Below are 56,966 nucleotides of genomic sequence, written 5' to 3'. Positions count from 1 at the left end.
CGGTGGTGGACCGGCCGGCCATCGAATATGTGGTGACGGAGGCCCGGCGTGCGGGCCTGGCGGACGTGCTGATGATCACGGGCCGGAACAAGCGGGCCCTCGAGGACCACTTCGACCGCCATCCCGCGCTGGAGGCCGCGCTGGAGCACAAGGGCGACGCCAAGCGGCTCGCGCAGATCCACGAGTCGGACCTGGTGGGGGACATCCACTACGTCCGTCAGGGCGAGGCCCTCGGGCTCGGCCACGCGGTGAACTGCGCACGCCGCCACGTCGGCGAGGAGCCGTTCGCGGTCCTGCTGGGCGATGACATCATCGGCGACGGCGAGGCGCTGCTCGAGCGCATGATCGACGTGCAGCAGCGCCTCGGCGGCTCCGTGATCGCCCTCATGGAGGTCCCGGAGGAGGCCGTCTCGGCCTACGGCGTGGCCGCGGTGCAGGCCGTGCCGGGGGAGGGCGACGACGTCGTCCGCGTCACCGACCTCGTGGAGAAGCCGGCCCGCGAGGACGCCCCCTCCACCCTCGCGATCATCGGCCGCTACGTGCTGGCCCCGCAGGTGTTCGACGTGCTGGACGAGACCCCGCCCGGCCGCGGCGGGGAGATCCAGCTCACCGATGCGCTGCAGAGGCTGGCCACGGAGGACGGTGAGGGCCGCGGCGTGCACGCCGTCGTCTTCGACGGCCGCCGCTACGACACGGGGGACAAGCTCGGCTATCTGCAGGCGGTCATCGAGTTCGGGGCGCGGCACGAGGACCTCGGGGCCGACCTGCGGGCCTGGCTCCGGGAGTTCACCGCCGGGCTCTGAGCCGGGCCGACGACGCGCGGACCGCGGACGGCTTTGGCCGAGGCGGACCCACCCGGTAGGATGGGCTGTCGGTCCGTCGTGGCTGGACCCGTGTCCAGGCCGCATCGCACCCCCGCAGAGGGCGTGCGGACGGGCCGTGTACCCCCGCCGTCCCACCCGCCGAGAGGAGCGACCATGGACAGCATCCAGCGCCACGGCGCCGACTCGCCGTGGGTGATCCCCGTGCGCGATCTGACGCGCGGGGCCGGAGTCCAGCGCGAGCTGACGGCCGAGTGGCCCGCCCCCGCGGGCGTCTCCACGCCGCTGCTGGGGATCCCCGAGGGGGACCCCGTCGAACTGGACCTGCGTCTGGAGTCGGTGCACGAGGGAGTCCTCGTCACCGGCACCGCGGACGCGACCCTGAAGGGCGAGTGCGGCCGTTGCCTGCGCCCGCTGCACGAGGGGATCACCGTGGACCTGCAGGAGCTGTACCTCACCGGCACGTCCGAGGACGACGCCGGCGAGCAGCCGCTCGTGGTGCGCGAGACCGTGGACCTGGAACCCGTGTTCCGGGACGCCGTGGTCATCGCCCTTCCGTTCCAGCCGCTGTGCCGGCCGGACTGCGAGGGCCTGTGCGCCGACTGCGGCATCCGCCTCGAGGACGCGCCCGAGGGGCACGCCCACGAGCGCGTGGACCCGCGCTGGGCCGCCCTGGCCCACCTCGCGGGCACCTCAGAGACCTCCATCACCGAGACAGAAGAGAGATAGTCGTGGCAGTCCCGAAGCGGAAGATGTCCCGTGCCAACACCCGTGCCCGCCGGTCGCAGTGGAAGGCCACCGCGCCCGCCCTGGTGAAGTCCGTCGAGAACGGTCGCGTCTCGTACCGCCTGCCCCACCAGGCCGAGCTGAAGACCGACGCCGCCGGCACCCCCCTGTTCTTCGAGTACAAGGGCCGCAAGGTCGCCGACGCCTGAGATGGCGTCCCCAACGGCTCGCCGCGGGCCTGAGCCCGCGCCCGAGCCAGAAGAGCTGTTCGAGCGTCTCGGCGTGCACATCACCGCCGGGACGCTCGAACGTGCTCTGACGCACCGCTCGTTCGCCTATGAGCAGGGCGGGCTGCCCACCAACGAGCGCCTCGAGTTCCTCGGGGACTCGGTGCTGGGCTACGTGGTCACCGACCACATCTTCACGGTGTACCCGGACCTGGCCGAGGGCGACCTCGCCCGCCGCCGGGCCGCCGTCGTGTCCACGCGTGCCCTGGCGAAGGTGGCGCGCCGGATCGGCATCGGCCCGTTCGTGCGCCTGGGCACGGGGGAGCGCCGCACCGGCGGGGCGGACAAGGACTCGATCCTCGCCGACACCCTCGAGGCGCTCATCGGCGCCGTCTACGTGGACCACGGGGCCGTGGCCGCGGCCGCACTCGTGCACCGCCACGTGGTGCCGCTGCTGGACGAGCCGGACCTGCTGCGCGAGAGCACCGACTGGAAGACGGTCGTGGCCGAGGCCGCCAGCCGCCACGGTCTCGGCGCCGTCCGCTACGCGATCGAGGGTCAGGGCCCCGCGCACGACCCCCGCTACCGGGCCACCCTCGTCGTCGGCGAGCGCGAGTACGGCTCCGCCGTCGCCAGCTCCAAGAAGCAGGCCGAGCGGGACGCCGCGGCCGCCTCGTGGCCCGCCCTCGAGGCGGATCTGCCGGCCGCGGGGCGCTGAGCCCGTGCCGGAGCTGCCCGAGGCCGAGGTCGTCCGGCGCGGCCTGGCCCGGTGGGCCACGGACGCCGTCGCCGCGGAGCTCGAGGTCCTCGACCCCCGCTCGCTGCGTCGCAGCCCCGGCGGTGCGGACGCCCTCCGGGAGCGGCTGCGCGGCGCCCGGCTGGCCGAGCCGGCTCGCCGCGGCAAGTTCCTCTGGCTGCCCCTGGCCGAGGGCGACGACGCCGTCGTCGTGCACCTGGGGATGAGCGGGCAGATCCTCGTGGACGAGCCGGGGGCTGCCGACCAGCGACACCTGCGCCTGCGCCTGCCCGTCACCGCGGCGGACGGCTCCGCCCGCGAGCTGCGGTTCGTGGACCAGCGGATCTTCGGCGGCTGGTGGCTCGACGCGCTGCGGCCCGACGACGCCGCCGGCGGCGAGCGGATCCCGACCACCGCCGCCCACATCGCCCTGGACCCGCTGCACCCCCTGTTCGACCCCGCGGCCGTGCACGCGCGCCTGGCGCGGCGCCGCTCCACCCTCAAGCGCGCGCTGCTGGACCAGTCGCTGGTCTCCGGGATCGGCAACATCTACGCGGACGAGGCCCTGTGGGGCGCCGGGCTGCACCCCGAGCGCCCGACCGAGCGCATGCGCCGGGCGGACACGCTGCGCCTCCTGGCGGCCGTCCAGGACGTGATGCGCCGGGCCCTGGAGGTGGGGGGCACGAGCTTCGACGCGCTCTACGTCAACGTGGACGGGCGATCGGGCTACTTCGCCCGCTCCCTGGCGGCCTACGGGCGCACCGGGCAGCCGTGTCGCCGCTGCGCCGCCGAGGGGGTCGACTCCCGCATCGTGCGCGAGCCGTTCATGAACCGTGCGAGCCACCTGTGCCCGCGCTGCCAGCCCAGGCCGCGCCGTCGCCGGGCCGCGGCGGCCGACGCCTGACGGGGCGTCCGTAGACTGGGCTGACCCCCGACCTCGAGCAGGAGACCCGAGTGAGCCATCCCCCGGCCGCGTCCTGGACGCCCGAGCCCCTGCCGCGCCCCGAGCCCCCGCGCGACGACGCCCCGCCGGTCGCGCGGCGCCGCCGGCGCTGGCCGTGGGTCGTCGGCCTGCTCGCCGTCCTGCTCGCGGCGCTGCTCGGCCTGGGCGCCTGGTACACGAGCTCGCTCGGGCGCACCTTCGACGACCACCGGCAGACGGTGGACGTGGGGGCGCTCGAGCAGGCGGCCGGCAACGGCCCGCTGAACGTGCTCGTCCTGGGCTCCGACTCCCGCGAGGGCGAGGGCGAGCAGGACATGGGCCAGCGCTCGGACACCATGATGCTCGTGCACATCCCCGCGGACCGTCGCCAGGTCTACGTCATGTCCGTGCTGCGGGATTCGTGGGTCACCGTGCCCGGCCACGGCGAGGCGAAGATCAACTCGGCCTTCGACAGGGGCGGCTACGCGCTCGCCGTGGACACGGTGGAGCTGCTGCTGGGAGTGCCGATCCACCACGTCCTGGAGGTCGACTTCCAGGGCTTCCGGGGCGTGACGAACGCGCTGGGCGGCGTCGAGGTCTGCAACCCGCAGGCCTTCTCCTCCGGTCAGGCCAACCCCTCGTACTACCCGCGCGGGCACATCCTGCTGCAGGACACGGCCGCCCTGCGCTACGTGCGCGAACGGCACGCCTTCGACGACGGCGACGTCACCCGGGTGAAGAACCAGCAGCGCTACCTGGCCGGGGCGATGGACCGCTTCCTCAGCCCGCAGATCCTGGGCAATCCCGCCCGCACCACCGAGGTCGTCGCCACGTTCTCCGACCACCTCGGTGTGGACGAGGGGCTCACGTCCGGAGTGATCGCCTCGCTCGCGTGGCAGCTGCGCGACGTGCGCGGCGAGGACGTCGAGATGTTCACGGTGCCTCGCAAGGGCTTCGCGGAGGGCCCGAACGGCGACGCCATCGTCGAGCTCGACGAGGACAAGCTGGCGGACCTGCGCTCCGCCCTCGCCGACGACGACGTCCAGCGCTATGTCGACGAGCACGAGCCCCAGAAGGAGAAGAAGGCCCAGGCCGCCGGCGGGCCCGCCCCCGTGCTGACCCTGCTGACCGGCACCACGCCCGCACCCGCCCTCGGGGAGGACCCCTGTGACGACTGAGTCGCGCCGCCCCCGCCTGCTGCTGGTCTCCCACTCCTACCGGCCCGAGCGCACCCCTCCCGCGCGTCGCTGGGGCGCGGTCGTGGCGGCGCTGCGGTCGGCGGGCTGGGACGTCGACGTCGTCGCGCCCGGGGGTGTGCGCCCCTTCGCCGGGCCCGACGGCGAACGTGTCCTGCCCACGCCTCGCCTGCCCCTGGGGGAGGCCGGCCGCAACGGCCGCTTCGCCGAAGCGGTGGTGCACGCGCTGCTCGCCATCCCCCGTGGGATGGCCACCCGACGCCCGGACGTGGTGGTGGCCACCGTGCCCGCCCTGCCCGTGGTGGTGCCCGGCGTCGTGCTCTCCCGCCTCTGGCGCCGTCCCCTCGTGCTGGAGATGCGCGACGCCTGGCCGGATCTCGCCCACGAGGCCGGGGTCCACCAGGGCCTGCTGGGCGTCGCGATGGAACGCGTCGTGACCGGCGGCCAGCGCGCAGCCCGGCTCGTGGTGACCGTCACGGACGGTTTCGCGGAGACGCTGCGCGGGCGCGGGGTGCGGGTGGTCCGCACCCTGGGCAACGGTGTGGACCTGGCTCGCCTGGCGGTGGCGCCGCGGCGCGAGCGGCCCGCCGGTGAGCTCCACGTGCTGTACCTGGGCAACATGGGCGAGAGCCAGGGGCTCGAGCGGCTCGTCGACGCCGCGGCGACGCTGCGGCGCACCCGGCCGGGGGTGCGCGTCCGGCTGGTCGGGGAGGGGACCCGGCGTCCGGCGCTGGAGGCCCGCAACGCCGAGCTCGGCTCGCCGGCCGAGATCCTCGGACCCGTCCACGGCTCGGCCGTGGCCCAGCAGTACGCGTGGGCGGACACGCTGGTGGTGGCCCTGCGTCCCGACTGGCCGAGCTTCCGGCACACCGTGCCCTCCAAGACCTACGAGGTGCTCGCCGTCGGCCGGCACGTCACGGGCCTGGTGACGGGGGAGGCCGCCCGCACGCTCGAGGCGGCCGGTGGCGCCGACGTCATCGGCCCGGACGTGGACGACCTGGTGCGGCACCTGACGGCGCTCGCGGACGATCCGCACCGCACCGACGTCGGCGCGGGCGGACGCGACTGGGTGCGCCGCCACGCCGACCTGCCGGCCGTGGCCCGCCGCTACGAGCGCCTGCTGCGCCGCGTCGCCGGTCGCTGAGCCCGACGTCGGCCCCTTGCTAGGGTTGACGCCGCCGCACCCGGCCGGGTGCACTCCACCGGGACACCGAGGAACGGTTCTGATGCCAGCTGGGAAGTCCATCCGTCGGGTCGCGCGCGCGGGCGCTCGCCTGCTGCCGCCCGAACAGCGCCGTCGGGTGCGCCGCACCGGCGGCGCGCTGCTGCGCAGGCTGCCGCCGCAGCTGGCCGAGGAGGTCCGCGGCGTGTTCGGCATCCGCTGGGGCGCCCCTCCGGCGCACGCCCGGCCGGTTGACGCCCTGGGCCTGGCGGGCGGGCAGGCCCGTGCCCGCCCCGGCAATGCCTCCCTCACCGGCCGCGGTGCCGCCGCCGTCGGCGCCGATCCGGAGGCCGCGGCCCGTCTCGAGCGGGCCCTGGGCCTGGCCGACACGTCCCGCACCGAGCAGGGCGGGCGGGCCGTCGGCGTCGTCGCAGCCCCGGACGTGCGCGCGGCCCTCGCGACCGCCGGGCACCGCGTCGTGCCGCTCGTGCCGGGCACCGCGGGCGCGGTGGCCGAACGCGTGGAGGCCGTCGTCGTGGACGTGGACGGCGTGGACGGACCGTGGGCCGGGGCCCTCGACGCCGCCGGCGCGGCCCTCTACCTCGAGCTGCGGGGTGCCGTGAGCGCGGCCGCCGCGCGCGGGGTCACCGTCTGGGTGCTCTCCCGGGGCCGTCACCGGCACCGGCTCGGGGCCCTCGCCCTGCTGCACGCCGAGGACGTCATCGTGGTCGAGGCCGGCGCGGGCCGGACGCCGTTGCACTTCACCGAGGACCCGGGCGACGCACCCCAGGGGATCGCCGATGTCCTCGCCGCCTGCCCGGAGGAGAGCGCATGAACACGCAGCACCCCGACCGCCTGACCGACGCCGCCGGCGTGCGCGTCCTGCTCTACGGCGACGTCGACCTGAACGTCATCGACGGCTCCGCCACGTGGCTGCCCTCGTTGGCGGAGACCCTCGCCCGCACGGGTGCGAGCGTGGACGTCCAGCTCAAGGCCGTCGAACGCCGGGACCTGCTCACCGCTCCGCTGCGCGCCCTGACGGGGGTGCGCGTGCTCCCCGCCGAGCCGGCGGCCGGGCAGGGGGGGATGACCCCCTCCCGTGCCGCGGATGTGCTGGCCCGCCGGGACGACGAGTCCCGGTACGACGTGGTGCTCGTGCGCGGCATCCACGCCTGCCTCGAGCTCGCCGACCGCGGTGCCTTCCCGGGGCGGCTGTGGTCCTACGTGACCGAGTACGGCTACGTGGAGGACGGCTTCCCGGCCGGGCGCGTCGAGGAGCTCGGCCGCATTGCCGCGGCGAGCCGTCTGATGCTGGCCCAGACGCCCCAGGCCCGCGCCGTGCTCGAGGCGATGGTCCCGGCCGCCGCCGGGCGCACCGAGCTGCTCTCGCCGATGGTGCCGGACGCGCTCGCTCCGGCCGAACGGGCCGAGGTGCCCGCCGACGGCCCGGTGCGTCTCGTGTACACGGGCAAGTTCGCCCACGACTGGCGCACCGACCTCATGCCGGACGTGCTGACCGCCCTCCATGAGGCCGGTGTCCCGGCCACGCTCACGATGGTGGGGGACAAGGTCCACCCCGAGCGGGACCGGCCCGGCTGGGCTGCGGCGATGCGCTCCCGCCTCGAGGCGGACCGGCCCGACTTCGAGTGGACCGGAGCGCTCTCCCGCGAGGAGTCCATGGCCCGCACCGCGGCCGCGGACGTCTCTCTGGGCTGGCGCGCCCCCGCCCTGGACCTCTCGCTCGAGATCTCCACGAAGGTGCTGGAAAGCTGCGCGGTCGGAGTGCCGCCGCTCCTGAACCGGACCGTGGCGCATGAGGAGCTGCTGGGGGCCGACTACCCCCTGTTCGTGGACGGGGTGAGGGACTCGGCCCGCGATGTGGCCGCCCGCATCGCGGCCGCCCGCCACGACCTGCCGACCCTCTCGCGACGCGTCGTCGAGGCCGCCGCCCCCTACCGCATGACCGCGCGCGCACGTGCCCTGACGCGCGTCATGGACCGGCTCGGTCTGCTCGACCGACGGCCCGCCCGCGGCGGGTCACGCACCCGCGTGGTCCTGGCCGGCCACGACCTGAAGTTCGCGGGCGAGCTCGTCGACCTGCTGCGGGACGACCCGGGCGTCGAGCTGCGCATCGACCACTGGCAGGGCCTGCACCGCCACGACGAGGCCGCCTCACGCCGCCTCGTCGAGTGGGCCGACGTCGTCGTGTGCGAGTGGGCGGGCCCCAACGCCGTCTGGTACGCCCGCCACAAGCGCCCCGGCCAGCGACTCGTGGTCCGCCTGCACATGTTCGAGCTGCGCGGCGGCTGGCTCTCCGCGCTCGAGACCGACGCCGTGGACCGCCTCGTGACCGTCTCCGATCTCTACCGGGACCTGGTGCGCGAGCACCTGCCCATCGACCCCGCGCGGGTCTCGGTGATCCCCAACGCCGTGTCCGTGGCCGACCTGGACCGTCCCGGCCTGCCCGGTCGCCGGTTCCGGCTCGGCCTCGTCGGCGTGGTGCCGCTGCGCAAGCGCCTGGACCGGGCCGTCGACCTGCTGGAGATCCTGCGCGCCCATGACGAACGGTTCACCCTGCACGTGCGCGGCCGCATGCCGTGGGAGTACCCGCACGAGTGGCGCAAACCCCTCCAGCGCGAGGGCTACCTCGACCTGTTCGCCCGCCTCGGCGCCGGTCCGCTGCGCGAGGCCGTCGCCTTCGAGCCCTTCGGGGCGGACATGGGCTCGTGGCTGACGAAGATCGGCTGGGTGCTCTCGCCGTCCACCACCGAGAGCTTCCACCTCGCGCCCGCCGAGGGCATGGTCTCGGGCGCGGTCCCGCTCGTCTGGGACCGGCCCGGCGCGAGGGGCGTGTTCGGCGAGGAGTTCGTGCTCGACGACACCGACGCCGCGGCGCGGCGGGTGCTGGAGGCGACCGCCGACGACGCGCGGTGGGACGCGCTCTCGGCCCTGGCCCGGGACCGGGTGCGCTCGTACGACGAGCGCGTCGTGGCCAGTCTGTGGCGCGAGGCGCTCGGGCTGAACTGAAGCAGGCCGGGCGTCGGCGGTAGGGTGGGACGCGTTCGCCCCCGCCCGCCGGTGCCGGGGCCGTCGTGGACCATTCCCCATCGAGGAGACCCCGTGAAGAAGATCGAGACCGTCGCCGTCATCGGCCTGGGCTACATCGGCCTGCCGACCGCCGCCATCCTCGCCGAGAACGGCGTGAAGGTGCTCGGCGTGGACGTCTCGGACCGCACGGTGGACGCCGTGAACGCGGGCACGGTGCCCTTCGTGGAGCCGGACCTGGCCGGGTTCGTCGCGCGCGGCGTCGAGAAGGGCCTGCTCAGCGCCTCGACGACGACGCCGGCCGCGGACGCCTACATCGTCGCCGTGCCGACCCCGTTCAAGGACGGGCACTCCCCGGACCTGGGCTACATCGAGGCCGCGGCCCGCGGCCTGGCCCCGCAGCTGACCGGTGACGAGCTCGTCATCCTCGAGTCCACCTCGCCTCCCGGCGCCACCGAGCACATGGCCGAGGTGATCTTCGCCGAGCGTCCGGAGCTGCGCGAGTCCGAGCTGGACTTCGCCCACTGCCCCGAGCGGGTGCTCCCGGGCCGCGTGATGGTCGAGCTCGTGACCAACGACCGGATCGTCGGCGGCTCGACCCGGCGTGCGGCCGAGCGGGCCCGCGACCTCTACCGCACGTTCTGCGAGGGCGAGATCCTGCTGACGGACACCCGCACCGCGGAGATGGCCAAGCTCGTGGAGAACTCCTTCCGCGACGTCAACATCGCCTTCGCCAACGAGCTGTCCGTGATCTGCGCCGAGCAGGGCATCGACGTGTGGGAGCTCATCGAGCTCGCCAACCACCATCCCCGCGTGAACATCCTGCAGCCGGGCCCCGGGGTGGGCGGCCACTGCATCGCCGTGGACCCGTGGTTCATCGTGGACGCCGCCCCGCAGACCGCCCGGCTGATCCGCACGGCCCGGGAAATCAACGATGGCAAGCCCCAGTGGGTCATCGACCAGGTCAAGGCCGCGGCCTTCGACGTCCAGCAGGAGACCGGCCGGGCGCCCGTCATCGCCGCCCTCGGGCTGGCCTTCAAGCCGAACATCGACGACCTGCGCGAATCCCCGGCCCTGAACATCGCGGCCGAGCTGGCGGGCCAGTTCTCCGGGTCCGACGTGCTCGTCGTCGAGCCGCACGTGACGGAGCTGCCGGCCGCGCTGCAGGGCAAGGACAACGTGCGCCTGGTCGCGGTCGACGAGGCCCTCGAGGCCGCCGACATCGTGGTGCTGCTGGTGGACCACTCCGCCTTCGCCGACCTCGGCGACCGCGTGGCCGACAAGCGCGTGATCGACACGCGCGGCCAGTGGCGCACCGACCCGTCCCTCTGACCCGACGCGGCCCGCGCCCCGCCCGCCCCGCCGACAGGAGCCTGCACCGATGACCGCACGCGAGCGCCCCGCGTCATCCCGCCGCCCGCTGCTGCGGTCCCTGGCCCTGACCGCCCAGACCGTCCGCGAGCACGTGACGGACGATCCGGTGCTGCTGGCCCTGCAGGTCTCCCGTCGGCTGCCGCCCGCGCTGGCGGGCGGGGCGGCCGACATCCTCACCCGCGTGGGCCGGAACGGTGTCGTGCCCGCACTCGGCCACGAGATGCGGGGCGAGCGCGCGGCGGCCCTGGCCGCCCTCGGCGTGGACGAGGCCGGCCGGCCCGTCCGCGCGTCCCGTCCGAGGGCGGGGAACGTCCGCGGGCTGGTCCACCGGGCCGACGCAGCCCTCGGCATGGGCCGGCCCGACGTCGCCGAGACGCTGCTCGGCAGCGTGCCGGAGGAGCATCGCGGCGCGGCGTGGACGGCCGCCGCCGCACGCCTGGCGGCCCACCGCGGAGACCTGGGCGGCGCAGCCGCGCTCGCCGCGCGGCATCCCCGCAACCGTCATCTCGCCCGCCGCATGGCGGGGGAGCGGGACGCGTTCCGCGGCGTCGCCCCGACCGTGCCGACCGAGCCCGGCTACCGCCCGGTCCCGGGGCGGGTGCTGCACGTGCTGACCAACTCCCTGCCCCACACCGGCTCGGGGTACGCCCAGCGCAGCCACGCGATCCTCACCTCCCTGCGGGACGAGGGCTTCGATGCCGCCGCCGTGACGCGGCCGGGCTACCCCGTGCAGATCGGCGTGCCCTGGGCGGCACAGCGGGATGTCGTGGACGGGATTCGCTACGCCCGGCTGCTGCCGGCGCGGCTCGCCCAGGGCCAGGCCGCCCGCATCCAGCAGCACGCCGAGCTGCTGGCCGCGCACGTGCGTCGACACCGTCCTGCCCTGCTGCACACCACCACGCACTTCGTGAACGCGCTCGCGGTCGAGGCCGTGGCGCGGGCCTTCGGGATCCCGTGGGTGTACGAGGTCCGCGGGCAGCTCGCGGACACATGGGCGGCGGTGCGCGGTCCCGAGGCCCTGGCCTCGGAACGGTACCGGCTCTTCCAGGAGCGGGAGGCCGAGGCCGCCCGCCGCGCCGACGGGGTCGTGACGCTCGGGGCGGGCATGCGCGACCGCCTGGTCGCGGCCGGGGTGGCCGAGGACGCCGTCGTGCTCTGCCCCAACGCCGTGGGCCCGGCCTTCGTCGCCGAGCGGGTGGACCGCGACGAGGCACGCGCCCGGCTGGGCTGGGACCTGCCGACCGACGCCTTCGTGGTGGGCACCGTCTCGAGCCTCGTGGACTACGAGGGCCTGGACATCCTGCTGCGTGCCGCCGCGCGGCTGGCCCCGCACCGTCCCGGGTTGCGCGTGCACATCGCCGGCGACGGCGTCGCCCGGCCCGGGCTGCAGGCCCTGGCCGCGGAGCTCGGCATCGCGGAGCTGTGCGCCTTCCCCGGGCGGGTCGACCGCGAGGACGCGCGCCTGCACCACGCCGCCCTGGACGTGTTCACGGTCCCGCGCCGGGACCTGCCCGTCACCCGCGCGGTGACGCCGATGAAGACCGTCGAAGCCTCGGCCACCGGCCGGCCCGTCGTCGCCTCGGACCTGCCGGCCCTGGCCGAGCTCGTCGAGGACGAGCGGACCGGCCTGCTCGTCCCCGCGGAGGATCCCGCAGCGCTGGCCGCCGCCCTCGACCGGCTCGCGGGGGACCCGGCCGAGCGGGCGCGCCTCGGCGCGGCCGGCCGGGAATGGGCCCTGCAGACGCGCACCTGGGAGGCCAACGCGCGCCGCTATCGGACGCTCTACGACCGGCTCGGCGTCCACCCGCGCTGATACAGTGACGCGGGCGCCGGGTCTCCCGCACTCTCGTGTTCCGGAGGCCTCCTCGACGCCCGCCCGACGCTCGCCGCGTGGGGCCCGTGCACGGAAGGAAGACTGGACCCGCATGAAGATCGCCGTCGTCGCCCTGGGCAAGATCGGCCTGCCGCTGGCCGTGCAGTTCGCGAGCAAGGGACACGAGGTGGTCGGCGTGGACGTCAACGCCACCGTCGTGGACCTCGTCAACGCGGGGACCGAGCCCTTCCCGGGCGAGGCCCACCTGCAGGAGAAGCTCTCCTCCACGGTGGCCGACGGCCGCCTGCGCGCCACCACCGACTACGGCGACGCCGTCCCGGGGGCCGACGCCGTCGTGCTCGTCGTGCCGCTCTTCGTGGACGACGAGGCCCGCCCCGACTTCGGCTGGATGGACGGCGCCACCACCGAGCTGGCGAAGCACCTGACACCGGGCACCCTCGTCTCCTACGAGACCACGCTGCCCGTGGGCACCACCCGCACCCGGTGGAAGCCGATGCTGGAGGAGGGCTCGGGCCTGACCGAGGGGGAGGACTTCCACCTCGTGTTCTCGCCGGAGCGCGTGCTCACCGGCCGCGTGTTCGAGGACCTTCGCCGCTACCCCAAGCTGATCGGCGGCCTGACCCCGGCCGGCGCCGAGCGCGCCCGCGAGTTCTACGAGGCCGTGCTGGACTTCGACGAGCGTCCTGACCTGTCCCGTCCCAACGGCGTATGGGACCTCGGCTCTGCGGAGGCCTCCGAGATGGCCAAGCTCGCCGAGACCACCTACCGCGACGTCAACATCGGCCTGGCGAACGAGTTCGCCCGCTACGCCGGCGCGAACGGCATCGACATCTACCGGGTGATCGAGGCCTCCAACTCGCAGCCGTACAGCCACATCCACCGCCCGGGCATCGCCGTGGGCGGCCACTGCATCCCGGTCTACCCGCGCCTGTACCTGTGGAACGACCCGGCCGCGGACATCGTCCGCACCGCGCGCGCCGTGAACGCCTCGATGCCGGACTTCGCCGTGGACCTGCTCGCCCAGGCGCACGGCGACCTCGCCGGTCAGCGCGTCGTCGTGCTGGGTGCCGCCTACCGCGGCGGCGTGAAGGAGACCGCGTTCTCCGGTGTGTTCGCCACCGTGGGCGCCCTGCGCACCCGCGGCGCCGAGGTCACCGTGGACGACCCGATGTACACGGACGAGGAGCTCACCGCGCTGGGCTTCACCCCGCACTCCGCCGGCGCCGAGGTCGACGCCGCGATCCTGCAGACGGACCACGCCGAGTACCGCGCTCTCACCCCGGCCGACCTGCCGGGCGTGCGCACCTTCGTGGACGGCCGCAACGTCACCGACGCCGACGCCTGGGCGGGCGTGACCCGTCGGGTCATCGGCCTGCCGCAGGACGCCGAGGCCGCCCGATGAGCGGGAACGTCTTCACCGCCGCCTCGGCCGACGTGGCCGAGGACGCCGTCCTCGGCGCCGGCACCAAGGTCTGGCACCTCGCGCAGGTCCGTGAGCAGGCCCGCCTCGGCGAGCGCTGCATCGTCGGCCGTGCGGCCTATATCGGCACCGGGGTGGAGCTCGGCGACGACTGCAAGGTCCAGAACCTCGCCCTCGTCTACGAGCCGGCTCGTCTGGGCCGCGGCGTGTTCATCGGACCGGGCGTCGTCCTGACCAACGACACCTACCCCCGCGCGGTCAACCCGGACCTGTCCCAGAAGTCCGGGGACGACTGGGACGCCGTGGGCGTGGACATCGGCGACGGCGCCGCGATCGGCGCGCGGTCCGTGTGTGTCGCGCCGATGCGCAGCGGCGCGTGGGCCCTGGTGGCGGCCGGCTCGGTGGTCACCCGCGACGTGCCGGACTTCGGCCTCGTGGCCGGGGTGCCCGCGAAGCGCATCGGCTGGGTCGGCCGGACAGGCCGCCGGCTGGCGGAGAAGGACGGCGTCTGGGTGTGCCCGGACACCGGGGAGACGTTCATCGAGCGGGACGGCGCGCTGCGCCCGGCCGGGCCCGCGCAGGAGGAGGAGAACCATGGCTGAGTTCATCCCGGCGGCGAAGCCGCTCATCGGCGACGAGGAGCGTGAGGCGGTGGACCGCGTCCTGCGCTCCGGCATGGTGGCGCAGGGCCCCGAGGTCGCGGCCTTCGAGGAGGAGTTCGGTGCCGCGATGGTGGACGGCCGGGCCTGCGTGGCCGTCAACTCCGGCACCTCCGGCCTGCACCTGGGCCTGCTGGCCGCGGGCATCGGCCCCGGCGACGAGGTCATCGTGCCCGCCTTCACCTTCGCGGCGACCGGCAACGCCGTCGCCCTCACGGGCGCGACCCCGGTCTTCGCGGACGTGGACCTGCAGACGTACACCCTCGACCCCCAGGACGTGCGCGCCAAGGTGACGGAGCGGACCGCCGCCGTCATGCCGGTGCACCTGTACGGCCACCCGGCCCGCATGGACGAGCTCGAGGCGATCTGCCGCGAGCACGGTCTCCAGCTGTTCGAGGATGCGGCGCAGGCGCACGGCGCCCGCTGGCAAGGGCGCCCCGTGGGCACCTTCGGGGCGTGGGGGATGTTCAGCCTCTACCCGACCAAGAACATGACCTCGGGTGAGGGCGGCATGGTCTCCGTGGGGGAGGAGGACGTCGCCCGTCGCCTGCGCCTGCTGCGCAACCAGGGCATGGAGGTCCAGTACCGCAATGAGCTCGTGGGCTTCAACAACCGCATGACGGACATCCACGCGGCCATCGGGCGGGTGCAGCTGACCAAGGTCGGCGCGTGGACGCGGCGCCGGCAGGAGATCGCCGCCCGCTTCGACGCCGAGCTGCGCGGGGTCACCGTGCCGACGGTGCTCGAGGGCGCCGAGCACGTGTACCACCAGTACACGGTCCGCCTGCCCGAGGAGCTGGCCGGGAAGCGGGCGGACGTGCTCGCCCGCCTGAAGGACGAGTTCGGGGTCGGCACGGGGGTCTACTATCCGGTGCCCACCAATGAGCTGCCCTCCTTCGGCATCGAGGCGGACCTGCCGAACACCCGCGTGGCCGCGTCCACCGTGTTCTCCATTCCGGTCCACCCGTCCCTGACGGACGCGGACGTCACGCGCGTGGTCGAGGCCGTCAACACCGTGGTGGCGGAGGCCGCCGCATGAGCGTGCTGCGCACCGGACTGATCGGCCTGGGCATGATGGGACGCCACCACGCCCGCGTGATGCGCTCCATCGAGGGCACCGAGCTGGTCGCCGTGGCCGACGCGATGGGTGATCCGCACGGCGTGGCGGGGGACCTGCCCCTCTACGACTCGGTCCAGGGGCTCATCGACCATGGCGTGGACGCGGTCATGTGCGCGGTCCCGACCGGCCTGCACGAAGAGGTCGGCCTGGCCCTGGCCGAGGCCGGCGTGCACGTGATGGTCGAGAAGCCCATCGCGCACAGCACCGAGGCCGGCACCCGCCTGGTCCGCGCCTTCGACGAGGCCGGCCTCGTCGGCGCCGTGGGCCACATCGAGCGGTTCAACCCCGCCCTCCAGGAGATGCGCCGCCGGATCCAGGCCGGTGAGCTGGGCCGGGTCCTGCAGATCACGACCGTGCGCCAGGGCGGCTTCCCCGCCCGCATCGCCGACGTCGGGGTCGTCAAGGACCTCGGCACGCACGACATCGACCTGACCGCGTGGCTGGCGGACAGCCCGTTCACGCGCGTGGCCGCGGAGACCATGACCCACTCCGGCCGCGAGCACGAGGACATGGTGGTCACCAGCGGCCGCCTCGAGTGCGGGGTCATCACGAGCCACGTCGTGAACTGGCTCTCGCCCGTGAAGATCCGCCAGACCGTCGTCACCGGCGAGCTCGGTGCGTTCGTGGCGGACACCGTGCACGCGGACCTGACCTTCCAGGCCAACGGATCGGTCCGCACCCGCTGGGACGCGGTGTCCGCGTTCCGTGGCGTCTCCGAGGGGGACGTCACCCGCCTGGCGATCGAGAAGCCCGAGCCGCTGCACACCGAACACGAGGCGTTCCGCGACGCGATCCTCGGCGTCCGGCAGGAGCACGTGTCCATGGCGGAGGGGCTCGACACGCTGCGCGTGGCCGAGGCGATGATCGCGTCGGCCCGCACGGGTGAGAGCGTCACGCTGTGAGCGCAGGGGACTGGCGACGCCGCGCCCGCCGGGCCGTGCGCGCGGCGGCCCGACGGGCGCGAGCCCTGCCCGAGCCCGGGCCTCGCGTGCTGCGCGCGGTGTTCGACACCCTCCCACAGGACTCGGACGCCGTGCGTCGGCTCCGGGCGGCGGCCGCCCCGCCCCGTCGGCGCCGCACGTCGCCGCCCCGCCCCGCCGCGCCCGCGGGCGCCCACGGCGACACCCTGGGCTATCGCGGCTACCTGCACCTCGCCGACGTCGGGGACACCTACACCGCGCAAGAGGCATCGACGCTGCTGCAGCTCGAGAACGCCGCGCTCAAGCGGCGCCTGTTCGCGGAGCCGGCGCCCCCGCTGCCGCCCACGGGCCACGAGGACGAGGACCTTGCCGCCGCGCCGAGGCGGGTCGCCGACCACCTCGCACGGGCGGACGCCGCCGACCAGCTCGGCGACGACGCGCCGCGACACCTGGTCGTGGTGGGCGTGTACCCCACCCTCGAGAACCCCTACGGCAACGGCTTCGTGCACCGCCGGGTCAAGTACTTCCAGGCCGCCGGCGTCCGCGTCGACGTCGCGGTGATCGATCGGTCCGCCGAACCCCGCTCCTACGAGTACGACGGCGTCCACGTGCTGGTGGGCCGGGGAGCGGAGGCCGCGGAGCTGCTGCGCACGCGGCACTACGAGTCCGTGGCGGCCCACTTCCTCGTCCGCTCCCTCTGGGAGCCGATCCAGGACGCGCTGGCGGGGCACCGCTTCTTCGCGTTCATGCACGGTTTCGAGTCGCGCCGGTGGATCCGGACCATGCGCAACCACCGGACCCAGGGGCAGGTGGACGACTCGATCGTCGACACCCTGGAACGCCAGCGCTTCTGGCGCGAGGTGCTCGACCACCCGCACGGCCCCGAGCGGTTCGTGTTCGTCTCCCGCTGGTGGAGCCGAGCGGCTCAGGAGGACATGGAGCTCGTCTTCCCGGCGCAACGCACGGCGATCGTGCACAACGTGATCGACACGGACCTGTTCCGCTTCGTGCCCAAGGACCCCGAGCAGCGCTTCCGTGTGCTGTGGGTCCGCTCCGCGGCGAACCTCAATTACGGCGCGGACCTCGCCGTGCGGGCCCTCGAGCGCCTGCGGGACACGCCCCTGTGGGACCGCATGCAGGTCACCGTGATCGGCGACGGCAAGCACTTCGGCCTCTTCGAGGAGGCCTTCGCGGACGACGCGAACGTCACGGTGGAGCGCCGCTTCGCCGTCCAGGAGGAGATCGCGGCCCTGCACCGGGAGCACGGCGTGTTCCTGGTGCCCACCCGACTCGACTCCCAGGGGGTCTCGCGGGACGAGGCGATGGCCTCCGGGCTCGTGCCCGTGACCAATGACGCCGGCGCCGTCCGGGAGTTCGTGGACAAGGACTGCGCGATGATCGCCGACGCCGAGGACGTGGCCGGGCTGGCCGACGGCCTGCGACGGCTGATGGAGGACCCGGACCTGTTCCTGCGGATGTCCCGGGCCGCGGCAGCCCGGGTCCGCGCCCAGACGTCGCCGGAGCACACCGTGGACCAGGAAATGGCGCTGATGGGTCTGGCGGCAGGCCCGGGCGGGCGAGGGGAGGAGAACGCATGAGCGCCGTGCTGCTGTTGACGGCCGGCACGGGCCCGGCGGAGGGTCTGCTGCTGCAGGACCTGCGAGATGGCGGCCACGTGGTCGACGTCCTCGACGTCGCCTCGCACGCTTGGCTGCGCCGGCGTCCCGGCCTTGCCCCGGCCCCGCTCTACCCGTGGACCGGCACCCACGCCCTGCGCGCTGCCGGCGCCCAGATCGCGCGCGAGATGCGCCGGGTCACGGCCGCGGGCGCCTACGACGCGATCCTCGCCTCCGGGCTCGGCGCCGCGGGCTTCGCCGCCCGGCATGTCGAGGAGGAGTTCATCCCCCTGCTCCGCCGCGGCGACCTGGACTTCTCGGCGGCCCGCAGGCACGCCGAGGAGGACTTCGCGGCCCTGACGCGGGCGGTCGACCGGCTGTTCCTCGAGGACGAATGGGAGTTCGACAAGGCCCTGTCGAAGGGGTCGTGGAGCGCCCACCTCCGCCATCCACGTCGAGCCCTGCCGCCCGAGTTGTTGCCTCCGCTGGCCGAAGAATTCGAGACGCCGAGCGTCGTCGTCCTCCACCCCGAACACGTCGACGCCGACCGCCTCGCGGCACAGATGGAGGCGCTCCAGACCGCGGTGGACACGGTGCCGGGCGCCTCGCTCCGCAGCCTCTCGGCCTCCGCCCTCTACCGCACCCGCGACCTCGTCGCGGGACGCGCGTTCGACGCGGTCGCGGCGACCCGGCTCGGCGGCGCCACGCACGTGGTCCTCGTGGGCTCGTCGCGCGACCACACGGCCGTCGGCGAACTCCTGGTCGGCGCCGGCGTCGCGGAACGGTTGGTGGTGGAGGACACCATCGGCTCGGGCGCGTGGGCCGCGGGCCATCCGGGCGTGCGGACGGGGCGGGGGCTGCGCCTCGTCACGGAGCTCGCCGCGGCCCTGCGCGGGGGGCCCGAGCCTCACTCCGCCGTCGACACCGTCGACGCCGGCACCACCGACCTGCTCGCCGCCTACCGCACGGCGATGACCGGTCTAGTGGACAGGACGTTCGAGGACCTCGCGGTGCTGCGGCACGACGGCCCGTTGGACGTGTTCTTCTCCACCTCGCCGCTCGAGGACCGCACCGACGGGGCCCGTCCCCAGCGGGTGCGCAACATGAACGACGCCCTCTCCGAGCCCGCCGCGGCGCTGCGGCTCTCCTCCGTCCCGGGCGTGTTCGACCGGCGGCTCCGGGTCCTGGACGATGCTCTCGCCGCCGGCCGTCCCCTCGGACTCCTCTACGGCGAGAACTCGACGTCGCCGATCCCGGTCGGCCGGGTGACCGCCGCCCTCGCGGACGTCATGGCCCGCTTCTCGGCCGGCGGCGGCACGAGCGTCTGGTTCGTTCGTGACCTGCACTGGCTGGACGAGATCGACGGGTACCTCGAGGACGCCGACGCGCGGCGCGACGTCCAGGAGCGTGGGCTCGCCGAGTTCGACGCGATGGCGGCGGCCGCGGATCGGCTGGCGGCTCCGTCTGCGGAGTCCGGGGCGGGCTTCGACGCCCTGCTGGCCCGCCATGGCCGCGGGCCCGTGGACTGGCTGCCGCTGCCGCCTGCCGTGTCTCCGGCGAACACCGTCCCCGCCGACGCCCCGGCGATCGGCGAGGAGGGCGTCACCCTGCTGTATGCCGGAGGCGTGGGCGGGATCTACGGTCTGGGCCAGTATCTCACCGCCGTCGGGACGCTCGACCCGCAGGTGCGACTCGACTTCGTCGTGCGCGCGGGGGAGCGTTCCGTGCTGGAGGACATGCTGGCCGAGCACGGCCTGGCGGACCGACCCGGGCTGCGGATCACCACGGTCCCGCTCGAGTGGTACGTCCCCGCGACGAAGACCGTGGTGGGCGTGGTGCTGCTGGGCGGCGAGTACGTCCGGTTCAGCTTCCCCTACAAGACCATGTCCCTGATCGAGCGCGGCTACCCCGTGCTCTGCTTCGCGGACATGGGGATCGCCGACTTCCTCGAGCGCAACCGCGTGGGGCTCGGTGTCGCGCGCTCCTCGGAGGCGATCCGCGCCGGCATCGACGCGCTCGTGCGGGACGGGGCGCCCGGCATGACCGACGCCCAGCGCACGCAGTCCTGGGCCGCCCGGGTGGCCACCGCCCGCGCAGCGGCCGAGGACTGAGTCCCGGCCCCACGGGGGGCGCCCGGCGGGGGACCCAGGACGGGCCCGCCGCGGATCACACCGCGGCGGGCTCGTCCGTCGTCTCCGCGGGGCTGAGCAGGGCCTGCAGCCGCACCAGCACGGCTTCGGGCGCGTGCAGCCGCGCGTGGTACGCGCGGGCCCGCTCCCGGCGCTCCCGCGTGGCCGCCGGCGCCTCCTCCAGCAGGCCCAGCACCGTGGCGAGGAGCGTGGCGTCGTCGGCCTCGATCACCGGCGGGGCACACTCGTCCGGCGCGGCCGTCACCGACGGTCCGGCGACCACCGCGCTGCCCTCGGCCAGGGCCTGCAGGGCCGTGACCTCCAGTTCTCCCGTGTGCAGCGGGGCCACGACGACGTCGCCGTGGAACGCGTCGGGTCGACGACGGAACCGGGGACCCGACGGGGCCTCGACCGGGATCCCGCGTGTGGCGAGTTCCGCGACCAGCTCGTCCACGGCCGCCGACTCGGCCGAGGTGCGGTCCCCGGGCAGGATGAGCACGCTGCGGGGTACAGACGTGCCGTCATGACCGGGTCCCCGGTCTGTCGGCGTCGGGATCGGTGCGGGCAGCCAGAGCACGCCCGGCGTCAGCAGTGCCTCCACGCGCCGGTGGGAGAGCACGGGGACTCCGGCGGCCAGGGCGGCCTGGAACGGGCGGCCCTGACGGCGGATGCGGCGGTCCAGCGCCGCCCGGGCGTCCGGGTCCAGTCCGCCCCAGGGGTGGCCGGGGACGGCCGCCAGTCTCCGGTCGATGCCGGCGAGGATCCGCTCGCCGGCCACGAGGGCGACGTGGCGTCCACGAGCCCGGAGGGAGAGCAGTTCATGGACGGGGGACTGCTCGGCCCGGCCCCACAACGGCCCCTCGCCCCCGCTGAGGACCGTGCCGTGGGCACGGTCGTCCGTGACCCAGTCCTGCAGGACGCCCCAGACCGCCTCGGGGCCGCCCACGGCGAGGCCGCGTCCCTCGGGGACGTCCCGGGGCGGCCGCTGCGTCGCGGAGCCGGCGTCGGCCGGCCAGGCGTCCAGGAGGGGTCGGACCGTGGGCGGGTCGCCCACGACCAGGAGTCCGCGGGGCCGGGGATCACGGGCGGGGTCCGGGGCGATCTCCACCGGCTGCGGCGCGGCGGGCGTGGGCACGAGACGCCGCCAGAGGCCGTGCAGCGCCCGCTCGGCGGCCTCCCACCCGTGGCGGGCGGTGATCTCCGGGGAGCGCGCGGCCGCGGCCAGCTCGGTCCGTCGCGCCAGGAGGACGCGCACCGCCCGGGCGAAGTCCGCCGCGTCCCCGGGGGTGAACACGGTCCCCACCCCCTGCTCCCGGACGAACCGGGCCTGCTCGCGCAGGTCGGACACGACCAGCGGCAGACCCGCCAGCAGGCATTCACGCAGCTTGGTGGCGACGGCGCTCTCGTGGGCCGGGGTGGGGAGCAGAGGGCTCACGCCCGCAGTGGCGGAGGAGACGTACCACGTCACAGAGGCCGAGGGCACGTAGTCGACGAGGTGCATCCGGTCGGTGACGTCGAGCTGGGCCGCCCGGTCGCGCAGGGCCTGCCGGGCGGCGGGGTCGGGGGAGCCCACGAACGCGACGTGGACGCCGGGCAGCAGCGGCAGGGCGTCCACCAGCGTGCCCACGCCGCGGACCTCCGCCAGCTTGCCGACGTAGACGAGCAGCGGGACGTCGTCGGACAGGCCCAGCTCGGTGCGCAGGGGCAGGCGCTCGGCCGGGTCCATCGGGACCTGCGTGCCCCACGGGCCGTTGATCACCGTCACGGGGCGTTCCGGCAGGGCGTGGTACTCGCGCATCCGGTCCGCCAGTCCGTCCGTGACGGCGACGACGGCGTCGGCCTCGTGGATCAGCTCGGCCTCGGCCGCCTTCCACGCGATGCGCTGGTCCACGGGCCCGGGCATCATCTGGCCGGGCAGCCACTCGTGGGCGTCGTAGACCCACGGCATCGGCGGCAGGCCGCGCGCGGCGCGGTAGCGGTCGTAGGCGGCCGCAGCGGGCAGGGGATGGCGGTCGTGCACGTGGACGAGGTCGGGCGCGAGGTCGATCAGGGCACGCAGGAAGCCGTCCTCGTAGTCCGCGATCAGGGGCCAGACTTCGCGCCAGGCGCCGGTCCGCCCGGCGGTGAAGTTCTTCAGCGCGCGCCGTCCCCGCGTTGCGGCCGGGCCTCGGCGGCCCCGCGCCGGGGCGAGGCGGTCCAGGCGACGGGCGGCCCGGCCGAGTCGGCCACGGGCCCCGTCGGGCAGGGCGTGGGGCGACAGCCCGCGCACCACGGCCTGCGGCAGGCCCGCCCCGGCCTCGTGGGCGAGGTCCCAGGCGGTCATCGCCGCGGCTTCCTCGGGGTCCAGCACGGCGGACCAGTCCGTCGAGTCCGGCCGGGCGGTCCCGTGCAGGGTCTGCCAGGCCAGGTGCCGCCGGAACGTCACGGGCACGCGCAGGATGGGCACGGAGCCGTACCGGCCGAGGTTGAACGTGGTGCGGTGCGAGACACCGACGACGACGACCTCGTAGCCGGCGCGCACCGCAGAGACCGCGGCCTTCTCCACACGCGAGTCTCCGACGACCTGGTTCCCCACCAGCATCGCCATCCGGGGACGGCGGGGGGCGGGCGTGGCGACAGGCATGGGGCTCCTCCTCAGCGGGGTCAGGTGGCGGCGCCCCCCAGGATCCGACGGACCAGGGCAGGCACGACGTCCTCCTCAGCATAGGTGTGTGCCACGTCTCGCCGGGCCTGGGCGACGGCGGACCGCCAGGCCCGCGCGTCGGCAGTGGCCCGGCGAAGGGCGTCGGCCATGGTGGCCACGTCCGGGCTCAGCCACGCGGCGGGGTAGAGCAGGTCGGCGCCCGCCCACGCGAGTGCGGCCGGCAGGCAGCCGTGCGCGGCGCCGTCGGGCAGCGTGAAGTGGAACGACTCGAAGTCCGAGACGGAGAGCGCGACGCCCACCTGGGCGTACCACGCGGGCATGTCCGGCCCGTGGGGGTCCCAGGCCACGGCTCCGGCGAGCATCGGGTCGGTCTCGATGCGGCGCAGCTGCGCCCGGTAGTAGGCCGCCGCGGTGGGGCGCTGCGCCATCCAGCCGACCTCCTCCGGGTGGTAGCCGCGGATCCGGAGCGTGTGGCGGGGCTCGACCCGCCGGAGCGTGGCCAGCAGGTCGAGGGCGCGGTGCAGTCCCTTCCGCTCGGGCAGCACGCCGACCAGCCCGAGCACGAAGCGCCGGTCGTCGTCGCCGTCCGGGAGCGTGGGCGGCACGGCCACCGCGTTCGGCACCACCGAGGTCCGCGCGGCCGGGAAGCGGGTGTCCCGCAGCACCTGGGCGCGCACGTGCTCGGCCACGAACACCCACTCGTCCAGGGCGTCCTGACGCACCCGGGACGGGAACGCCGTGCCCGCCTCCTGCAGGTGGAGCCTGCTGGTCAACCGCGTGGTGCGGTGCGGGGAGTCCAGGTGCCGGGAGTACCAGGCGAGATTGCCGAGGCTCCATTCGCAGTGCACCACGTCCGCCCACGCGGCCAGGGCGCGGCTGCGCTCGACGTCGTGGCGGGCATGGCCGCGCCAGGCGTCCACGCGCACCTCGTGCCCGTCGGCGCGCAGCCGGTCCATCAGCGCGCCCGCGAACTTCAGGTCGTGGCCCGCGACGACGACGCGGCGCGGCTCCGCGGTCACCCGCACCCGGGGCGTGGAGGCGGCGGGTGGGCCGGCGGCCTCGGCGGGCGTGAGCGAGTCCAGGCGCGCCGCCCGGCCGGCGGCGGCCAGGCGCTCCCACGTCTCGCCTGCCCGGTCCGGGCCGATCACGGCGCGGCCCGCGCGTGCGGCCACGCTGGCGAGCGCGGGGTCCAGCCGGGTCCCCTCCGGGGCGAGGACAGCGTCGACAAGCCCCAGTGCGGCGAGGGCCCGCGCCCGTCCGGCCGCCGTCGCCGGGTCCGGGCACGCGACGACGACCACCCCGGGGAGGCGGGCCCCGGCGGTGCGCAGGGCGGCGATCAGGGCCCCGCGGGAGGCAGGGTCAGTCACCAGCACCGTGTGCAGGCCGGGCGTGCCGGGGGGCGTCTCCAGGTCCGCGCAGCGCCGGGCGGCCAGCTCGGCGGCCGCCTCGACCGACCACCCGCCTGCCGCCGGCCCGGCCACCGGCAGGAGCAGGACGGCCGGCGCATCGGCCGGCCGGGGCCCGAGGGGGGAGAACGCGTCGACGGAGGGGACGCGCACACCCGTCAGGGCGCGGCGCAGCGCCGCCGCCGCCGGGAGCGGGAGCGCGGCCGCCGCGTCCGGCACGTGCACGTCCGCCGCACGCCAGGTGCGCTCCGGGAGGGTGGCCGCGCCCCGGGCGCCGCGCGCCGCACGGAGGGCCGAGGCGCCGGCGTCGCCGGCCGTGGCGGCCGCGCGCTCGCCCACGATGCGGGCCCGACCCGCCCAGCGACGCACCCGCGCCCCGGCCATGTTCACAGCGCGGTGATCCCGGTGGGCCGCTCGCCACCGGTCCACGCGATGCGCTCCCGCACGAGCTCCGACCGCTTGCGCTCGAGGATCTCCTGGGCCTCCTCGGTCCGCCCCTGGGCCATGGCCCGGGCGTAGAGGTTGTAGCCGCGCGTCACCGCGCGAGGGCTGCCGTCCATCGTCAGGACGCCCCGCTCGATCCAGATCACGCGCTGGCACATCTCCTGGATGGTGCTGAGGGAGTGGCTGACCAGGAACACGCAGCCGGCCTGCTCGCGCAGCTCGTCGAGCCGCTGACGCGTGCGCTCCCGGAACTGGGCGTCGCCCGTGTTGAGCGCCTCGTCGATCACGAGGATGTCCGGGTCCACCGAGGTGGCGATCGCGAACTGCAGGCGCGCGGCCATGCCCGAGGAGTACGCCTTGAGCGGCAGCTGGAGCGCGTGGTCGTCGAGGCCCGACAGGGCGACGACGGCGTCTCGCTTGGCCTCCGCCTCCGCGCGGGACATCCCCATCGCCAGGCAGCCCAGCCGGATGTTGTCCTCGCCGGAGACCTGGCGGACGAGTGCGGCGTTGACGCCCAGCATCACGGGCGTGGAGGTCGCGTAGATGTGGCCGGTGGTCGGGCGCATCTGGCCGGTGATGAGCTTCATCAGGGTGGACTTGCCGGACCCGTTGGTGCCGATCACGCCCACGGACTCGCCGCGTCCCACCACGAACGACAGCGGCTGCAGCGCCTGGACCTCCGTGGTGCGCACGCCCCGGGCGGCGCGGACCCGGCCCCGCAGGCCCCGGTGGGGCTGGACCGCTTCGGCCGAGAGGACGCGGTAGGTCATGGACGCCTCGTCGACGACGACGGAGGGAGTCAGGGGCTCCGCGCTCATCGTTCCTCCCCGTAGGTCTCCTCGGCGCGCCAGAACACCACGGTCCCCACCACGAGCAGGACCGCCGTCCACGCCGCGAGGACGATCCACCGCATCGGGTCGGCGTCGGAGGCGTACAGCAGGGACTGACGCGCGATGTCCAGGACGCAGAACAGCGGGTTCAGATGCATGGCGGTCATCAACGGCGGGAAGTCCGCGAAGCGGTCGGCGCTGAAGAACACGGCGGAGACGTAGAGCCAGATCCGGGTGCCGAACGCGATGAGGTTGGACAGGTCGGACCAGCGGGCCACGTAGCGGGCCAGCAGGAGGGAGGCGCCGACGTTGAACAGCGTCTGCAGCGCCAGCAGCGGGATCAGCAGCAGCCAGCGCCACGTGATCTGCTCCATCGGCGGGATGGCCAGGACCAGCACCAGCATCACCACCAGCGTCGGGCCGAAGAGCATCAGCTCGCGGATGTTCGTCGCGATCGGCAGGGTGGCCCGCGGGAAGCGGAAGGCGCGGACGATGGAGAGGTTGGTCGAGATCGAACGCGACCCCGCCGTGATCGCGCTCGAGGTGTAGCGGAACAGGAACACGCCGATGATCAGGTAGCCGAGGAAGTTCGGCACTCCGCGGCCGGTGCCCAGCAGCAGCCCGAACACGAGGAAGTACGCCGCGCCGTCGAGGATCGGGTTGAGGACCATCCAGACGCGGCCGAGCGCGTTGACGGAGTTCGCCCCGGCGATCCGGGAGCGGGAGTCGAACAGGATGAACGAGCGGTACTCCCAGAGGGAGGCCAGGTAGCGCGCCAGGCCCGGGCGGGCGCCCACTCGGCGCAGGGTGGCTCCGTCCACGGTGAGGACCGCGGTGCCGCTCGGGACGCGGGGATCGCCGGTGTCTGCCATGCCGTCGCGGCCTCTCTTCATGCAGGCGGGAAGGCGGGCCGGGGCGGCCCGCCGCGAGTCGCCACTCTAGCAACCGGCGGTGCCGCGGCGCCGTCAGTAGACTGGCGACAGCTCGCGCCCGCGTCGAGCCTGATCGGGCCGCGGCCGCGGTCGGTCGTCCAGTCAAGAGGAGCAACTGTGCCCAAGGTCATGCCCATCTACGGAACCCGCCCGGAGGCGATCAAGGTGGCCCCCATCGTCAAGGCGCTGCAGGCCGACGAGCGGTTCGAGTGCGTGGTGACCGTCACGGGGCAGCACCGCGAGATGCTGGACCAGGTCAACGAGCTGTTCGGCATCGTCCCGGACCACGACCTGAACATCATCCAGCCCCGGCAGACCCTCAACGGCGTGTTCGCCCGCACCCTGGACGGGCTCGACGCCGTCCTGGAGCAGGAGCGGCCGGACGCCGTCGTGGTCCAGGGCGACACCACGACCTCGACGGCGGGCGCCGTCGCCGCCTTCAACCGCGGCATCCCCGTGGTCCACGCCGAGGCGGGCCTGCGCAGCTTCGACATCCTCTCCCCGTTCCCGGAGGAGGCCAACCGCAAGATCACCAGCCAGATCTCGGCGCTGCACCTGCCCCCGACCACCGTGAGCCGGGACAACCTGCTGCGTGAGGCCGTGGCCGCGGAGGACGTCTACGTCACGGGCAACACCGTGATCGACGCACTGCTGGAGGCCGTCGGCCACCAGGTGCCGTTCGAGGACGAGCGTCTGGCCGAGCTGGAGGCGTCCGGCCGTCGCGTCGTCCTGGTGACGACCCACCGGCGCGAGAACCAGGGCGACGCGATGCGCGGCGTCGGGCGCGCCCTGGCCCGCCTGGCCGCGGACCACCCCGACGTCACCTTCGTCCTGCCGGCGCACCGCAACCCGGTGGTGCGCGAGGCGATCCTGCCGGAGATCGAGGGCCGCGAGAACGTGCTCGTGACCGAGCCCCTCGCCTACGGCGAGTTCACCCACCTGCTGTCTGTGGCCACCGTCGTGCTGACGGACTCCGGCGGCGTCCAGGAGGAGGCCCCGTCGCTGGGCAAGCCCGTCCTCGTGATGCGCGAGAACACCGAGCGTCCCGAGGCCGTGACCGCCGGCACCGTGCGTCTGATCGGCACGGACGAGGAGGTCGTGGTCACCGAGGTCACCCGCCTGCTGACGGACGAGGCCGCGTACAGCGCGATGTCCCAGGCGGTGAACCCCTACGGCGACGGCCGCGCGGCCGAGCGCACGGTCTCGGCGATCGCCGAGCTGCTCGGCGTGGGCGAGCGCATGCCGGAGTTCGCCCCGGACGACCGCGGCTGACCCGCCACGCGCACGAGGCCGTCCTCCCCGTCGGGGAGGGCGGCCTCGAGCGTTCCGGGAGGGGCGGCTCAGCCGTCCTCGCGGTGCGGCGGGCGCGCGTCCTCGGGCTCGATCTTCGGAAGGGCGCCGGTGCGCGGCCCGCCCGGCACCACGGGCAGGTTGGTCTCGGGCGCCCGCCACCACGCGATCGCGCCCAGGAGGATCACGGCACCGGTGACCACGAACGCCCAGCCGTAGCCGGCGACGTCGACCACCAGGCCGGCCGCCAGCGGGCCGACGATCGCTCCCAGGTCCGCGGACATCTGAGCCGAGGACATGACCGAGCCGGAGCGCCGGTCCTGGCCCACGACGTCGGCGATCGCCGCCTGCTGCGGGGCGTTCAGGATGCCCGTGCCCGCGCCGGAGACCAAGCAGGCGATCAGGAACAGCGACGGAGTGCCGACCCAGCCGATGGCGCCCGTGGTCACGGCCATCACGAGCAGACCCGTGAGGATCAGGGGCTTGCGTCCGTGCACGTCGGAGAGCCGGGAGCTGAACGACACGGCCACCACGTTGCCCAGCGCGAACACGGACAGGGCCAGGCCCGCCATCATCGCCCCGTCCACCTGCCAGCCGAGCAGGCCCGTGCCGGCGAACGCGGTGGCCGCGAACAGGGGCATCACCGAGTTGCGCACCCCGAATGTCGCCCAGCCGTTGGCGAAGAAGGAGACCAGCGCGGCCCGGTAGGACGGGTTGGCCAGGGCCTCCCGGATCGGCATGGCGGGGCGGACGTCGCGGACGGCGCGGTCCGCGAGCCGGGTGTCCTTGAGCAGGAAGAACACGAGGGCCGCCGCCACCACCAGGGAGCTGCCGTAGATGAGGAACGGGGCCCGGTACCCGAATACGGCCAGGGCGGAGCCCACGATCGGCCCCACGATGTTGCCGATCAGAAAGGCGGACGCGTAGGCGCCCGAGATCCTGCCGCGCATCGTGGGCGGGGACTTCCGGGCCAGGAACGCCATCGCGGACACGGTGAAGAGGGTGGAGCCGATGCCGCCGAGCGCCCGGAAGAGGAGCAGCTGCGGAAAGGTCTGCGCGAAGGCGATCAGGAACATGGACGCGGCCACGATCAGCACGCCCGTCATGTACACGGGCGTCTCGCCGAGCCGGTTCGTCAGCTTGCCGGAGACCGGGGCGAACAGGAGGCGGGTCAGCCCGAACGCGGACACGACGGCGGCCACCCCGACGGCGGACGCGTCGAACGTCGCCGCGTACTGCGGCAGCAGCGGGGCGATGATGCCGAAGCCGATCGCGATGATGAACGCGGCGGCGACGAGGACCTTGATCTCACGGGGCAGGGGGACCCGCGAGGAGCGGGCGGACGACGACGGCATGACCGCCATCTTCGCACGGCGCCGGGTGTGCGACCCGGGGCGACGTCCGCCACGCCTCGTGGGACACTGGTGAGATGGACCACCGGTCTTCCTCCGGCCGTCGTCGCCGGATGTTCCGCGTCTGCGCCGGCCTGCTGGCCGCTGCCGTCGGGTTGGCGGGCTGTGCACCTCAACCTGCCGCGGCGCCCGGCGACGAGTCCGGGGATCCTCCCCAGACAGCTGGCCACCCCATGACCGCCGTCGAGCGCGCAAGCCTCTCTCCGTGTCGAGCCTATGGGCAGCTCCAGAGATTCAACACGGTGGAGACCAATGCGCGGGACGTCTACGGGTGGCGCCAGTTCGATCCCGTCGCGGTGGGTGACGGATCGGGTGACATCGACTGGGATGTAGATCCTTACCAGGACGAAGGCTGGCGTCTGTGGCTGTCTTCCCTCAAGTGGATCGGGCCCAGCATCGAAGCCGGCCGGGAAGGCGACGAGGAGGCCCTCGGTGTCGCTGAGCGGGTCATACGCGATTGGCGGGCTGACCACGAGGGCGGATGGGGCGGCGACCATGATGATGCGGAGGCCAACCATCATCGCATGGGGGTCCTCCTCTGCTTCCGTGAAGTGGTCGCCGACCGCGCAGCACGTTCTGCTGAACTTGCCAAGGACGGCAGTCTGCCGGAGGAGTATGCCTGGCTGGATGATCTGATCGGCCAGCACGCAGCGCAGAACATGGCGCGCTACTCGAAGCGGCACAATCACGGGTCGATGGAGAATCTGGCTCTTCTGGGCGCCGGGTGCGTTCTGGGCCGACCGGACTGGATGGAGCACGCCATGGAGCGCGCCGAAGGAGATATCCCCTTCCAGGTGGACGACCAGGGCCTCAGTAACGAAGCGGCACCGCATTACGCGCAATTCAACTATGTGCTCTTCCAAGCCATTGATGAGACGGCAGCCCGATGCGGGGTCGAATCCGGCGCCTTCGAGGATGGGGTGGAAAGAATGGGTCAAGCCCTTCCTCATATGGTTGATTCGACGGGCTCCTACTGGCAATACGGGGACAGTGCAGAGTTCCCTGTCAAGCCATTCGACGGCATGAGCGATGAGCTGCGCTACGCGGCCACCGACGGCGCGGAGGGCGTCGCGTCTGCCGACCGTGTCCGGGCTTTCGACTCCGGCCCCGTATTCGGCCGGTCATCCTGGGGAACTCCCGGCGACGGCTTCGCGGACGCCGCCGCATGGATGCTGCGCACGGGCACGGGGCGGGAGACGAAGTCCCACCGCGGTGATCTGATGCAGTTCCTGTACACGGCGCGCGGTCGCCAGATCGTCGAAGACGGGGGGCATCCCGGCATCGTCGAGGACAGCTGGCGACCGTGGGGTCTGGGACCGACTGCGCACAACGTGATCCACATTCCGACGCTCGACGAGTACCCGGGCGCGGGTCCTGCCGAGCGGGGTGATGTGTGGGTGTCGTCGGATGGCTCTGCCGACGGTGCGACGGCGCGCCAGAATCTGGACGTCGGCGGGGAGCGGGCCCGTTCTGTTCTCGTGCTCACCGACCCGGACGCCGCCGTCATCGTGGATCGCACTCGCATACTCGACGGCCGGACGGACCATGTGGTGGAGACGCTCTGGAATCTTCCGGCGGAGTTCTCGGCGGAGAGGGTCTCCGAGGACACCGTCCGGGCGGTGGACGCAGGCTCCGGCGAATCGACGACCCTGGTGCAGGTGCGCCTGGACGGTGAGCCGGTGCCGCGTGGCGCTGTGCACCTGCGACGGGGCGAGACCGACGTCGAGGGCGGCCACGCCCACCACGGATGGCACTACCCCGCAGAGCAGGAACGGGAGGAGGCGACGCAGGTCGCGTTCCGTTCGACCGGAGCCGAGTCCGCGATCGTGAGTGTGCTCGTCCCGGCCGCCGCGGGTGACGCCGTGCGGGTGGACAGTGAGAGCGCCCCCGACGGCTCCGTCATCCTCACGGTCCGGAGCGAGGATGGGCACGCCCGAGTCTTGGTGCAGCAGGACGGCACCCTCTCCCGCCTGACGTGAGCGGTGCGACCCGGGGCGGGCGACGGCCCGTGTGACAGACTGGGCCCGTGGAAATCGTGCTCATAGTCTCAGTCGTGGCCGCCCTGCTGCTGGGCGGCGTGCTCGTCGGCCTGCTGGACCGGCGCCCCGCCCCGCCGAAGGGGTCGTACCAGGAAGTGCGGGACGCGGACGACCCGCGCCCGAGCCCGCGGCACGCGGCCCCGTCGGGCTCCACCGCCGTCCTGGAACGCCCCGAGGTCGACGAGGCGCCGCCCGTCGTCGCCGAGCCGGAGCCCGCCGTCGTCGAGGAGGCGGAGACCGCCCCGGCGAAGCCCGAGTACGAGCGGCCCGAGGCCGCCGGCTCGCGCCTGGCCCGCCTGCGGGCCCGCCTGCTCAAGTCCAACAACGTCTTCGGCAAGGGCCTGCTGGCGCTGCTGTCCCAGGACCGCATCGACGACGACGTGTGGGACGAGATCGAGGAGACGCTGTTGATGGCGGACCTCGGCACCGAGCCCACCCTGGAGCTCGTCGACCGCCTCAAGGCCCGCGTCACGGTCGAGGGCACGCGTGACGCCGAGCAGGTGCGCACCCTGCTGCGCGAGGAGCTCGTGGCGATGGTGGACCCCTCGATGGACCGCCGTCTCGCCGCGACCCGCAAGGGCGACCGCCCCGCCGTGACCATGGTCGTGGGCGTCAACGGCGTCGGCAAGACCACCACCGTGGGCAAGCTCGCCCGTGTGCTCGTGGCGGAGGACCGCACCGTCGTGCTCGGCGCCGCCGACACCTTCCGCGCCGCCGCCGCCGAGCAGCTCGCCACGTGGGGCGCCCGCGTGGGCGTCGAGACCGTCCGCTCCGAGAAGGAGGGCGCCGACCCGGCGTCCGTCGCCTTCGAGGCCGTGGAGCTCGGCATCGCCGAGGGCGTCGACGTCGTGCTCGTGGACACCGCGGGCCGCCTGCAGAACAAGGCCAACCTCATGGACGAGCTCGGCAAGATCAAGCGCGTCATCGAGAAGCAGGCCGAGGTGGACGAGGTCCTGCTCGTGCTCGACGCCACCACGGGCCAGAACGGCCTGACCCAGGCGAAGGTGTTCGCCGAGGTCGTGGACGTCACCGGCATCGTGCTGACCAAGCTGGACGGCACCGCCAAGGGCGGCATCGTGATCGCCATCCAGCGCCAGCTCGGCGTGCCCGTCAAGCTGATCGGCCTCGGCGAGGGCCCCGATGACCTCGCACCGTTCACCGCCGAGGGCTTCGTGGACGCACTGCTGACCGACTGACGTCCCGCACCCGGTCCAGGGCCCCTCCCGACGACGTCGGGAGGGGCCCTGTTCAGTCACGGAGACGTCATCGACGTGTGGCGTGGCCCACTCCTCCGGTATCGTCCCTCCATCGGCCCCGATCGGGGCCGGGCAGCGACGCCGCGGGACGGGCGTTCGCCCCCGGCTCGCGGCCCGGACCGAAGGAGACCCCCATGGAGGAGTCGAACGTCCTGGACGCAGGGACAGTGTGGATGGTGACGAGCGCGGCGATGGTCCTGCTCATGACACCCGGACTGGCCATCTTCTACGGCGGCATGACCCGCGCGAAGTCCTCGCTCAACATGATCATGATGTCCTTCGTCTCGATGGGCCTCGTCGGAGTCGTCTGGGTCCTGTGGGTCCACGGGATGACCGGCGGCGACGGGTGGGCCGGGGTGGTGGGGAACCCCGCCGGTGACCTCGGGCTGACCGGCACGATGGCCGAGGGCGGGCTCGTCGCCGCGGCCTACGGCGCCACCTTCGCGATCATCGCGGTCGCCCTCATCTCCGGCGCGGTGGCCGACCGGTTCAAGTTCGTCACGTGGTGCGTCTTCGTGCCCGTCTGGACCACCGTCGTCTACGCCCCGCTGGCCTACATGGTGTGGGGCGGCGGGCTCCTCTCCGAGGACGGCGCCATCGGCGCCCGCCTGGGGGAGGCCCTCGACTTCGCCGGTGGCCTCGTGGTGCACATCAGCGCCGGCGTGGCCGCCCTCGTGCTCGCGCTGCTGCTGGGCAAGCGCCACGGCTTCGGCGTGGACCCCGGCCACCGGCCGCACAACGTCCCGTTCACCATGCTCGGCGCGGCCCTGCTCTGGTTCGGCTGGTTCGGGTTCAACGGGGGCGCGGCGGGCGGCGTCGACGAGCTCGGACTGATCTGGGTGGACACCCTCGCCGCCGGCGCCGCCGGCATGCTCGGCTGGGTGTTCGTGGAGTGGCTGCGCCGCGGCCGGCCGACCTCGATCGGCACCGCGTCCGGGATCGTCTCGGGCCTGGTCGCCATCACGCCCGCGTGCGCCTATGTGAGCCCCCTGGGGGCCGTGGTGATCGGCCTGGTCTCCGGTGCGGCCAGCGCGCTCGCGGTCAACCTCAAGTACCGCCTCGGCTTCGACGATTCGCTCGACGTCGTCGGCGTGCACCTCACCTCCGGCATCCTGGGCACCGTGCTGATCGGCTTCTTCGCCCTGCCGGGCGAGGGCAGGGCGGGCCTGTTCTACGGCGGAGACGCCGGTCTCCTGGTGGCCCAGACGGTGGCCGTGCTCGTCGCCGTGGTCTTCACCGCCGTGGTGACCACCGCCATCGCCCTGGTCCTGCGCGGGACCATGGGCCTGCGGGTGAGCAAGGAGGACGAGGAGCGGGGCGTCGATCTGACCCTGCACGACGAGTCGGCCTACGACGTCGGCTTCGGCGGGGTGCCCGTCCCCGCCGAGGCGCGGTGAGCCGCGGCGGACGGGTGAGGCCGGTCGGTTGCTAGGCTTGGCGGGCGCCGCCGTGGATGCCGCGGCGCCCGCGACCGACCGCGTCCGGATCAGTCGACCCCGCTTCGAAGGATCACACCCGCCGTGTTCAACTCCCTGTCCGACCGCCTCACAGCCACCTTCCGCAGCCTCAAGGGCAAGGGGCGGCTGAGCGAGGCGGACATCGACGCCACCGCACGCGAGATCCGCCGCGCCCTCCTGGACGCCGACGTCGCCGTGCCCGTGGTCCGCCAGTTCATCGCGCAGATCAAGGAGCGCGCCCTCGGAGCCGAGGTGGCCCAGGCCCTGAACCCGGGCCAGCAGGTCGTGAAGATCGTCAACGAGGAGCTCGTGGGCATCCTCGGCGGCGAGACCCGGCGCATCCAGCACGCCAAGACGGGCACCACCGTCATCATGCTCGTGGGCCTGCAGGGCGCCGGCAAGACGACCCTCGCCGGCAAGCTCGCCCACCTGCTCAAGTCCCAGGGCCACACCCCGCTGCTCGTGGCCTGCGACCTCCAGCGCCCGAACGCCGTGAAGCAGCTGCAGGTCGGCGGCGAGCGCGCCGGCGTCCCGGTCTACGCGCCGCACCCCGGCGTCTCCTCCGAGTTCGAGGCCGCCACGGGCGACCCGGTGCAGGTGGCCCGCGACGGCGTCGCCGAGGCCAACACGAAGTACCACGACGTGGTCATCATCGACACCGCCGGCCGCCTCGGCGTGGACGCCGAGCTCATGCAGCAGGCCGCGGACATCCGCGCCGCCGTGGACCCGGACGAGGTGCTCTTCGTCATCGACGCGATGATCGGCCAGGACGCCGTGGCCACGGCCCAGGCGTTCAACGAGGGCGTCGGCTTCACCGGCGTCGTGCTCACCAAGCTCGACGGCGACGCGCGCGGCGGCGCCGCGCTGTCCGTCCGCCACGTGACCGGCAAGCCGATCATGTTCGCCTCCACGGGCGAGGGCCTGAAGGACTTCGAGGTCTTCCACCCGGACCGCATGGCCTCGCGCATCCTCGACATGGGCGACGTGCTCTCCCTGATCGAGCAGGCCGAGCAGAACTGGGACCGCAGCGAGGCCGAGAAGATGGCCCGCAAGTTCGCGGACCAGGAGGACTTCACCCTCGACGACTTCCTCGCCCAGATGCAGCAGCTCAAGAAGATGGGCTCGCTGAAGAAGATGCTCATGATGATGCCGGGTGCCCAGGGCATGCGGCAGCAGCTCGAGCAGTTCGACGAGTCGTCGATCGGCCGCGTCGAGGCGATCATCCACTCGATGACCCCGCACGAGCGCGTGGCCCCCAAGATCATCAACGGTTCGCGCCGTGCCCGCATCGCCCGCGGTTCGGGCGTGAGCGTGTCCGAGGTCAACGGCCTGCTCGAGCGCTTCGCCGAGGCGCAGAAGATGATGAAGCGCATGGCCGCCGGCGGTGGCATCCCGGGCATGCCCGGGATGCCGGGCGGCGCCTCCCGCAAGACGAAGGGCAAGGGCAAGAACGCGAAGCGCGATCGCGTGAAGTCCGGCAACCCGGCCAAGGCCGCGGCCGAGCGCAAGGCGATCGAGGAGCGGCGCGCCCGCGCCGCCCAGGCGCAGGCCGGGGCGGTGTTCGGCCGCGACGGCGCGGGCATGGAGGGCTTCGACCCGTCCACCCTCAACCTGCCGGCGGGCTTCGAGAAGTACCTCAAGGACCGCTGAGCCGCCCGCTGCTCGGTCGCGGCGCGCCGGGTGTGCACCGGCCCGCCCGATCTGGCAGAATGGCACGGTACTGAGCGTGAGCCCGGACGACCCTCTATCCTCCGCTGCGCTCCGTTCCGTGTGCCAGGTCGTCGACGCCCGCTGCCCCCACGCGGCGTCGTGCCCCGGCCCCCCAGATCCACTGAAGGAGAACCACACTCGTGGCTGTCAAGATTCGTCTGAAGCGGTTCGGCAAGATCCGCGCCCCGTTCTACCGCGTCGTCGTCATGGACTCGCGCACCCGCCGCGATGGCCGTGCCATCGAGGAGATCGGCAAGTACCACCCCACCGAGGAGCCCTCGTTCATCGAGATCGACTCGGAGCGCGCCCAGTACTGGCTCTCCGTCGGCGCCCAGCCGACCGAGCAGGTCGCCGCGCTGCTGAAGGTCACCGGTGACTGGCAGAAGTTCAAGGGCGAGTCGGGCGCCGAGGGCACCCTGAAGTCCAAGTCCGAGAAGGAGGCCTTCGTGGCCCCCGAGAAGGGCTCGGTCATCCTGCCGGAGGAGCCGAAGCAGGAGGAGGCCCCGGCCGAGTCCGAGCAGGCCGACGAGGCCCCGGCCGAGGAGGCCGCTGAGGCGCCGGCCGAGGACGCCGAGAAGTCCGAGTGACCATGCTGACCGAGGCCCTCGAGCACCTGGTGCGCGGCATCGTGGATACGCCCGAGGCGGTCCGCGTGGACGCCCGCTCCCAGCGGCGCGGCGACATGCTGGAGGTCCGCGTGGCCCCCGAGGACCTGGGTCGCGTGATCGGCCGCCAGGGTCGCACCGCCACCGCGCTGCGCACCGTGCTGGACGGCCTGGCCGGCCACCCCGTCCGCGTGGACGTGGTGGAGACCGACCGCCGCTCCTGACGGCCCGTGACGCACGGCCCGCCCGCCCCTCACCGGGTCGGCGGGCCGTCGTCGTCTGCGGCCCCGCCCCCTCCCGTCACCGACCGTCCCACCCAGGAGAGCTCATGAGTCCCGCAGCCCAGGACGATCTCGTCCGCGTCGCCCGCATCGGCAAGCCGCACGGCATCCGCGGTGAGGTGACCGTGCAGGTCTTCACCGACGACCCGGACGCCCGCTTCGCCCCCGGCGAGCGCCTCGTGGTGCGCGACGGCGCCCCGGGCCTGCCGGCGGAGCTCACCGTCACCCGGGCCCGGTGGAACAAGCAGATCCTCGTGGTCGGCTTCGCCGAGTCGCTGGACCGCAACGTCGCCGAGACCCTGCGCGGCGCCCAGCTGTTCGCCGTTCCCGCCGCGCCCGAGGAGTCCGACGAGTGGTACGAGGAGGACCTCGTGGACCTCGAGGTGCGGGTCGGCGGCGAGCGGGTCGGCGTCGTCACGGCCCTGACCACCGGGGCGGTCCAGGATCTGCTGCACGTCGCGTTGGACGGCGTCGAGGGGGAGGCCCTGGTGCCCTTCGTCGAGGAGATCGTCCCGGAGATCGACCCCGAGGCCGGCGTGCTCGTGCTGACCCCGCCGCCGGGGCTGTTCGAGCTCGCCACCGGCGAGGACGACGACGCCGCAGACGGGCCCGCCGATGCGGATGCGGAGGACTGAGCGGTGCGCTTCGACGTCGTCACGATCTTCCCCGAGTACCTCGCGGTGCTCGACGTCTCGCTGCTGGGCCGTGCCCGCCGCGAGGGCCTCGTGGACGTGCACGTCCACGACCTGCGCGACTTCACCGTCGACCGGCACCGCACCGTGGACGACACGCCCTACGGCGGCGGCGCCGGCATGGTGATGAAACCGGAGCCGTGGGCGCTCGCGCTCGAGCACGTGGCGGCCCAGGGGCCCGTGTCACCGGCCCCCGCCGAGTCGTCGTCGGCGGAGCCGGGGGACCGCCCCGTGCTGCTCGTGCCGACGCCCTCGGGGGAGCGCTTCACCCAGCGGTTCGCCCGGGAACTGGCGGGCCGGGAGCACGTGGCGATCGCGTGCGGCCGCTACGAGGGGATCGACGAGCGCGTCTTCGGCTGGGCCGAGGAGCTCTTCGAGGTGCGGCTGGTCTCGCTGGGCGACTACGTGCTCAACGGCGGCGAGGTCGCGGCGCTGGCGATGATCGAGGCCGTCGGCCGCCTCGTGCCGGGCGTCGTGGGCAACCCGGCCTCGCTCGTCGAGGAGTCCCACGAGGACGGCCTGCTGGAGTACCCGGTCTACACCAAGCCCGCGGACTGGCGGGGCCGTGCGGTGCCGCCCGTGCTGCTCTCGGGCGACCACGGCAAGGTCGCGGCCTGGCGTCGGGCCCAGCAGGAGGAGCGCACGCGCGAGCGGCGACCGGACCTGTGGGCGGCGTACGACTCCGAGGACTGACCCGCCGCGCCCGACGGGCCGGAGGGGCGTCGCGACGTCGTCGGCTGTGGCATAATGGGTCCTCGTGTCCGCCGGACGCCCGACCTGCCACAGGGGGCGCGCGTCAACGGATCGGACCCCGGGACCGCACCCCACGTGCGGAGCCCGGCCCTCGGCTCGGGACCCGGCCCCCTCGTCATGCGGACGTGGACGGGCCGTGCGCCCGCATACCACGCGGTTGACCTGTGGCATCCGCCAGGAGAGACGACATGCACATTCTCGACTCGTTCGACAAGAAGACGCTGCGCGACGACATCCCGGAGTTCGCCCCCGGCGACACCGTCAAGGTGCACGTGAACATCATCGAGGGCAAGACCGCCCGCGTCCAGGTGTTCCAGGGCTACGTCATGGGCCGTCAGGGCTACGGCGTGCGCGAGACCTTCCGCGTCCGCAAGGTGTCCTTCGGCATCGGCGTGGAGCGCGTGTTCCCGGTGCACTCCCCGGTCATCGACAAGATCGAGGTCGTCACCAAGGGCGACGTGCGCCGCGCGAAGCTGTACTACATGCGCGACCGCCACGGCAAGGCCGCCCGCATCCGCGAGAAGCGCGCCGACGCCAAGTGATCATCCCGGTCGGCCCCGCCGACCGGTGATCGACCCATGCGCACCTCGGAGCCCCGTGACCCCCGCCGGTCACGGGGCTCCGTCGCGTCCGGGGCCGGCTCCTCCTCGGGCCCGACGGCGGCCCCCGCCTCCGGCACGAGCCGCTGGTGGGCGTGGCTCGGCCTGACCGTGGTGGCCGCCGTCGTGGTGGCCGCGGTGCTGCGAGCCCTCACCGGCCCCGTCTACCTCATCCCCTCCGGGTCGATGGAGCCGACCCTGCAGCCCGGCGACCGCGTGCGGGTGGACGCCGCCGCGGCCGGCGGGCAGGGCCTGCACCACGGCGACGTGGTGGTGTTCGACGGCGCCGGCAGCCTGGCGCCGTACCGTTCGGCCGGATCGCTCGAGCGCGGCCTCGAGGACGTCGCCCGGTGGTGGGGCGTCGGCGCGGCCGAGGACGTCTTCGTCAAGCGCGTGCTGGCCCTGCCGGGGGACCGCCTCGAGTGCTGCGCCCCGGACGGCCGGCTGCTGCGCAACGGCGAGCCGCTGGACGAGCCGTATCTCGGCAGGCCCGTGACCGCAGACGAGCCGGCCGCGGCGGGGACCTGGTCCTTCGAGGTGCCCGACGGGCGCATGGTCGTCCTGGGCGACCACCGCGCCGCCTCCCGGGACTCCCGCGCACTGCTGGGCGCCCCCGGCGGCGGGCTGATCCCGCTCGAGCGGGTCGAGGGCCGGGCCGCGGAGATCGTGTGGCCCCTGTCCCGCCGCGGGACCATGGACGCCCCCTCCGGGGACACGCCGTGACGGGGCGCCGCACCGCGCTGATCGCGGCCGCCGTGACCGTACTCGCCTGCGTGCTGGCGTGGGCCTTCCTGGCGCGCATGTACGCCATCCCGTCCTCGTCCATGGAGCCCGGGCTGCGGGCCGGCGACCGCGTGGTCGCCACGCTGCTCACCCCGGATCCGTTCCCGGTGCGCCGCGGTGACGTGGTGGTGTTCGAAGACACGAAGGGCTGGCTGCCCGGGGGCGGCCACGTGATCAAGCGGGCCGTCGGGCTGCCGGGGGACATCGTCTCCTGGACACCCGGCGAGGAGACGCTGCGCGTGAACGGGGTGCCCGTGGAGGAGCCGTACCTCGCGCCGGGGGAGACGCCCGCGCAGGAGGCGTTCGAGGTGACCGTGCCTGCGGGGCGACTGTGGGTGCTCGGTGACCATCGCTCGGCGTCGGCGGACTCCCGCGCGCACCGCGCCGGGCCCGGGGGCGGGTTCGTGGCCCTCGACGACGTGGTGGGCCGCGCCCGGTTCGTGGTCTGGCCGCTGGACCGGATCGGCGGCGCCGGCACCGACCCCGACGCGTTCGCCGCCGTGCCGGACGCGCCCGCGCCGGAGGCTCGCACGTGACCGCCCGCCGGGGCGGTGGCCGGCCGACGGTGCGCGCCGGCCTGGACGTCGAGGCGGGGCTGGCCGCGCCGGCCCTCGCCGCGCGGGGAGCGGACCGGGTGCTGGTGGCGGGCATGGACGAGGTGGGCCGGGGCGCGCTGGCCGGGCCCGTCGTCGTCGGGGTGTGCGCCGCGTGGCTGCCCGCCGCGGGGCAGATCCCTCCGGTGCGCGACTCCAAGGCGCTCACGGACCGACGCCGGCGCGCCCTGGTCCCGCAGATCGAGGACTGGGCGGCCGGGGTGGCGCTGGGCGAGGCCGGCCCCGCGGAGATCGACGCGCTGGGGATCTCGGCGGCCCTCGGCCTCGCCGGGCGACGGGCGTGGGCGGCGCTGTGCGCCGCGGTGGGGCAGGAGCCGGTCGCCCTCGTGCTCGACGGCCGGGACGACTGGCTGAGCCGCTCCGATCCCGACGCCGGCCCCGCGCCCGCGCCGCGCCCGCTGCCGCCCGAGCCCACGATGCTGGTGCGGGCCGAGGACCGGTGCGCGACGGTGGCGGCCGCGTCGATCGCCGCGAAGGTGGCCCGCGACGACGTCATGATCGCCCTCGACGCGGCGCACCCGGGGTACGGATGGGCCGGGAACAAGGGGTACGGCTCAGCCGCGCACCGGGCCGCCCTGGCCGAGCGCGGGGCGAGCGAGCAGCACCGGCGCAGCTGGAACCTCGGGCTGCCGGGCGCGCCCGCGCAGGCGCCGCCCACGCTGTTCGACTGAGCCCCCGGGGCCGGGCGAGGCCGCCCGTTCGACGTGCGACCCCCGGACGGGGGAGGATGGAGGCCGTGCGTGCCCGGACTGTCGCGGGTGCGCGGCGAACACTGAGGAGGCATGTCATGAGCGCAGACGACGTCGAGGACTTCGAGGCCGAGGCCGAGCTGCTGCTCTACCGCGAATACCGGGACGTGGTGGGCCTGTTCCGCTACGTCGTGGAGACCGAGCGGCGCTTCTACCTCGCCAACGACGTGCGGCTGACGCCCCGCCAGGCGGACGGGGACGTGTTCTTCGAGATCCTGCTCGAGGACGCCTGGGTGTGGGACGTGTACCGCACGCAGCGGTTCATCAAGCGCGTGAAGGTGCTGACCTTCAAGGACGTGAACATCGAGGAGCTGCCCACCGAGGACCTGACGGTCCCGCCGGACGGCCAGCTGCCGAGCTGACCCACCCCTGAGCGGTCCAGAGGACGGGACGCAGACGTCCACTCCTGCACAGGCGTCCGGCCCCGCACAATCCCCGCCGCCGCCCACCCCGCGGCCTCGCCCGGGACCACCCTGGTGCCCAGGAGGTGGTCGGGATGACGGGGACCGCGGAACAGATCGGGGCGCAGCCGCCCGGAGAGAGGCGCGCCAGCCGCGCGCACACGGCGCTGGGCCGGTTCGGCGAGGACGCCGCCGCGCGCTGGCTCGCCGAGCGCGGCTACGTGATCGCCGACCGCAACTGGCGGGGCGAGGCCGGAGAGCTGGACATCGTGGCCCACCACGCCGGCTGGTGGGTGGGCGTCGAGGTGAAGACCCGCTCGGGCCTGGCCTTCGGCGACCCGTTCGAGTCGATCGACCGGCGCAAGCTCACCCGGCTGCACCGCCTCACCGCGGCGTGGGTGCGGGCCCACGCCGCGGACCGCCGGGGCACGCCCTGGCGCGTCGACGCCGTCGCCGTGCTGGTGCCGCGCACGGGAGGGATCCGCTTCGACCTGCTGCAGGACGTGCGGCCGTGAGCGGCATCGGACGCACCCGCTCCATCACGCTGGCGGGTCTGCGCGGGGAGGTCGTGCACGTCGAGGCGGACATCGCCCAGTCCCTGCCCGGGTTCACCCTCCTCGGCCTGCCGGACCAGGCGCTGCAGGAGAGCCGGGATCGCATCCGCTCCGCCGCGCGCAACGCCGGACTGCCCCTGACCCGGCGGCACCTGACCGTGAACCTGCTGCCGGCGGGGGTGCACAAGCGGGGCGCCTGCCACGACCTGGCGATCGTCCTGGCGGCCTACGCCGCGGACGGGCGGGTGCGGAACGTCGAGGGACCCGTGTTCCTGGCCGAGCTCGGTCTCGACGGCGCCCTGCACCGCTCGCCGGAGACCGTGGCGATGGTGATGGCCGCCGTCGACGCGGGGTGCTCCGAGGTGGTCGTCGCCGAGGACGCGGAGGCCGAGGCCCGACTGGTCCCCGGCGCTGAAGTCCGCGGCTTCGCCCATCTGCACGACGTCATCCGCGCCTTCGGCGGGGAACCGGACGGAGAGGCGCCCCGCCGGCCGACCCGGCGGCAGGTGCCAGCCCCGGAACCGGAGCCGACCCGTGCGGTGCCCGACCTGGCCGAGGTCGCCGGACAGGCCGAGGCCCGGTTCGCGCTCGAGGTCGCCGCGGCCGGCGCCCACCACCTGCTGCTCATGGGCGCCCCGGGGGCGGGCAAGACCATGCTCGCCGAGCGCCTGCCCGGGATCCTCCCGCCCCTGGACCGGCGCACTGCGCTCGAGTGCGCCGCCCTGCGCTCCCTTCGCGGTGGCGACGCCCGTGTCCGGCGCAGGGGCGGGACGGCCCAGGGGTTCGACGGCGAGATCGACCGGACCCCGCCGTTCGAGGCACCCCACCACTCGGCGTCCCGCTCGGCCCTCGTGGGCGGCGGCAGCGGCCTCGCCCGGCCGGGGGCGGCCTCCCTCGCCCACGGCGGCGTGCTGTTCCTGGACGAGGCCCCCGAGTTCGAACGGCGCACCCTCGAGGCGCTGCGCCAGCCCCTCGAGTCCGGGGAGGTGCTGCTGCACCGGGCCCTGGGCGCCGTCGTCTACCCGGCCCGGTTCCAGCTCGTGCTGGCCGCCAACCCCTGCCCGTGCGGCAAGGGCGGCGGCACGGGCGTCGAGTGCCGGTGCAGCGTGCCCGAACGCCGCCGCTACGCCCAGCGGCTCTCCGGGCCGCTGCTGGACCGCGTCGACCTGCAGGTCACCGTGCGGCCCGTCGAGGCCAGGCAGCTCACGGGGGCGCCCGCCTCCGAGACCACGTCGCAGGTGGCCGCCCGGGTCGCCGCGGCCGCCGACCGCCAGGCCCGGCGCTGGGCCGCCGCCGCCGAGCGCGGGGTCGTCCCGTCCGGGCTGCGCCGCAACGCGCACGTCCCCGCCGCGGTGCTGCGGCACGGCCCCTACGCCGTGCCCCGAGCGGCCCGCCGACCCGCGGACGACGCCGTCGACCAGGGCCTGCTGAGCGCGCGCGGCCACGCCCGCGTCCTCCGCCTCGCCTGGACCCTGGCGGACCTGCGCGGCGCCGAACGGCCCGCACCCGAGGACACCGACGTAGCACTCACGCTGCGCCACCAGAACGAGGAGGACGCATGACCACCCACGTCACCCCGGCGGCAGACCACGTCCCCGTCGCCGGGCCGCGCCGGCCGGACGCCGCCCGGCTCGCCCGCGCCGCCCTGACCCGGCTGGTCGAGCCCGGGGACGCGCTCGCGGTGCAGACCGTCACGGCGCTGGGGCCGGAGCGGGCGCTCGCCCTGCTCACGGGCCGGGAGACGATCCAGCCCGCCGAGCGCGATCTGCTCGCCGATCTCGCCGGCGCGCCCGACACGCTGCCCCGGCGCTGGGCCGCGGGGCTGGCCCGCTGGGCGCCCCGGGCCGCCCGGCTGGAGCCGGAGCGTGACCTCGTGACTCTGCACCGGCTCGGGGGAGGCCTGCTGATCCCCGAGGACGACGCCTGGCCCGCCGCCCTGGCGGACCTGGGCGAGGAGGCGCCCCTGGGCCTGTGGTTCCGCGGCTCCGGAACGCTGCCTCCCGCGGACCGGATGCTCGCCGTCGTCGGCAGCCGGGAGGCGACCGCGTACGGACGGACCGTGACCGCCCGCTGCGCCGCCCACGCCGTCCAGCAGGGCGCGTGCGTGATCTCCGGCGGCGCCTACGGCATCGACGGCGCCGCCCACCGGGCCGCGCTGCAGGCGCCCGCCGCACCGGAAGACGCGGCGGATCGCGACGGCGTCCCGCCCACGGTGGCGGTGCTGGCCGGCGGCCTCGACCGGTTCTACCCGGCCGGCCACGAGGACCTGCTTCGCGCGGTGATGGCCGCCGGGCTGCTCGTGTCCGAGATGCCGCCCGGTGCGAGTCCCACGCGGTACCGGTTCCTGCAGCGCAACCGGGTCATCGCCGCGCTCGCGGGGGCCGTGCTGGTGGTCGAGGCGCGCTGGCGGTCGGGAGCGCAGAACACGGCGGGCCACGCGTTCGGCCTCGGCCGCGAGGTGGGCGTGGTCCCCGGCCCCGTGACCTCGCCCAGCTCCGCCGGCTGCCACCGTCTGCTGCAGGAGAGCCCCGCCCGTCTCGTGACCACCGAGCAGGAGGCCCTCGCCCTGCTCGGCCAGGGGCCCGCCCGGAGCGGCGGCGCGGGCGGGAGGACCTCCACCCGGGCAGCTCCCGAGTCCGCCGCGCGGCCCACCGACGGGCTCACGATGGAGGAGGCCCTCGTCCACGAGGCGCTGCCCCTGCGCCAGGCGGTGCCCGTCGACCGGATCACCGTCAGCGCCGGGCTCGCGCTGCCCACCGTCCTGGCGTGCCTGTCCCGGCTGCAGCGGGCGGGCCTGGCCGAACGGGTCGAGGACCGGTGGCGGCGGGGATGACCTCCGGCCGCGTGCTCCCGGGCGGCGCCGCCCTGGGGCGGATGGCAGAGTGGGGGGATGACCCCGTCGTCCTCCGTCCGTCCCGTCCCGGTCCCGCGCGCCCCCTCGCCCCGGGACACGGCCTGGCTCGAGGCGTTCGAGGAGCACCTGCGCCACGAGCGGAACCGCAGCCCCCAGACCGTGCGCGCGTACCTCGCCGATCTGCGCGCCCTCATCGACCACGTCGCCGGCACAGCCGGCACCGCGGCGGCGCCCGCCGTGGATGACGACGCCCCCGCTCGCCACGTGCCCAGCGCACCGGACGTCCTCGCCGAGCTGGACATCGAGGACCTGCGTGGCTGGTTGGCGGCCATGAGCGGGGCCGGCCTCGCCCGCGCGACCCTGGCCCGCCGGGTGGCCGCCGTCCGCACCTTCACGGCCTGGCTGCGCCGGGAGGGCCTGCGCTCGGACGACCCCGCCCTGCGGCTGCGCTCGCCCCGACCCGAGGGGACGCTGCCCCACGTGCTCCAGGAGCAGCAGGCGACCCGGCTCCTCGCGGCTGCCCAGGAGCGTGTGGACGCCGCCGCCGCGGGCGACGACCCTGCCGCCCACGCGCTGGCCCTGCGGGACGCCGCCCTGCTCGAGCTGCTCTACGCCACCGGCGCCCGGGTGGCCGAACTCTCCGCCCTGGACGTGGACGACCTCGAGGCCGGCCGCGGCGTCGTCCGGCTGACCGGCAAGGGAGACCGGCAGCGCACCGTCCCCTACGGCGCACCCGCGGGCCGCGCCCTCCAGGAGTGGCAGCGGCTCGGTCGCCCCCGCCTGGCCCGGCCGGACTCCGGCCCCGCCCTCTTCCTCGGCGCGCGCGGCGGCCGGCTGGGGGTGCGCCAGGCGCGCACCGTCGTCGACCGGGCACTCGAGGGCCTGGGGGACACCGCGGCGCGCGGGCCGCACGCGCTGCGCCACACGGCCGCGACCCACCTCCTCGACGGCGGCGCCGACCTGCGCAGCGTGCAGGAGCTGCTGGGGCATGCGTCCCTGCGCACCACGCAGGTCTACACACACGTCTCGATCGATCGCCTCCGCGAGGGCTACCGGCAGGCCCACCCACGCGCCTGACGCCTCCCCGGAGCACCCCCGGCCCGTCCCCTGCGCCGCCACGACACGCAGGGCGCCGCGCCGCCTCGTTGCCGGCCCAGCATCCCTGGTGCACAATGGCCCCAGGATCCACCGGAGCCGCGACGTGGTCGTAGGGGAAGACGCACCGCATCGCACCCTCGGAGGCATCCATGACCAGCACCCATACCCGCGGCGTGGTCCACATCCTCTCCGCCCCCACCGCCCTCTGCCCCCACGTGGAGTGGGCGCTGAGCTCCGTGCTCGGCCCCGCGACCTCGGTGGAGTGGGAGGGTCAGCCGGTCGCGCCCGGCCAGCACCGCGCCGAGGTGCACTGGACGGCGCCCGCCGGCACCGGCGCGCGTCTGGCCTCCGCCCTGCGTGGCTGGCCGCACCTGCGCTTCGAGATCACGGAGGAGCCGTCCGCCGGGGTCGACGGCTCGCGCTGGTCCCACACCCCGGACCTCGGCATCTTCCACGCCACCACGGACGTCTCCGGCAACATCATGGTCTCCGAGGACCGCATCCGGTACGCCTACGAGGCCGGTGCGGGCGACCCCAGCGTGCTGATGCACGAACTCTCCCTCGCGCTCGGCGAGGCCTGGGACGATGAGCTCGAGCCGTTCCGGCTGGCCGCCGCCCACGCCAACGTGCGCTGGCTGCACCGCGCTGTCTGAGCCTTCGCCCGGCCGGCGGCGCTCCGGCTCAGACGCTGCGGAACACGGCCACCGCGTTGTGGCCGCCGAACCCGAACGAGTTCTTCACGGCCACGCGCGGCCCCTCGGGCAGGCGGGCGGGGGAGCCGGTGACCACGTTCAGCGGGATCTCCGGGTCCTGGTGGTCCAGGTTGATGGTCACGGGCGCCTGGCCGTGGTGCACGGCGAGCACGGACAGGATCGACTCGATCGCGCCTGAGGCGCCCAGCAGGTGGCCGGTCTGGGACTTCGTGGCCGAGACCTGCACCTGGTCCAGGTGGTCGCCGAACACGGCCCGCATGGCCAGGTACTCCGGGGCGTCGCCCTTGGGTGTGGACGTCGCGTGGGCGTTCACGTGGCACACGTCCTCGGGGGTGATGTCGGCCGACCTCAGGGCGGCGCGCATCGCACGGGTCGCGCCCAGGCCCTCGGGCTCGGGCGCGGTGATGTGGTGGGAGTCGGAGCTGACGCCCGCGCCGGCCAGCTCGGCGTACACGCGCGCGCCGCGGGCCTTCGCGTGCTCCTCCGACTCGATCACCATGACGCCGGCGCCCTCACCGAGGACGAAGCCGTCGCGGTCCACGTCGTAGGGGCGGGACGCGGCCTGTGGGTCGTCGTTGCGCTTGGACAGCGCCTGCATCGCGGCGAACGCGGCCATCGGCAGCGGGTGCACGGCGGCCTCGGCGGCGCCGCAGATCACGACGTCGGCCTGGCCGGAGCGGACGAGCAGCAGCGCGGTCTCGAGCGCCTCGGTGCCGGCGGCGCACGCGGACACCACCGTGCGGGCGCCGGCACGGGCGCCGAACTCGAGGGAGAGCGCGCCGGCGGCGCCGTTGGGCATGAGCATCGGGACGGTCATGGGCAGCACGCGGCGCGGGCCGCGCTCGCGCAGGGTGTCCCAGCCGTCCAGGAGGGTCCACACGCCGCCGATGCCGGTGCCGAAGGCCACCGCGAGCCGGTCGCCGTCGACCTCCGCGCCCTCGAGGCCGGCGTCCTTCCAGGCCTCGCGCGCGGCGACGGTCGCCATCTGGGTGGCCGGGTCCTGGCGCTTCTGCTCCACCTTGGAGAGGACCTCGGAGGTGGGCACGGCCAGCTCGGCCGCGAAGGTGACCGGCAGCTCGTACTTCTCCACCCAGTCGTGCTCCATGGTGCGCGCACCGGAGACGCCCTGCAGGGCGTGGGACCAGAAGGTGGGCACGTCGCCGCCGATGGGCGTGGTGGCGCCGAGGCCGGTGATCACTGCGGTGCGGGTCATGGGTCTGCTGCCTCTGGGTCTCGAGTGGGGATCGGGCGGAGGGGTGTCGTCGGCACGATGCGCGGCGCTCGCCGGGGTGCCGGAAGTCGAGGGTGTCGGGGGCCGGGGGCGCTCACGCGCCCCCGGCGCTCACCGAGGGGACGGGGCGGGCCGGGCCCGCCGCCGTCGTGGGCCGATCAGGCCTGGGCGCCGTCGATGAAGTCGACGGCGTCCTGGACGGTCTTGAGGTTCTTGACCTCCTCGTCCGGGATCTTCACGCCGAACTTGTCCTCGGCGTTGACCACGATGGTCATCATCGAGATCGAGTCGATGTCCAGATCGTCCGTGAAGGACTTCTCCGGCTGCACCTCGGCGGTGTCGAGGCCGGTCTCCTCGTTCACGATCTCGGCGAGGCCGGCGAGGATCTCTTCCTTGGAAGCCATGGGGCGTCTCCTTCGGTAGGGGTGTGGGGTGTACGTGATCAGTGAATCAGACGGCGCCGCCTCAGGGGAGGCGGACCACCTGGGCGCCGTAGACCAGCCCGGCGCCGAAGCCGATCTGCAGGGCCAGGCCGCCGGTGAGCTCGGGGTTCTCCTCCAGCAGACGGTGCATGGCCAGCGGGATGGACGCGGCCGACGTGTTGCCGGCGTCCGCGATGTCCCGGGCCACGACGACGGACTCCGGCAGCTTCAGCTGCTTGGCGAACTCGTCGATGATCCGCATGTTGGCCTGGTGCGGGATGAACGCGGCGAGGTCTTCGGGCTCCACGCCCGCGGCGTCGAGGGCCTCGCGGGCCACCTTCGCCATCGACCACACGGCCCAGCGGAAGACGGAGGGCCCGTCCTGGCGCAGCGTGGGCCAGAGCATCCCCTCCGCGCCGGTGATCGCCGAGGCGTCGCCCGTGGTGCGGGCGTGCTCCACGGCATCGCGGAGCTCCAGCTGCGAGTGCGTCATGGAGATCGTGGACCAGCGCTCCCCGTCCGAGCCCCACACCGAGGGGGAGATGCCCGGCTCGTCCGAGGCCGACACGATCACGGCGCCCGCGCCGTCGCCCAGGAGGAAGGAGATGGAGCGGTCCGTGGGATCCACGACGTCGGAGAGGCGCTCGACGCCGACCACGAGCACGTGCCGCGCGGTGCCGGAACGCACGAGCGCGTCGGCCTGGGCCACGCCGTAGCAGTAGCCGGCGCACGCGGCGGAGACGTCGTAGGCGGGCGCCGGGGTGGCCCCGATCTCGTGCGCCACGAGGGCCGCGGCCGAGGGGGTGGCGTGCGGGAAGGTGACGGTCGAGACGATCACGGCGTCCAGGTCCGAGCCCTGCAGGCCGGCCCGCTCGAGGGCCTCCCGGGCGGCGCCCACGGCCATGACGGGCACGGTCTCCTCCGCCGTGGCGCGCTGGCGCGTGACGATGCCGGTGCGCTGGCGGATCCACTCGTCCGACGAGTCGATGGGGCCGATGAGGTCCTCGTTGGGGACCAAATTCGCCGGGCGGTAGGCGCCCACGGCCACGATGCGGCTGGCCGCGGGGCGCTCGTGCTGCTTCAGGGTGACGGTCATGGTGCTTCTCTCTGCCGGGCGGTGCGCGGGGTTCAGGCCGAGTGCTCGGCCAGGAACGCCCGCGCGGCGTCCAGGTCCTCGGGGGTCTTCACGGCGAGCTGCGCGGTGCCCTTGAGACCGCGCTTGGCCAGTCCGGTCAGTGTGCCACCGGGCAGCAGCTCCAGGACGCCCGTGACCTGCCGCGTGGCCATGGTCGCCATGCACAGGTCCCAGCGGACCGGGCGGGTGACCTGGTCCACGATCCGGGCGAGCACGTCCGTGCCGGACTCGACGGCCTCGCCGTCCCGGTTGGACAGCAGGGGCAGGCGCGGGTCCGAGGGGGAGAGGCCGGCGACGTGGGCCGCGAGGTCGTCCACGGCGGGGCGCATGTGCTCCGTGTGGAACGCGCCGGCCACCTTGAGCGGGATCACGCGGGCGCGGGCGGGGGCGGACTCGGCGAGCGCGCCGAGGGCCTCCGCGGTGCCGGCGGCGACGATCTGGCCGGCGCCGTTGACATTGGCGGGCGCCAGGCCCGCCGCGTCGATGGCCGCGAGGACCTCGTCCTGGTCCCCGCCCACGACGGCGGCCATGCCCGTGGGCGTGGCCGCGGCGGCCCGGGCCATGCCGGTGGCGCGCACGCGCACCAGGGAGAGGGCCTCGGCGGGGGACAGCACGCCGGTGACGGCGGCCGCGGTGATCTCGCCCACGGAGTGGCCGGCCACGACGGTCGACTCCGGTGCGGCGGCATCCGCCTCGAGGGCCGCGGCGGCCACGAGGCCGGCCGCCACGATCAGCGGCTGGGCGACGGCGGTGTCCTTGATGGTCTCCTCGTCCGACTCGGTGCCGTGGCGGATCAGGTCCACGCCCGCGGCGTCGGAGAGGGATGCGAGCAGGTCGCGGGTTCCGTCCAGCTCGAGCCAGGGGGCGAGGAAGCCGGGCGTCTGGGACCCCTGTCCGGGGCACACGATGGCAAGCATTCCTCCATCGTGTCAGGATCGGCCGCCATCCCGGGCAGATCGCGCCACGAAGCACGGCGAGTGGGTTTGGAGGGTTTCTACAAGTGGGGGGGGCGCCGCCCCGGCTCAGTCCGAGCCTGTCCCGGTCGTCGGCCGCGCCCCCGCGAGCCGGCCCAGGGTGATCGCGGTCTGCAGGACGTACGCGTCGCGAGGGACCAGCGGGTCCCAGCCGGTCACCTCGGCCACCCGCTTGAGGCGGTACCGCACGGTGTTCGCGTGGACGAACAGCTCGCGGGCCGTGCCCTCGAGCGAGTGGCCCAGCGCGCCGTACGCGTCCACGGTCTCCAGCAGGGAGGTGCCGGCGTCGGCCAGGGGCGTGAACACCCCGTCCACGAGGGCCTCCCGGGCCGTGGGGTCGCCCAGCAGCGCCCGCTCGGGCAGCAGGTCCTCCGCCGGGGTGGGCCGGCACGCCCGGGGATGGGCGGCCGCCGCGCTGAGCCCGGCGAGGGTGTGCCGGGCCGAGACGTGCGCCGAGATCAGCGAGTCCACGACGGGTCCCACGATCACCGGTCCCGGCGCGAACCAGCGCGCGAGCGCCTCGCCCACCGCCCGCGCGTCCCGCACCGAGCCGACCACGAGGACGAGCCGTTCGGACTGCACGCCCACGAGCAGGTCGCAGTCGAGCCGCGCCGCGGCCCGCCGCAGGTCCGGGATGAACGCGGGCTTGTCCTGCCCCGGGGCGAGACCGGCCATGACCATCACGTCGTGGTCCCCACGCCAGCCCAGCGCCGTGGCCCGATGCCGGATCTCGTCCGGGTCCTGCCCGCGCAGCACCGCGTCCAGCAGGACCGACTCGAGCCGCGAGTCCATCGCACCGCGCATCTCCGCGGCCCGGGCGTACACGTCTGCGAGCGCGAACGCGACCTCGCGCGAGTAGTGGAGGATGTGCTCGCGGACGGGCGCCTGGTCGCGCTCGGCCAGCAGCTCCGGCACCCGCGTCTCGACGACGTCCACCATCGTCCGGATGAGCTGGAGGGCCCGCTGCAGCGAGATCGCCCGGGTGAGATCGGTGGGCGCGGGCCCGAAGACGTCCTGCAGGACGTGGCCCGTGGAGGTGGGCCGCTCGAACCACGTGAGGAAGCCCTGCAGGGCGCGCTGGGCCACGAGCCCGAGGGCGCTGCGCTCGTCCGGGGTGAGTCGGCGGTACCAGGGCAGGGTGGCGTCCAACCGCTGCAGCACCGCCGTGTTCAGGGCGCCCAGGTGGCTCCTGAGTCGGGCCAGCCCGTCGGTGCTCACGGGGCGAGGGGCGGCGGGGCGGGGCTCGGGCATGCGCTTCATCCTAGGCGCGTGTTGTGGGATTCCTACAGCGACGACGCCGGCCGCGATGCCGGTGGTGCCGGCGTTGACGTCGTCCAGGCGGTACTTCTCGTGCGCCTTCGCGGCCGTGCCCCGCTCGACCTCGCCCTCCTCCTCGAGGAGCTGCAGCGCGCGGACCACCATCGAGTGGGTGTCGATGAGGAAGTACCGACGGGCGGCGGCGCGGGTGTCCGCGAAGCCGAACTCGTCGGCGCCGAGCGCAGAGAAGCGGTTCGGCACGAACGGGCGGATCTGGTTCGTCCACGAGGTGGAGTAGTCCGAGGTGGCCACGATCGGGCCCTCGGCCCCCTGCAGCGCCTGCGTCACGTAGGGCACGCGCGCAGTGGCGGACGGCTCCTTCAGGGCGTCCTTCTCCGCCGCGACGGCGTCGCGGTACAGCTCGTTGTAGGAGGTCACCGACCACACGGAGGCGTTCACGCCCCACTCCTCGGAGAGGATCCGCTGGGCGTCGAGCGCCCACGGCACGGAGACGCCGGAGCCCAGGAGCTGGACCTTCGGGCCGTCGCCCTGGCCCTCGGAGAGGCGGTAGATGCCCTTGAGCAGGCCCTCCACGTCGAGGCCCTCGGGCTCCTCGATGTGGGTGATCGGCTCGTTGTACACCGTGAGGTAGTAGATGACGTTGCGGACGTCGTCCCCGCGGTCGTGGTCGCCGTACATGTCCTCCAGGCCCTGGCGCACGATGTGGGCGATCTCGTACGAGTACGCCGGGTCGTAGTGCTTCACGGCCGGATTCGTGGACGCCAGGACGGGGGAGTGACCGTCCATGTGCTGGGTGCCCTCGCCGGCGAGGGTGGTGCGCCCGGCGGTGGCGCCGATCATGAAGCCGCGCGCAAGCTGGTCGGCTCCGGCCCAGATGTTGTCCGCGGTCCGCTGGAAGCCGAACATCGAGTAGAAGATGTAGACCGGGATCATCGGCTCGCCGTGCGTGGAGTACGCCGTGCCGACCGCGTTGAATGCCGCGGTGGCGCCGTCCTCGTTGATGCCGACGTGGTAGATCTTCCCCTGCGGGGACTCCTTGTAGGACAGGAACAGATCCCGGTCCACGGACAGGTAGTTCTGGCCCTTGGGGTTGTAGATCTTCGCGGTCGGGAAGAACGAGTCCATGCCGAAGGTGCGGGCCTCGTCCGGGATGATCGGCACGAAGCGCGGTCCCATGTTCTTGTCCCGCATCAGGTCCTTGAGCAGGCGCACGAACGCCATGGTCGTGGCGGCCTGCTGCTTGCCCGATCCCTTGCGAGCCTGCTTGTACGCGGACTCCGGAGGCAGCGGGATCGCGTGGTAGTCGCTGCGCCGCTCCGGCACGAAGCCGCCCAGCTCCTTGCGCCGCTCCATCATGTACGTGATCTCCGGAGCGTCGGCGCCCGGGTGGTAGTACGGGATGTCGTACGGGTCCTTCTCGATCTGCTCGTCCGAGATCGGGATGCGGTGGCGGTCCCGGAACACCTTGAGGTCGTCCACCGTCAGCTTCTTCATCTGGTGCGTGGCGTTGCGACCCTCGAAGGACTTGCCCAGGCCGTAGCCCTTGATGGTGTGGGCCAGGATCACGGTGGGCTGGCCCTTGTGCTCCATGGCGGCCTTGTAGGCGGCGTACACCTTCTTGTAGTCGTGGCCGCCACGCTTGAGGCCCCAGATCTCGTCGTCGGTCATGTCCGCCACCATCTCCTTGGTGACGGAGGACCGGCCGAAGAAGTGGTCGCGCACGAAGCCGCCGGACTCGGCCTTGTAGGTCTGGTAGTCGCCGTCGAGCGTCTCGTTCATGATGCGCACGAGCTCGCCCTCGTCGTCGGCCTCGAGCAGCGGATCCCACTCGCGGCCCCACAGGACCTTGATGACGTTCCAGCCGGCGCCCCGGAAGTAGGACTCCAGCTCCTGGACGATCTTGCCGTTGCCGCGCACCGGCCCGTCGAGACGCTGCAGGTTGCAGTTGATGACGAAGGTGAGGTTGTCGAGCTTGTCGTTGGCCGCGATGTGCAGCTGGCCGCGCGACTCCGGTTCGTCCATCTCGCCGTCGCCGAGGAAGGCCCACACGTGCTGGTCGGAGGTGTCCTTGATGCCGTTGTTGTGCAGGTACCGGTTGGTCTGCGCCTGGAAGATGGCGTTCATCGGCCCCAGGCCCATGGACACGGTGGGGTACTGCCAGAAGTGCGGCATCATCCGCGGGTGCGGGTAGGAGGGCAGGCCGTGGCCCTGGCGGGACTTCTCCTGGCGGAAGCCGTCGAGGTCCTCCTCGGTCAGGCGGCCCTCGAGGAAGGCTCGGGCGTAGTTGCCCGGCGAGGAGTGGCCCTGGAAGAAGATGTGGTCGCCGCCGCCCGGGTGGTCCTGGCCGCGGAAGAAGTGGTTCAGGCCCACCTCGTAGAGGGTCGCCTGGCCTGCGTAGGAGGAGATGTGGCCGCCGACGCCGACGCGTTGGGCGCGCTGCACCAGGGCCATGGCGTTCCACCGCAGGTAGTTGCGGTAGCGGCGCTCGAGCTCCTCGTCGCCCGGGTACTCCGGCTCCTGGTCCGCCGGGATCGTGTTCACGTAGTCCGTGGTGGTCACGTAGGGCAGGGCGACGGACTGGGCGCTCGCGCGCTGCATGAGGGAGCGCATGATGTACTGCGCCCGCTCCGTGCCGCGCTCCTCGATGAGTCCGTCGAGGGACTCGATCCACTCCGACGTCTCCTGCGGATCCTTGTCCGGGAGCTGGTCGGTCAGACCGCTGCGGATCTGCGAGCTCTCTTCGGCTGCGCTCACGGTGCCTCCTGGTTCTCGTGCGGAGGGGTGCTCCGCGGTGGGCTGCGGGCAGACGATCCGGTCCGGGCCCGCGACGCCGAGCCGGGCGCGTCGCCCGGAGAGTGCGTCTGTTCCTCCCCAGAGTAGACCGCAGCCGCCGCGTCCGCCCGGCCGGAGGCCCCGGAACGGCGGCGTCCACGGCGTATGGTGGTCATCATCACCCGCTCGACGGCGCGGGCCGCAGTGCCCGCCACCATCAAGGAGGACCGGACACTATGCAGGCTGGGTCGACGCCGACCTCGACGGACAGCGCCCTGCTGGCGGAGCTCGCCCTCTCGAGGGGCGACCTGGTGCAGGAGTGGGGGTACGACGACGACGTCGACTTCACTTTCCGTGACGCGCTCGAGGACGCGCTCGGCGAGGAGCTGCTGACCGAGGACGATCAGGAGCCGGCGGACGCCGTCCTCTTCTGGTGGCGCGCGGACGACGGCGACGTCATGGATCTCACGGACGCCCTCGTGGACGCCCAGCGGTCGCTCGATGCCGGCCCCGTCTGGATCATGACCCCCCGCACGGGGCGCGCCGGCCACGTCAGCCCGGCGGACGTCGCCGAGGCCGCCTCCACCGCGGGCCTGCACGCCACCACCGGGGCCGGCGCCTCCGAGGACTGGGCCGCTCAGAAGCTCGTCCAGAAGCGCGGTGGCTGAGGCTCCGTCCGGCGGGACGCGGGGCGCCGACGACGTCCCCGCGCTGCGCGACGACCACGGCCAGACGTGGCCGTGGCCGCCGACGCGCGGGCCCGAGGACGCCGCCGGGCCGCGGGGCACGTGGCTCGTCTTCCTGCCCGGGGCGTTCACGCCGGTGTGCACGGACGAGCTCGGCTGGATCGGGGCGCTCGCCGAGGACGTGGCGGTCCACGAGGTGACTGTCCGCGTGGTCTCCTGTGACGCCGCCCCCGTGCTGCGCCGCGTCCGCGAGGAGCTGGCACTGCCGGAGCCGCTCACCCTGCTCTCCGATTTCTGGCCCCACGGCGCGGCCTGCCGTGCCCTCGACGTCTTCGACGCGGAGACCGGGCGGCCCCGCCGCGTCTCCGTGCTGCTCAACGCGGACGGGGTCGAGGCCGCGCGCGTGGTCGCCGCCCCGGGACAGGCACGCACCCGGAGCGAGCACGAGGCGGCGACGCGCGACCTGCTCGCGGACCGGTAGCCTGGACGGACACCGGCACCTGTAGCTCAGTTGGTCAGAGCATCTCGTTTACACCGAGAGGGTCGGGGGTTCGAGTCCCTCCGGGTGCACCGATCGCGGGGCCATGACACGGCGTGACGCCGCGGCTCCGTCATGCCGACCGCCCGTCAGGCGCCTATGAGAGCATGCTCACCATCATGGGCTCCTCGTCAGCGTCCTCGCGCGCCTCCGCTCCGCCCTCGCGGTGGGCCGAGGTGCGCTCCGGCGTCGCCGTGACGCTGGGCGCCGGCCTCGGCCTGTTCCCCCTGGGCGTGGCCTTCGGGATGCTCGTGGTCCAGGCCGGGCTGCCCGCGTGGGTCGCACCCCTGTTCTCCGTGGTCGTGTTCGCCGGGTCCGTCGAGCTGCTGCTCGTCTCGCTGGTGGTGGCGGTCACGCCGCTGCTCACGATCGCCGTGACGGTGTTCCTCGTGAACTTCCGCCACGTGTTCTATGCGTTCAGCTTCCCGCTGCGCGTGGTCCGGGGGCGCCTCGCGCGGATCTACTCGATGGGCGCCCTGATCGACGAGGCCTACGCCATCGCCGCCGCCCAGCCCCGCGGTTGGACCGGCCCCCGACTGGTCGCCATGCAGGTCGCGCTGCATGCGTACTGGGTGCTCGGGGGCCTCGCCGGGGTGGCCGTGGCCTGGCTGCTGCCCGGACCGGTGGAGGGCCTGGAGTTCGCGCTCGTCGCCCTCTTCATCGTGCTCGCCATGGACGCCGCCCGCACGCGGGCCCAGCTGCCCCTCGTGCTGGCGGCCGCGGTCGCCGTCGGGGTGGCCCTGCTGCTGGCGCCGGCGCAGGTGCTCGTCGTCGCCTTCGCCCTCTACGCCGCGGTGCTGATCGCGTTCCACGTGCTCGCCGCACGCGGGACCGCCCTGCCGCTGCCCGAGCCCGTGCCCGTCACCGGACCGGTTCCCGTCGTCGCCGCGACGGGGGAGCGGGCCGGCACGGATGCCGAGCCCGGCGCCGGGGAGGACCCCCGATGACCGGCGCCGCGTACCTGGTGGCCGCGGCCGTCGTCGCGGGCCTCGTGACCTTCTGCCTGCGCGCGTTGCCGTTCGCCCTGCTGCAGCCGTTGCGGGAGTCCGTGCTCGCCGCGCGGCTGGCGGTGTGGATGCCCGCCGGCGTGCTGACCATCCTGGCCCTGGTGATGCTGCTCGACGCCGCGGCGCTGGCCCCCGGAGAGCCCGTGGACGGGACGCGGGTGGCCCACGCGCTGATCGCGGCGGCGGTGACGGTCGTCGTGCATCTGCTGGCCGGGCGGCGGACCCTGGTCTCGATCGCCTCCGGCACGCTGGCCTACGTGCTGTTGGTCAACCTGGCCTGAGCGGCGGCGGGGCGGGTTCGCCCAGGCGTTCGGCCCACGCGCGGCTCGCCGCGGCGAGGCGCCTGCCGTAGGCGGTGACGCCGTGGGCGAGTGTCCCGGCGTTGTAGAGCGTCCCCGCCCGGGCGATCCCCTCCGCGGAGAGGTCGCCACGCAGGTGCCCGCGGAGGATCTCCAGCCCGAAGGCCAGGTTGTCCTCCGGCTCCCACAGGCGGAGGCCGCGCTCGGCCGCCTGTGCGAAGTACGGCGGCCACGTGATCTGCGCGGGCCCCACCCCGTTCGACGTCTCACCCTGCGCCACCCGGGCCACGAGCTCCTCGTAGCGCTCCCGGGTCACGGGGACGTCCGTCCCGCGCGGGGCACTGTGCACGCCGCCGGCGTCGTGCCCGAAGACGTTCCGGCCACCGGACTCGAGCTCGGCCAGGGCCGCCGCCACCGCGAGGGGAACGTCCGCCCGGCGTGCGGCGGCCACGATCGCCGCGGCGTTGTCGAGGTGTCGGCCGAGCGTCGCCGGCGGGTCGGAGGAGCGGTCGCGGGCGGAGCGGCGGGTGAGGAGGTCGCGGAGCAGGCCCATCGGCCCACCCTCCCGCATCCCGGGTTGAGTTGTCGCGGGGGTCGGGCC

51 protein-coding genes, 1 tRNA gene and 1 pseudogene (1 of these 53 running past the window's edge) are annotated in these 56,966 nt (G+C 74.2%); 41 read left to right on the top strand and 12 right to left on the bottom strand.

The features are described from left to right. The 17 genes from galU to ACFI33_RS01605 form a co-directional block, all read left to right on the top strand. Nucleotides 1-803, top strand: partial view of a UTP--glucose-1-phosphate uridylyltransferase GalU gene (gene galU, locus ACFI33_RS01685; RefSeq protein ID WP_159228093.1) — the 3' portion only. Its footprint begins 112 nt before the window's first position; 803 of the gene's 915 nt are visible here — the last part of the coding sequence; its start codon lies off the left edge, out of view; it ends in the stop codon at nt 801-803. A gap of 174 nt (nt 804-977) precedes the next feature. Next, nucleotides 978-1,550, top strand: coding sequence for a YceD family protein (locus tag ACFI33_RS01680; protein ID WP_087114060.1), 573 nt, complete (start codon nt 978-980; stop codon nt 1,548-1,550). Between the two features lie 2 nt (nt 1,551-1,552). Beyond that, entirely contained in the window at nt 1,553-1,756 is a 204-nt protein-coding gene (gene rpmF / locus ACFI33_RS01675) for a 50S ribosomal protein L32 (protein ID WP_002856390.1), read from the top strand. A gap of 73 nt (nt 1,757-1,829) precedes the next feature. After that, nucleotides 1,830-2,492, top strand: coding sequence for a ribonuclease III (gene rnc / locus ACFI33_RS01670; protein ID WP_012750822.1), 663 nt, complete (start codon nt 1,830-1,832; stop codon nt 2,490-2,492). Between the two features lie 4 nt (nt 2,493-2,496). Further along, nucleotides 2,497-3,414, top strand: coding sequence for a bifunctional DNA-formamidopyrimidine glycosylase/DNA-(apurinic or apyrimidinic site) lyase (mutM, locus tag ACFI33_RS01665; protein WP_069941783.1), 918 nt, complete (start codon nt 2,497-2,499; stop codon nt 3,412-3,414). A 50-nt stretch (nt 3,415-3,464) separates the two neighbouring features. Further along, nucleotides 3,465-4,610: an LCP family glycopolymer transferase gene (locus ACFI33_RS01660; RefSeq protein WP_170748137.1), complete on the top strand. Its 1,146-nt coding sequence runs from the start codon at nt 3,465-3,467 to the stop codon at nt 4,608-4,610. Further along, the gene (locus ACFI33_RS01655) at nt 4,600-5,772 is read left to right on the top strand and encodes a glycosyltransferase family 4 protein (RefSeq protein WP_129866816.1); all 1,173 of its coding nucleotides are present in this window, start codon (nt 4,600-4,602) and stop codon (nt 5,770-5,772) included. Before ACFI33_RS01660 ends, ACFI33_RS01655 begins: the two co-directional genes overlap by 11 nt. A gap of 82 nt (nt 5,773-5,854) precedes the next feature. Beyond that, nucleotides 5,855-6,625, top strand: coding sequence for a hypothetical protein (locus tag ACFI33_RS01650; RefSeq protein ID WP_462623686.1), 771 nt, complete (start codon nt 5,855-5,857; stop codon nt 6,623-6,625). Further along, nucleotides 6,622-8,817: a glycosyltransferase gene (locus ACFI33_RS01645; protein WP_144786199.1), complete on the top strand. Its 2,196-nt coding sequence runs from the start codon at nt 6,622-6,624 to the stop codon at nt 8,815-8,817. Before ACFI33_RS01650 ends, ACFI33_RS01645 begins: the two co-directional genes overlap by 4 nt. Nucleotides 8,818-8,910: 93 nt before the next feature. Further along, complete coding sequence (gene wecC / locus ACFI33_RS01640; protein WP_129866819.1) at nt 8,911-10,167, top strand: UDP-N-acetyl-D-mannosamine dehydrogenase; 1,257 nt, start codon at nt 8,911-8,913, stop codon at nt 10,165-10,167. Between the two features lie 49 nt (nt 10,168-10,216). Next, on the top strand, nt 10,217-12,022 hold the full coding sequence (locus ACFI33_RS01635; RefSeq protein ID WP_129866820.1) for a glycosyltransferase family 4 protein: 1,806 nt from the start codon (nt 10,217-10,219) through the stop codon (nt 12,020-12,022). 112 nt (nt 12,023-12,134) lie between these two features. Beyond that, on the top strand, nt 12,135-13,445 hold the full coding sequence (locus ACFI33_RS01630) for a nucleotide sugar dehydrogenase (protein WP_049158734.1): 1,311 nt from the start codon (nt 12,135-12,137) through the stop codon (nt 13,443-13,445). After that, a complete protein-coding gene (locus ACFI33_RS01625; protein ID WP_462623685.1) occupies nt 13,442-14,065 on the top strand; it encodes an acyltransferase in 624 nt (207 codons plus the stop codon). The genes ACFI33_RS01630 and ACFI33_RS01625 overlap by 4 nt, the downstream gene beginning before the upstream one ends. Then, nucleotides 14,058-15,161, top strand: a complete 1,104-nt coding sequence (locus tag ACFI33_RS01620; protein ID WP_129866822.1) for a DegT/DnrJ/EryC1/StrS family aminotransferase — start codon at nt 14,058-14,060, stop codon at nt 15,159-15,161. The genes ACFI33_RS01625 and ACFI33_RS01620 overlap by 8 nt, the downstream gene beginning before the upstream one ends. After that, nucleotides 15,158-16,144, top strand: coding sequence for a Gfo/Idh/MocA family protein (locus ACFI33_RS01615; protein WP_010078937.1), 987 nt, complete (start codon nt 15,158-15,160; stop codon nt 16,142-16,144). The genes ACFI33_RS01620 and ACFI33_RS01615 overlap by 4 nt, the downstream gene beginning before the upstream one ends. Further along, on the top strand, nt 16,141-17,760 hold the full coding sequence (locus ACFI33_RS01610) for a glycosyltransferase family 4 protein (RefSeq protein WP_462623684.1): 1,620 nt from the start codon (nt 16,141-16,143) through the stop codon (nt 17,758-17,760). Before ACFI33_RS01615 ends, ACFI33_RS01610 begins: the two co-directional genes overlap by 4 nt. Then, nucleotides 17,757-19,889, top strand: coding sequence for a glycosyltransferase family protein (locus ACFI33_RS01605; RefSeq protein WP_144786202.1), 2,133 nt, complete (start codon nt 17,757-17,759; stop codon nt 19,887-19,889). Before ACFI33_RS01610 ends, ACFI33_RS01605 begins: the two co-directional genes overlap by 4 nt. Nucleotides 19,890-19,944: 55 nt before the next feature. On the opposite strand, the gene ACFI33_RS01600 is transcribed toward ACFI33_RS01605, so the two are convergent. The 4 genes from ACFI33_RS01600 to ACFI33_RS01585 are packed head-to-tail and all read right to left on the bottom strand — an operon-like array spanning nt 19,945 to nt 26,103. Next, nucleotides 19,945-22,530 (bottom strand): glycosyltransferase, encoded by a 2,586-nt coding sequence (locus ACFI33_RS01600; protein WP_462623683.1) that lies wholly within the window; start codon nt 22,528-22,530, stop codon nt 19,945-19,947. 20 nt (nt 22,531-22,550) lie between these two features. Beyond that, a complete protein-coding gene (locus ACFI33_RS01595; RefSeq protein ID WP_462623682.1) occupies nt 22,551-24,386 on the bottom strand; it encodes a glycosyltransferase family protein in 1,836 nt (611 codons plus the stop codon). Beyond that, a complete protein-coding gene (locus tag ACFI33_RS01590; RefSeq protein WP_087113702.1) occupies nt 24,344-25,219 on the bottom strand; it encodes an ABC transporter ATP-binding protein in 876 nt (291 codons plus the stop codon). Before ACFI33_RS01590 ends, ACFI33_RS01595 begins: the two co-directional genes overlap by 43 nt. Continuing rightward, the gene (locus tag ACFI33_RS01585; RefSeq protein WP_363736107.1) at nt 25,216-26,103 is read right to left on the bottom strand and encodes an ABC transporter permease; all 888 of its coding nucleotides are present in this window, start codon (nt 26,101-26,103) and stop codon (nt 25,216-25,218) included. The genes ACFI33_RS01590 and ACFI33_RS01585 overlap by 4 nt, the downstream gene beginning before the upstream one ends. Nucleotides 26,104-26,280: 177 nt before the next feature. Here ACFI33_RS01585 and wecB point away from each other — a divergent pair, with 177 nt between their 5' ends. After that, complete coding sequence (gene wecB, locus ACFI33_RS01580) at nt 26,281-27,435, top strand: non-hydrolyzing UDP-N-acetylglucosamine 2-epimerase (protein WP_363736105.1); 1,155 nt, start codon at nt 26,281-26,283, stop codon at nt 27,433-27,435. A gap of 68 nt (nt 27,436-27,503) precedes the next feature. On the opposite strand, the gene ACFI33_RS01575 is transcribed toward wecB, so the two are convergent. Then, nucleotides 27,504-28,808, bottom strand: coding sequence for an MFS transporter (locus ACFI33_RS01575; RefSeq protein ID WP_363736103.1), 1,305 nt, complete (start codon nt 28,806-28,808; stop codon nt 27,504-27,506). Nucleotides 28,809-29,038: 230 nt separating this feature from the next. Between ACFI33_RS01575 and ACFI33_RS01570 the strand changes: the two genes are divergently transcribed. The 18 genes from ACFI33_RS01570 (at nt 29,039) to ACFI33_RS01485 (ending at nt 45,963) form a co-directional block, all read left to right on the top strand. Further along, nucleotides 29,039-30,844: an alginate lyase family protein gene (locus ACFI33_RS01570; protein ID WP_186313152.1), complete on the top strand. Its 1,806-nt coding sequence runs from the start codon at nt 29,039-29,041 to the stop codon at nt 30,842-30,844. 47 nt (nt 30,845-30,891) lie between these two features. Continuing rightward, nucleotides 30,892-32,100 carry a signal recognition particle-docking protein FtsY gene (ftsY, locus tag ACFI33_RS01565; protein WP_462623681.1) on the top strand — a complete coding sequence of 403 codons (1,209 nt, stop codon included), beginning with the start codon at nt 30,892-30,894 and terminating at the stop codon, nt 32,098-32,100. 194 nt (nt 32,101-32,294) lie between these two features. Beyond that, the gene (locus tag ACFI33_RS01560; protein ID WP_070708615.1) at nt 32,295-33,557 is read left to right on the top strand and encodes an ammonium transporter; all 1,263 of its coding nucleotides are present in this window, start codon (nt 32,295-32,297) and stop codon (nt 33,555-33,557) included. Nucleotides 33,558-33,680: 123 nt separating this feature from the next. Beyond that, a complete protein-coding gene (gene ffh / locus ACFI33_RS01555) occupies nt 33,681-35,267 on the top strand; it encodes a signal recognition particle protein (RefSeq protein WP_020628323.1) in 1,587 nt (528 codons plus the stop codon). Nucleotides 35,268-35,467: 200 nt separating this feature from the next. After that, nucleotides 35,468-35,914: a 30S ribosomal protein S16 gene (gene rpsP / locus ACFI33_RS01550; protein WP_044659141.1), complete on the top strand. Its 447-nt coding sequence runs from the start codon at nt 35,468-35,470 to the stop codon at nt 35,912-35,914. Between the two features lie 2 nt (nt 35,915-35,916). Continuing rightward, a complete protein-coding gene (locus ACFI33_RS01545; RefSeq protein ID WP_029248213.1) occupies nt 35,917-36,156 on the top strand; it encodes an RNA-binding protein in 240 nt (79 codons plus the stop codon). 104 nt (nt 36,157-36,260) lie between these two features. Then, nucleotides 36,261-36,848: a ribosome maturation factor RimM gene (gene rimM / locus ACFI33_RS01540; protein ID WP_462623680.1), complete on the top strand. Its 588-nt coding sequence runs from the start codon at nt 36,261-36,263 to the stop codon at nt 36,846-36,848. A gap of 3 nt (nt 36,849-36,851) precedes the next feature. Next, complete coding sequence (gene trmD / locus ACFI33_RS01535; protein WP_036312840.1) at nt 36,852-37,598, top strand: tRNA (guanosine(37)-N1)-methyltransferase TrmD; 747 nt, start codon at nt 36,852-36,854, stop codon at nt 37,596-37,598. Nucleotides 37,599-37,846: 248 nt separating this feature from the next. After that, nucleotides 37,847-38,200, top strand: a complete 354-nt coding sequence (gene rplS, locus ACFI33_RS01530) for a 50S ribosomal protein L19 (RefSeq protein WP_002853821.1) — start codon at nt 37,847-37,849, stop codon at nt 38,198-38,200. 36 nt (nt 38,201-38,236) lie between these two features. Beyond that, nucleotides 38,237-38,980 (top strand): signal peptidase I, encoded by a 744-nt coding sequence (gene lepB, locus ACFI33_RS01525; RefSeq protein WP_036312835.1) that lies wholly within the window; start codon nt 38,237-38,239, stop codon nt 38,978-38,980. Then, nucleotides 38,977-39,576, top strand: a complete 600-nt coding sequence (lepB, locus tag ACFI33_RS01520) for a signal peptidase I (RefSeq protein ID WP_102708312.1) — start codon at nt 38,977-38,979, stop codon at nt 39,574-39,576. Before lepB (ACFI33_RS01525) ends, lepB (ACFI33_RS01520) begins: the two co-directional genes overlap by 4 nt. Next, nucleotides 39,573-40,325 carry a ribonuclease HII gene (locus ACFI33_RS01515; RefSeq protein ID WP_036312829.1) on the top strand — a complete coding sequence of 251 codons (753 nt, stop codon included), beginning with the start codon at nt 39,573-39,575 and terminating at the stop codon, nt 40,323-40,325. Before lepB (ACFI33_RS01520) ends, ACFI33_RS01515 begins: the two co-directional genes overlap by 4 nt. A 116-nt stretch (nt 40,326-40,441) precedes the next feature. After that, nucleotides 40,442-40,765, top strand: coding sequence for a DUF2469 domain-containing protein (locus tag ACFI33_RS01510; RefSeq protein WP_002853817.1), 324 nt, complete (start codon nt 40,442-40,444; stop codon nt 40,763-40,765). A gap of 134 nt (nt 40,766-40,899) precedes the next feature. Beyond that, the gene (locus ACFI33_RS01505) at nt 40,900-41,319 is read left to right on the top strand and encodes a YraN family protein (protein ID WP_036312824.1); all 420 of its coding nucleotides are present in this window, start codon (nt 40,900-40,902) and stop codon (nt 41,317-41,319) included. After that, the gene (locus ACFI33_RS01500) at nt 41,316-42,920 is read left to right on the top strand and encodes a YifB family Mg chelatase-like AAA ATPase (RefSeq protein ID WP_158183689.1); all 1,605 of its coding nucleotides are present in this window, start codon (nt 41,316-41,318) and stop codon (nt 42,918-42,920) included. The genes ACFI33_RS01505 and ACFI33_RS01500 overlap by 4 nt, the downstream gene beginning before the upstream one ends. Further along, a complete protein-coding gene (locus ACFI33_RS01495; RefSeq protein ID WP_462623679.1) occupies nt 42,917-44,191 on the top strand; it encodes a DNA-processing protein DprA in 1,275 nt (424 codons plus the stop codon). Before ACFI33_RS01500 ends, ACFI33_RS01495 begins: the two co-directional genes overlap by 4 nt. A 57-nt stretch (nt 44,192-44,248) precedes the next feature. Further along, complete coding sequence (locus ACFI33_RS01490) at nt 44,249-45,289, top strand: tyrosine recombinase XerC (protein ID WP_036312815.1); 1,041 nt, start codon at nt 44,249-44,251, stop codon at nt 45,287-45,289. Nucleotides 45,290-45,459: 170 nt separating this feature from the next. Then, nucleotides 45,460-45,963 (top strand): DUF3145 domain-containing protein, encoded by a 504-nt coding sequence (locus ACFI33_RS01485; RefSeq protein WP_036340144.1) that lies wholly within the window; start codon nt 45,460-45,462, stop codon nt 45,961-45,963. Nucleotides 45,964-45,991: 28 nt separating this feature from the next. Here the strand turns inward: ACFI33_RS01485 and fabF are convergent, their stop codons facing one another. From fabF to aceE, 6 genes and pseudogenes are all read right to left on the bottom strand, one after another. Then, the gene (gene fabF / locus ACFI33_RS01480) at nt 45,992-47,236 is read right to left on the bottom strand and encodes a beta-ketoacyl-ACP synthase II (RefSeq protein ID WP_041103123.1); all 1,245 of its coding nucleotides are present in this window, start codon (nt 47,234-47,236) and stop codon (nt 45,992-45,994) included. A 176-nt stretch (nt 47,237-47,412) separates the two neighbouring features. After that, nucleotides 47,413-47,658: an acyl carrier protein gene (locus ACFI33_RS01475; RefSeq protein ID WP_010078906.1), complete on the bottom strand. Its 246-nt coding sequence runs from the start codon at nt 47,656-47,658 to the stop codon at nt 47,413-47,415. 61 nt (nt 47,659-47,719) lie between these two features. Continuing rightward, a complete protein-coding gene (locus ACFI33_RS01470) occupies nt 47,720-48,772 on the bottom strand; it encodes a beta-ketoacyl-ACP synthase III (protein WP_020624511.1) in 1,053 nt (350 codons plus the stop codon). Between the two features lie 32 nt (nt 48,773-48,804). Further along, nucleotides 48,805-49,728 carry an ACP S-malonyltransferase gene (locus ACFI33_RS01465; protein WP_462623678.1) on the bottom strand — a complete coding sequence of 308 codons (924 nt, stop codon included), beginning with the start codon at nt 49,726-49,728 and terminating at the stop codon, nt 48,805-48,807. A gap of 105 nt (nt 49,729-49,833) precedes the next feature. Next, nucleotides 49,834-50,577: a PucR family transcriptional regulator gene (locus ACFI33_RS01460; protein WP_251679462.1), complete on the bottom strand. Its 744-nt coding sequence runs from the start codon at nt 50,575-50,577 to the stop codon at nt 49,834-49,836. 504 nt (nt 50,578-51,081) lie between these two features. Further along, nucleotides 51,082-53,817, bottom strand: a pseudogene (aceE, locus tag ACFI33_RS01455) (pyruvate dehydrogenase (acetyl-transferring), homodimeric type); the annotation flags it as partial. A gap of 254 nt (nt 53,818-54,071) precedes the next feature. On the opposite strand from aceE, the gene ACFI33_RS01450 reads away from it, so the two are divergent. The 5 genes from ACFI33_RS01450 to ACFI33_RS01430 all read left to right on the top strand — a co-directional run bounded on the left by ACFI33_RS01450 (nt 54,072) and on the right by ACFI33_RS01430 (nt 56,347). Continuing rightward, complete coding sequence (locus ACFI33_RS01450; RefSeq protein WP_010078901.1) at nt 54,072-54,503, top strand: DUF3052 domain-containing protein; 432 nt, start codon at nt 54,072-54,074, stop codon at nt 54,501-54,503. Then, entirely contained in the window at nt 54,496-55,002 is a 507-nt protein-coding gene (locus ACFI33_RS01445; RefSeq protein WP_044659131.1) for a redoxin domain-containing protein, read from the top strand. The genes ACFI33_RS01450 and ACFI33_RS01445 overlap by 8 nt, the downstream gene beginning before the upstream one ends. Nucleotides 55,003-55,017: 15 nt before the next feature. Beyond that, nucleotides 55,018-55,091 (top strand) — tRNA-Val (locus ACFI33_RS01440). A gap of 75 nt (nt 55,092-55,166) precedes the next feature. After that, nucleotides 55,167-56,006 (top strand): AzlC family ABC transporter permease, encoded by an 840-nt coding sequence (locus ACFI33_RS01435; protein WP_363931590.1) that lies wholly within the window; start codon nt 55,167-55,169, stop codon nt 56,004-56,006. Continuing rightward, nucleotides 56,003-56,347: an AzlD domain-containing protein gene (locus tag ACFI33_RS01430; RefSeq protein ID WP_061867838.1), complete on the top strand. Its 345-nt coding sequence runs from the start codon at nt 56,003-56,005 to the stop codon at nt 56,345-56,347. The genes ACFI33_RS01435 and ACFI33_RS01430 overlap by 4 nt, the downstream gene beginning before the upstream one ends. On the opposite strand, the gene ACFI33_RS01425 is transcribed toward ACFI33_RS01430, so the two are convergent. After that, complete coding sequence (locus ACFI33_RS01425) at nt 56,334-56,918, bottom strand: hypothetical protein (RefSeq protein WP_363931587.1); 585 nt, start codon at nt 56,916-56,918, stop codon at nt 56,334-56,336. The genes ACFI33_RS01430 and ACFI33_RS01425 overlap by 14 nt on opposite strands. Nucleotides 56,919-56,966 lie beyond the last annotated feature (48 nt).

This window comes from Micrococcus sp. PSi08 (genome assembly GCF_054960655.1).
Note: the sequence above shows the minus strand (reverse complement) of the source record. Positions and strands in the feature narration are given on the sequence as shown.

What these genes read in the sequence shown, in the direction of transcription:
- ACFI33_RS01680 (WP_087114060.1), top strand. Translation starts at nt 978, where the DNA reads ATGGACAGCATCCAGCGCCACGGCGCCGACTCGCCGTGGGTGATCCCC.
- ACFI33_RS01650 (WP_462623686.1), top strand. Translation starts at nt 5,855, where the DNA reads ATGCCAGCTGGGAAGTCCATCCGTCGGGTCGCGCGCGCGGGCGCTCGC.
- ACFI33_RS01645 (WP_144786199.1), top strand. Translation starts at nt 6,622, where the DNA reads ATGAACACGCAGCACCCCGACCGCCTGACCGACGCCGCCGGCGTGCGC.
- ACFI33_RS01635 (WP_129866820.1), top strand. Translation starts at nt 10,217, where the DNA reads ATGACCGCACGCGAGCGCCCCGCGTCATCCCGCCGCCCGCTGCTGCGG.
- ACFI33_RS01630 (WP_049158734.1), top strand. Translation starts at nt 12,135, where the DNA reads ATGAAGATCGCCGTCGTCGCCCTGGGCAAGATCGGCCTGCCGCTGGCC.
- ACFI33_RS01625 (WP_462623685.1), top strand. Translation starts at nt 13,442, where the DNA reads ATGAGCGGGAACGTCTTCACCGCCGCCTCGGCCGACGTGGCCGAGGAC.
- ACFI33_RS01620 (WP_129866822.1), top strand. Translation starts at nt 14,058, where the DNA reads ATGGCTGAGTTCATCCCGGCGGCGAAGCCGCTCATCGGCGACGAGGAG.
- ACFI33_RS01615 (WP_010078937.1), top strand. Translation starts at nt 15,158, where the DNA reads ATGAGCGTGCTGCGCACCGGACTGATCGGCCTGGGCATGATGGGACGC.
- ACFI33_RS01605 (WP_144786202.1), top strand. Translation starts at nt 17,757, where the DNA reads ATGAGCGCCGTGCTGCTGTTGACGGCCGGCACGGGCCCGGCGGAGGGT.
- ACFI33_RS01600 (WP_462623683.1), bottom strand. Translation starts at nt 22,530, where the DNA reads ATGCCTGTCGCCACGCCCGCCCCCCGCCGTCCCCGGATGGCGATGCTG.
- ACFI33_RS01590 (WP_087113702.1), bottom strand. Translation starts at nt 25,219, where the DNA reads ATGAGCGCGGAGCCCCTGACTCCCTCCGTCGTCGTCGACGAGGCGTCC.
- ACFI33_RS01585 (WP_363736107.1), bottom strand. Translation starts at nt 26,103, where the DNA reads ATGGCAGACACCGGCGATCCCCGCGTCCCGAGCGGCACCGCGGTCCTC.
- ACFI33_RS01575 (WP_363736103.1), bottom strand. Translation starts at nt 28,808, where the DNA reads ATGCCGTCGTCGTCCGCCCGCTCCTCGCGGGTCCCCCTGCCCCGTGAG.
- ACFI33_RS01570 (WP_186313152.1), top strand. Translation starts at nt 29,039, where the DNA reads ATGACCGCCGTCGAGCGCGCAAGCCTCTCTCCGTGTCGAGCCTATGGG.
- ACFI33_RS01560 (WP_070708615.1), top strand. Translation starts at nt 32,295, where the DNA reads ATGGAGGAGTCGAACGTCCTGGACGCAGGGACAGTGTGGATGGTGACG.
- ACFI33_RS01545 (WP_029248213.1), top strand. Translation starts at nt 35,917, where the DNA reads ATGCTGACCGAGGCCCTCGAGCACCTGGTGCGCGGCATCGTGGATACG.
- rimM (WP_462623680.1), top strand. Translation starts at nt 36,261, where the DNA reads ATGAGTCCCGCAGCCCAGGACGATCTCGTCCGCGTCGCCCGCATCGGC.
- rplS (WP_002853821.1), top strand. Translation starts at nt 37,847, where the DNA reads ATGCACATTCTCGACTCGTTCGACAAGAAGACGCTGCGCGACGACATC.
- lepB (WP_036312835.1), top strand. Translation starts at nt 38,237, where the DNA reads ATGCGCACCTCGGAGCCCCGTGACCCCCGCCGGTCACGGGGCTCCGTC.
- ACFI33_RS01510 (WP_002853817.1), top strand. Translation starts at nt 40,442, where the DNA reads ATGAGCGCAGACGACGTCGAGGACTTCGAGGCCGAGGCCGAGCTGCTG.
- ACFI33_RS01505 (WP_036312824.1), top strand. Translation starts at nt 40,900, where the DNA reads ATGACGGGGACCGCGGAACAGATCGGGGCGCAGCCGCCCGGAGAGAGG.
- ACFI33_RS01495 (WP_462623679.1), top strand. Translation starts at nt 42,917, where the DNA reads ATGACCACCCACGTCACCCCGGCGGCAGACCACGTCCCCGTCGCCGGG.
- ACFI33_RS01490 (WP_036312815.1), top strand. Translation starts at nt 44,249, where the DNA reads ATGACCCCGTCGTCCTCCGTCCGTCCCGTCCCGGTCCCGCGCGCCCCC.
- ACFI33_RS01485 (WP_036340144.1), top strand. Translation starts at nt 45,460, where the DNA reads ATGACCAGCACCCATACCCGCGGCGTGGTCCACATCCTCTCCGCCCCC.
- fabF (WP_041103123.1), bottom strand. Translation starts at nt 47,236, where the DNA reads ATGACCCGCACCGCAGTGATCACCGGCCTCGGCGCCACCACGCCCATC.
- ACFI33_RS01475 (WP_010078906.1), bottom strand. Translation starts at nt 47,658, where the DNA reads ATGGCTTCCAAGGAAGAGATCCTCGCCGGCCTCGCCGAGATCGTGAAC.
- ACFI33_RS01470 (WP_020624511.1), bottom strand. Translation starts at nt 48,772, where the DNA reads ATGACCGTCACCCTGAAGCAGCACGAGCGCCCCGCGGCCAGCCGCATC.
- ACFI33_RS01465 (WP_462623678.1), bottom strand. Translation starts at nt 49,728, where the DNA reads ATGCTTGCCATCGTGTGCCCCGGACAGGGGTCCCAGACGCCCGGCTTC.
- ACFI33_RS01460 (WP_251679462.1), bottom strand. Translation starts at nt 50,577, where the DNA reads ATGGACTCGCGGCTCGAGTCGGTCCTGCTGGACGCGGTGCTGCGCGGG.
- ACFI33_RS01450 (WP_010078901.1), top strand. Translation starts at nt 54,072, where the DNA reads ATGCAGGCTGGGTCGACGCCGACCTCGACGGACAGCGCCCTGCTGGCG.
- ACFI33_RS01435 (WP_363931590.1), top strand. Translation starts at nt 55,167, where the DNA reads ATGCTCACCATCATGGGCTCCTCGTCAGCGTCCTCGCGCGCCTCCGCT.
- ACFI33_RS01430 (WP_061867838.1), top strand. Translation starts at nt 56,003, where the DNA reads ATGACCGGCGCCGCGTACCTGGTGGCCGCGGCCGTCGTCGCGGGCCTC.
- ACFI33_RS01425 (WP_363931587.1), bottom strand. Translation starts at nt 56,918, where the DNA reads ATGGGCCTGCTCCGCGACCTCCTCACCCGCCGCTCCGCCCGCGACCGC.